This window comes from Mycobacterium shunyiense, assembly GCF_058270075.1.
Window position 1 is genome coordinate 279,795 of the sequence record NZ_JBZDPU010000015.1, and the last position, 56,792, is coordinate 336,586.

Sequence of the window (56,792 nt, forward strand, 5' to 3'; positions counted from 1 at the left end):
GTCTGCACCGGGATCGGGGTGACCGGAACCAGCTCGCCGCCGGCGCGGACCCGTTCGATCTCCTTGGCCAGATCCTGATGGGCCACCCGCAGGGCGCTGTCCCGAAGGGTCCGCAGCGGACGCACCAGCGAGCGGGCCACCAGCAAAACGATGACCATGGCGCTGACGATGGCGGTCGCAACCAGGATCGCGTCGCGGATCGCGTCGTTGCGGGCGTCGTTGGCCTGAGCCTCGACCGCGGCCGGAATCGCCGAGGTGGTGTTCTCGATGATCGCCCCGGCGATCTTGTCGGTGGCCTGCAGCGAGGCCAGCATGTCCGGGTTACCGACCAGCGGAATGCCTGGGTTGGACATCATCGCCATGCGCTTGACCATCTCGGCGCGAAGTGTGGCCGCCTCCTCGGAGCCACCTCCGAGGACCTTGGTCAGTGCCGCGACCGTGGACGGTTCGGTACCGGCCATCGTGATCATCGAGGTACGCAGCAAGGGTTCCGGCTCGGCACCGCCCGCAGTGACCAACATCTGCTGGATGGCCATCTGCCCGCGCGCGCCGACCGCCCGGGCCAGCGCCTCGACCTGAGCTTGAAGCGACTGCTGGTTGCTGTGCACCGAACCGGTGATGGCAGCTTCCCCAGTCAGCAGCAGCGGGCCGTAGTTGAGGATGCGCTGACGGAGGTCGATCGAATTCGACATCACGGCATCGACGAGTTCCGGCCCCTTGGTGAGCAGACTGCCCACCGCCTGGCCGACGTCTTCGGCCACCTCGGTTGCTTCCAGACGTTGCTGCAGGTCCAATTTCCGGTCATTGAAAGTGGACATCGCGGCCTGCCCATCGCCACCCTCGGTAGCTGCGATGAGCACACCCTCCATGGCGGCCATGTAGTCGTCGATACCGGGAATCAATTCGGCCCGGTCGGCGGCCAACCGGAGATCTCCGGCAGCGCTGGCACTGGCATAGATGCGCAAGCCACCGAACGTCGCGGCCAGGATCAGCGGCACGAGGACGATGGCAAGGACTTTCCGGCTGACCGGCCAGTTGGCCGGAGACCAGCGCGAAGGGCGCTTGGCCGGAGCCGATGGTGCTGGGGAGAATTCGACGAGGGTGCCGTCAGCCTGTTTCAGCTGCGTAAAGGCAGTCATCGGCGCCCAACCGCACTACCGGCTGCGTGGCCGCAATTTACTCGTGGGGCGTGATTCATAAGACTTCCTGCTGTTTCCGCCCACGCGGGGGCGGGCGTCAAACGCCTTGGCAATTGCACGAGTATGACAGCAGCTCGCGAGCGTTTCCACAATTCTTACTGAACAGACAGAGTTCGTGACCGAGCTGTAGCGGAGTTGTGTGGTAATCGAGCAAACAGCGATGTGCTTGCCCAAACACCTGCCGATTTCCCGCTCCGATTCGCAGGCTGATTCACGCCTGGAATTGCATCCCGATTCGTCACCGGGCGGTCCCCCATACGATCATCATCGGATGTTCCGGGTGATGTTCTTTTCTCCCCGTATCGCACCCAACACCGGCAATGCGATCCGGATGGTGGCGGGCACCGGATGCGAGCTGCATCTGGTCGAGCCGCTGGGTTTCGATCTGTCCGAACCCAAGCTGCGCCGGGCCGGCCTGGACTACCACGACCTGGCATCGGTGACGGTGCACGCTGACCTGGCGGCGGCGTGGCACGCACTGATGCCGGCCCGGGTCTACGCGTTCACCGCGCACGCGTCGACGTCGTTCACCGACGTCTCCTACCAACCCGGCGACGTACTGATGTTCGGCCCGGAACCCACCGGACTGGATGCACAAACTCTGGCCGATCCCAATATCACCGCGCAGGTGCGCATTCCGATGCTCTCCGGCAGGAGGTCGCTGAATTTGTCGAATGCGGCGGCCGTCGCCGCCTATGAGGCCTGGCGCCAACACGGGTTCGCCGGCGGCGTCTAGTTACGCCGCGGGCGTGGGCCGACACGCGACCCACGCCCGAATCCCACAGAGTGTTCATACTCCGGCTTCACAATTTCATCTCGGACATCAGGCGCCCCAGGGCGCCCGGACTCACCAACTGTCCCAGTGCGAGAACTGCTCGGCGGGAAGACGCTTGGCCTTCTTGAAATCGGTGCCCACGGTGTAGGCGACCGGGAACAGACCCGCCTGGGCGTACCGATCGAACGGGATGCCCAGCAGTTCGGCAGCCTGCTTCTCGCCGTCGCCGAGCAGGTGCAGCGTCGTCCAGGCCGATCCCAGCCCCCGCGACCGCAGCGCCAGCATGAAGCTCCACACCGCGGGGAGCAGGGAACCCCAGAACGATGCGCTCATGCCGGCGGGTGCACCGTCGGGACGGCCCTCGAGGCACGGGATCATGAGCACCGGCGCCTTCTCGAAGTTGTCGGTGAGGTACCTGGCGGAACTCGTCACCGCATCCATCTGCTGGTCGCGGATGTCGCCGCGCTGCGGCTTGGGTAGGTCGAGGTAGGGGTTCGCGTTGGCCCGGTAGATGTCAGCCAGAGCCTTTTTCTTTGCCGGGTCTTCGACGAAAACCCATTGCCAGCCTTGTGCATTCGACCCGGTCGGGGCCTGAAGCGCCAGGTCGAGACATTCCATGAGCACCTCGCGCGAGACCGGCTTCTCGAAGTCGAGACGTTTGCGCACCGAGCGCGTGGTGGTGAGGAGTTCGTCAACGGTCAAGTTCAGGTCTGGTTCGGCTGTCATGCCGCGAGACTACAACCGTTCGCCGAACCAGAGAAGCTCCCCAGCAGTTTGCTGGGGAGCTTCCAATCATCGTGCGCTGCACTACAACTCAGCTAACCGATGGAGGTTGCGCGCCGACGCCTGTTCGACGACGGCACACGGGCTTTTCAGCCGGCGTTCTCCGAGACCAGGACCGGCTCCCAGCCGTTGGCCTGCGGCTCGTCCGATGACGCATAGTCAACCGAGGACGGGACAGCGTGGATGCCGTGATCGTCGCCGGGCAACCCGCCGAGCGCGGCGATGGTGTCGCGGATCTTGGCGGCCTCGGCATCGGTCGGCGTTGCGCCGGCCTCGAGTTCGTCGAGCAGTCCGTCGCGCAGACCGGCGCCGTTGGCGACTTCCTGAGCCGACAGCTTGGCGTGGACGCGGGTGACGTAGATCTGCTGTCCCAGAGAGGAACCCGGAGCCGATGCGGCGTGGGCCATCAGCGAGTCATACCGCTGACGCACTCCGCTGAGCGCCACGATGACCGCAGGAGACGGCCGGTTGCTGCTGGCCGCCTCGGCCAGAGAGGCACGCAGCTTGCGCAGGCCGGACAGGACGACGTCGGCGCGCTTGTGGAACTTCTTGTCCTCGGGGAAGGGCAGTGCGTCGATAGCAGCGGAATACATGTGCATCGCCGCTTCCGACAGACTGACGATGACCGCCGAATCACCTTCCAGCGTCGCGTTTTGTCCCATGGGCCCTCAATTCTCAAGCGAACAGATCAACAGAAAGTGGGCGGCCGGTTGCCGGACCATCGGGTCCGATTCACCGCCGCTCACGGTGAGCACGCCGATGACACTAGCGGTTTCGGAGCGGCACGTCATCGCTAGGGGCACTTGAAGAATGACGAAAAACAGGGTATGCGGGTGCGGGTGCACCGGCCGGTAGCACACGGCGTCGAGGGTGGCCTTACTCTGAACGCCGGCACGGTGGCAGGCTTGGCCGACGGGAGGTCGACATGGCCGGACTAACTGAATCGACAAGGGCCGCTGAGTCTTCAGTGGGCGCCCCGCCGGACTACGACCAGGTGGGCGAGGTGACCGAGCCGATGCGGGTGGCTGTGGTGGGTCAAGCCGCCTCCCCCAACCCGCCGTCGGTCGACACCAAGGCGAACAAGGGATGGCTGGTGTGCGGCGGCCTGACGGGCCTGGCGATCGTCGGTTATCTGGTGTTCGGCCCGGGAGCATCCGGCAGTAAGGCCGAGTGGTTCTTCGGTGGCGTCGTCTTCGTCGTCGTGATGGTGACGATGTGGTTGACCCTCACCATCCAGCGTCAGGCCAAGAACGACATCGCCCAGGCCGACGAACGGCTGCGCCGTGAGCTGGCGGCCGCCGACGAGCGGTCGGCGCTGGAACTCGCCCTGACCCAGAAATGGCATCGGGCCCAGATGGAATCGCAGCAGAAACTGCACCACGCCGAACTGGTGGCCCAGCACGAACTCGCCCGCATCGAACGCAACAACCTGCTGGAACAACTGCAGAAGCAGGCGATGATCGAGGTGTCCCGCGCGGTGGGCGCACACACCCGGATGCTCGCGACGCTGTGGACCGAAGGCGCGACGCAGCTGCGCAACCCGGACCGCGCCGAACGGGAAGCCGCGATGAACGCGCTCTTCGGGCAGATCAGCCAGGTGGTGAGCGACGTTTCGGTCGAGCTCGACAACGCCCACCTGCTCAGCCAGGACGACCGCCTGCAGGATGCGCTCAACCGGGTCAACGATGCGGTGCTGATGGCGATCCAGGTCGCCGAGGATCTGCACGCCGATGTGGTCGAGGGCCGGACCCCGGAGACCAACCCCATCCCGGCCGTCCAGCATCTCCTGCACGAGCGGGCCACCGCCGCGCGGCGGCTGGCCTGGTCGCTGCTGCGGACCGGGCTGGAGGACAGCGCCGCTCCGACCGTCGACCCGGACAGCGACCCAGTCGATCTGAGCGCGGATACTCCGCGCTCAGCGGAAGTCTCGTGACCGGGAGCCGACCCTGAGCTCTACCGGCCCCATCCGGTCGGCGATCACGGTGACCGCACCACTGGCGTTCTGCACGATGCCGCGGACCACCAGCGCCGGTGCCGTCTGCGCCAGCTTGCGGTAGCGCGCCCACACCCCCGGCGCACACAGCACATTGACCATCCCGGTCTCGTCTTCCAGGTTCATGAACGTCACCCCCTGCGCGGTCGCCGGACGCTGGCGGTGAGTCACCGCCCCGGCAACCAGAATTCGGGTCCCGTCGACGACGTCCAGCAACTTGTCGGCGGGAATCACGCCCAGGGCGTCGAGGTCGGCGCGCAGGTATTGGGTGGGGTAACTGTCCGGTGAGACACCGGTAGCCCACACGTCAGCGGCCGACAGCTCCAGCGCACTCATCCCGGGTAGCGGCGGCACGTGCGAGGACGAGCCCACCCCCGGCAGCCGGTCGGGCCGCTGGGTGGCCGCCGCACCTGCCGCCCACAGCGCCTCGCGCCGGCTGATCCCGAAACAACCCAGCGCCCCGGCAGTGGCCAGCGCCTCGGTCTGCGGCACCGACAGCTGCACCCGGTTGGTCAGGTCGATCAGGGTGGTGAACGGCCCGTTGGCATCTCGCTCATCGACCAACCTCCCCGCCAACTCGTCACCGATGTGGCGGACACTGCCCAGCCCCAACCGCACGTCCATGCCGCGGTTCTCGCACGTCGCATAGGCCAGGGATGCGTTGACGTCAGGGCCGTGCACCACCACCCCGTGCCGACGGGCGTCGGCAACCAGGGACTGCGGCGAGTAGAACCCCATCGGCTGAGCCCGCAGCAGAGCCGCGCAGAACGCCGCCGGATGGTGCAGCTTGAACCACGACGAATAGAAGACGAGCGACGCGAAACTCAGCGAATGACTTTCCGGGAAGCCGAAATTGGCGAACGCTTCCAGCTTCTCATAGATCTGCTCGGCCACCTCGCCGGTGATCCCGTGAAGCTCGGCCATGCCGTCGTAGAACCGGCTGCGTAGCCGCCGCATCTTCTCGGTGGAGCGTTTGGAACCCATCGCCCGGCGCAGCTGGTCGGCCTCGGCCGCGGTGAAACCCGCACAGTCGACTGCCAATTGCATGAGCTGCTCCTGGAACAACGGGATGCCCAGCGTCTTGCGCAGTGCGGACTCCATCGACGGATGGTCGTAGGTGACGGGCTCAAGTCCGTTGCGGCGACGGATATACGGATGCACCGAGCCGCCCTGGATCGGGCCCGGCCGGATCAGCGCCACCTCGACCACCAGGTCGTAGAACTCCCGCGGCTTGAGCCGGGGCAGGGTGGCCATCTGCGCGCGGGACTCCACCTGGAACACCCCTACCGAGTCGGCCTTCTGCAACATCGCGTAGACCGCCGGTTCGGACAGATCCAGTTTGGCCAGGTCGACGACGATGCCCTTGTGCTCGGCCAACAGGTCGATGGCGTAGTGCAGCGCCGAGAGCATGCCGAGGCCGAGCAGATCGAACTTCACCAAACCGATTGCCGCGCAGTCATCCTTGTCCCACTGCAACACGCTGCGGTTGGCCATGCGGGCCCACTCCACCGGGCACACGTCGGCGATCGGGCGGTCACAGATCACCATGCCGCCCGAGTGGATGCCGAGGTGCCGGGGCAGATTGGCGATCTGGGTGGCCAATTCGATCACCGGCTGCGGGATGTCTTCCGCCTCCGGCGAGTTCGGACGTCCGTTCCACCGGCTGAGCTGCTTGCTCCAGGCGTCCTGCTGACCCTGGGAAAAGCCCAACGCCCTGGCCATGTCGCGGACCGCGCTGCGTCCGCGGTAGGTGATGACGTTGGCCACCTGGGCGGCGTAGTCACGGCCGTAGCGCTCGTAGACGTACTGGATAACGTTCTCGCGCAAGTCCGATTCGATGTCGATGTCGATATCGGGCGGCCCGTCGCGGGCCGGGGACAGAAACCGTTCGAACAGCAACTCGTTGGCGATCGGGTCGACGTTGGTGACCTTGAGCGCGTAGCAGACCGCCGAGTTGGCCGCCGATCCCCTGCCCTGACACAGGATGTCGTTGTCCCGGCAGAACCGGGTGATGTCGTGCACCACCAGGAAATAGCCGGGAAACTTCAGCTGCTCGATGATGCGCAGCTCGTGTTCTATCTGCGCATAGGCCTTTTTCGCATTGTCGACGGGCCCGTAGCGTTCGGCTGCTCCCGCCATGACCAGATGCCGCAGCCAACTGTCCTCGGTATGCCCGGCCGGGATGTCGAACGGCGGCAGCTGCGGAGCGATGAGCGCCAGGCCGAAGGCACACTGCTCACCGAGATCGGCTGCGGCCGTCACGATCTCAGGACCGAACCGCTGGGCCATCTCCTCCCCGGAACGCAGGTGGGACCCGCCGAGCGGGGCCAGCCAGCCCGCCGCGGTGTCCATCGAGTTGCGGGCCCGGATCGCCGCCATCGCCATGGCCAGCCGGCCTCGGTCGGGTGCCGCAAAGTGTGCACCGGTGGTCGCCACCACCGGTATCCCGAACCGCGACGCCAGCCCGGCCAGGACGGCATTGCGTTCGTCGTCACACGGATGGCCATGATGGGTGAGTTCGATGCTGACCCGGTCGACCCCGAACCGGTCCACCAGATCCGCCAGCGCGGCGGCGGCAGCTTCCGGACCGCCTTCCGAGAGTGCCTGGCGGACATGGCCTTTACGACAGCCCGTGAGGATGTGCCAGTGCCCACCGGCAGCCTCGGTGAGCCCGTCGAAGTCGTAGCGGGGCTTACCCTTCTCACCACCGGCCAGGTGTGCCTTGGCGATCTCGCGAGACAACCGCCGATACCCCTCCGGGCCGCGGGCCAGCACCAGCAGATGCGGGCCGGGTGGGTCCGGATCCTCGGTGCGGGGAACGTTCCCCAGCGACAGTTCGGCGCCGAACACCGTGGCCACGTCCAACTCCCGGGCCGCCTCGGCGAACCGGACCACGCCGTAGAGCCCGTCGTGATCGGTCAGCGCGATGGCCCGCAGGTTCAGCCGGGCCGCCTCCTCGACCAACTCCTCCGGCGTGCTCGCCCCGTCGAGGAAGCTGTAGGCGCTGTGCGTGTGCAGCTCGGCATACGGCACCGAGCCGGGTGTGCGGGAAACCTCGGGCGGCTGGTAGCTGCCGCGTTTGCGCGACCAGGCCGGGCTGTCCCCACCGTCGCCGGCGGGCTCCAATGGCAGGCCGGAACGGCGGGGCTTGCCGGTGAGTACCCGCTCCATCTCCGACCAGCTCGGCGGCCCGTTGTGCCATCCCACTTCACCAGTGTATCGAACGTCTGTTCGATACCTGGTCGGTATGCGGCACCAGGTGTAGCCCGATGCAACCCAAGAGATGCCGATCACGCCGTAGCCCCCTACGATGCCTCTGGGCTGGGGATCGGCTGTGAAAGGACGGCAATGGCGTCAACGAAATACATCGGCTATGTCGGTGGTGTCGCGGTGGCGGCAGGAGTCGGCGCGGCGATCGCCGTGGCCGGCCAGGGCACTGCTCACGCTGATTCGACGGACGGTGCGTCCAAGGAGTCGACCGGCAGCACATCCCAGCACGTCAACGCCGGACCCAAGCGCGGAGTTGCCAAGGCCGGCGAGGTCAAGCGCCCCAAGCCGTTGTCCAAGGTCCCGTTGGCCAAGGTCAAAGAAAACGTCAGGGACAACCTCGAGAAGCGCGCCGGCAAGATCGACAAAACCGCTGCCCAGGTCACCGACACCGTCAATTCCGCCAAGCCGGTGGCCGCCGCGCCCAAACCGAAGCCCACTGCCGAGGAGTTCGAGGCCGGCGAGGTCGCCAAGCTCAAGGACCTGTTCTCCCCCAAGCAGGCCGCAGCTCCCAAGCCGGCGCCCGTGGTGGCGGAAAAGCCGGATACCGAGACAGTCGCGCAGCCGACGAGCAAGACCTCGGTCACCCCGAAGGTCGCGGCGGTCCAGGACCAGTCAGCTACGCCGTGGGACCCCAACCCGCTGCGCGACAATGATCCCGAGCCGAAAGACATTCCCCCCGAGATCCTGAATCTGCGGGATGCGTTGATGGGCGCCGCGCCGAACGAGCTCAAACCGCTTGTGCGCGAGGCGACCGAGCAGATCTACCGGGGCACCCAGATCGTGCCGTGGGTGAACGCGGTGATCCCGATCAGCAAGATTCTGCCCAGCCTGGCACCCGCGCTGGGTGACGATCCCGCCGCGCGAGATGCCCGGCAGACCATCATCAACGAGCTGATCAAGACCACGCCGCCGGGGTCAGCGGTGTACTACGGCTACGACATCATCGCCGACTTGATCAACCTGGAGGAGCCCGGCGCCGAACTCAAGGTCCAGGCCGTGACCACCGTGTGGGACCTGCTGGATCCGTTCGAGCTGGCACACAACAAGGGCAACTCCGGCATCGGCGGCGCGGCCGGCTGAGCCGCACCTTCACCGCGAAATCAACGCTATGGTCGCAAAACCTTCTGGTGGCGGCCATTTCGTTGATCTCGCGGTCCCGGGGTGGGCTCTACTCCACGAGTGAAGGCGTGTCGTACCGCAGGGTTTCACCCCGGAAGAACGCGGGACTGCGAGACCGCCAGACCATCATCAGCACGGCACCGAGGATCAGCACGCCGAAGCCGATGAAGAACACCAGGCCGATGCCGCCGATCGCCGCGCCGCTGGCATTCTCCGGGTCCATGCTCTCCTTGATCGAGATCACGAAGACCGCAGCCAGCACGATTCCGCCGAGCAGTGGAAACAGGAACTTGAACACCATGTTGTGGGCGTTGTCGAACAGCTCACGGCGGAAGTACCAGACACAGGCAAACGCCGTGATGCCGTAGTACCAGCAGATCATGATGCCAAGAGCGGCAATGGTATCCAGCAGCGCACTCTCGGAGAGCAGGCTCACCACGGTGTAGAACACCCCGGTGACCACGCCGGCGGTGACGGTTGCGAACACCGGCACCAGATAGCGTGGGCTGACCTCGGCGAAACGCGGCGGGAACGCCTTGTAGGCGCCCATCGCCAACATCGCCCGTGCGGCAGGCAGGAACGTGGTCTGCAGGCTGGCCACCGACGAAGCCAGGATCGCCAAAAACAGCAGCGGCCCGGCATAGGTGCCGAGCACCGGATCCGCCAACGCGGCGAAAACGTTCTCGGCATTGTCCGGATTGCCCAGCCCCAGATCGGTTTCCCCGACACCGGCGTACATCATGACCGCGACAGCGATCAGCAGATACGTCGCCAAGATGGACAGAACGCACAGCAGCCCGGCCCGGCCCGGCACCTTCGTCGGATCTTTGGACTCCTCCCCCAGGGTCAGGCAGGTGTCCCAACCCCAGAAGGCGAAGATCGATCCGGTTACCCCAACCACGAAGGCGCTCAGCGCAAGTCCGTTGAACGGATTGAACCAGTCCAGGTCGAATGACAGTCCGGCCGGCGCATCGCCGCGCCCCACATGCACGAACGCCATCACCGCGAACGCCAACAGCACCACCATCTGGAATCCGACCAGTACGTACTGCACGCGTTCACTGGTGGTGATGCCGCGACTGGCGACCAGAGTCGCGATGACCAGGAACACCAGTGTGGTGATGATGTTGATGGCCTTGTTGTCGGCGAGCTCGGCGATCGACGGGTGGTTGGTGATCCGAGCGATGAACAGATAGAAGAACTCCACCGCGATGGCGGCGAGGTTGGACAGCACGATGATGGACGCGACCACCATGCCCCACCCACACATCCAGCCGACATACGGGCCGAATGCCTTGGTGGACCAGGTGAACGACGCCCCGCAGTCAGGTGCGCGCGAGTTCAGTTCGCGATAGGCGTAGGCAGTCAGGAACATCGGGATGAACCCGGCGATGAAGATCGCGGGCATCTTGAGTCCGACTGCGGCGACGATCAACCCGATGCTCGCGGTCAGCGTGTATCCGGGTGCCACACACGAGATGCCGAGGATCGCACCGGAGAAGGTGCCGACCTTGCCCGCGGCCAGGCCCTTGGAAACCAGCCCGGCAGAGTGCTCGGCGGCTTCGAGCTTCTGATGCGACGCGGATTCCGTCATGAGTGATCCTCGCCGTCTTTCAGTTCGTCCCGGGGCACAACCACCATGGGCACGTCCAACACCCGCAACATCTTGGCCGCCGTGGAACCGAGGAAGATCCGTCGCGGCGCGCTGAGCCGGCTGGATCCGACCATGATGATGTCACCGTCGTCCCAACCCAACTGTTCGACGGCGGCCTCGACGCTGGGACCGGTCACGATGGTCGAGGACACCGGAAAATCCGCCGGCAGTTCATTTCTGGCGGCCTCCAAGGTCCGTTCGGCGTGCGCGAGTGCGTGGGCTCGCACGGCTTCAGTGTCGCCGCGCAGCGAGCCGAAGGTCGGATCGAGCGCGACCAGCGAGACCAACCGCAGCGGGATCTCCGCGGCCCGGCTGGCCCGTACCGCGGTGGCGAGCAACAGATCCGAACCCTGACGTTGACCGATGGCACAGGTGATCTCATGCACCCGTTCGACCTTCGAATCGCGGGTTCCGCGTGGCGCCACCGCGACCGGCACCGGCGAGGCGTGCAACAGCTCGTTGACCACCGATCCCAGCGAATAGCTGCCGATCAACCCGCCACCGGCACCGCCGACCACGATTGCGACCGCCTGAAGCCGCAGCGCTTCGCGGATCAGACCGTCGGTGTACGACTCGTCGAAACTCAGATGCGTGTGCGCCACAACGTCGTCGGGCACCAGGCCCAGGGCATCGTCCAGCCAGCCCTGCGCCTGCTCGGCCAGTACTTCCTCGTAGCCACCCTTGGGGACGGTGCCCGGCGGGGCGTTGTCGGGTGGCAGCACGATGCAGACATGGACCTCGGCGGCCAGCGTTCGGGCGAACCTAACCGCCAACGCGAGTGCGTCGGCGCCACCGGGAGTGGCCAGATACCCAACGACCAGGTTCACCTGCGTCATCTGCCACCACCATTCCCGCACCGCCGTGCGACCTCAGTGGTTCGATCCTGTCAATCCACCACGCGGTATGCAGCCGCTTCTACGAAATTGCTGCGCCTGCCGGATCAGTCGGAATACTCGGCGACACCGTCCTCCAGTACGAGTCGAGCATCGGCACCGTCGGGCCCGGCCGCCTCGGTGCGGAACACGGCCCGCCCCGGTTCGGTGCGCCAGATCGACGTCGTCAGCGTCTCCCCCGGAAACACGGGAGAACTGAACCGCGCCGCGACGGCATGGACTTTCGTGGCGTCGCCGCCACCGAGTTCGGCGACCAGCGCCCGCCCGGCCACACCGTAGGTGCACAGACCGTGCAGGATCGGCTTCGGGAACCCGGCCAGATTCTTCGCGAACCACGGATCGCTGTGCAATGGGTTGCGGTCCCCCGAGAGTCGATAGATCAGCGCCTGATCCTCGCGGGTGGGCAACGCCACGCGGGCGTCCGCGTCGCGATCGGGAATCTGCGGCGCGACGGGGCGTTGCCCCTGCTGCCCGCCGAACCCGCCTTCGCCCCGAATCACCACGGTGGTAAGGGTTTCCGCGACGACCTCGCCGCTGGCCGGATCGGTGCCGATGCCCTTGAGCATGACCACCGCGTTCTTACCCTCGCCCTTGTCCTGGATGTCGACGACCTCGGAGATCACGCTGAGCTTCCCGGCCGGGGGCAGTGGCCGGTGCAACCGGATCTCCTGCGAGCCGTGCAGCAGCATGCCGAAGTTGAACGTGCCGATCTTGAGTGCCGCCGGAAAGGCCGAGCAGGCGATCACCGCATAGGTCGGCAACACCTGCTGTTCGATCTCGTGACTGTTCTCGGTGGTGAAGGCGAGGTTATCGGTGCCCGCGCCCACGCCGATGGCGTACAGCAGGGTGTCGCGGTCGGTCCAGTCGAACGGAATCGGATCGGTTGTCTCGCCAATGGCGTCCGGATTGAGGGGCATGCGTGCCGACGATAGTTGAGTCGACCGGCCTTGTTGACGTTTGCCCGATCTAAGGCCACGATGGCTCGCATGCGTTATGTCGTTACCGGCGGTACCGGGTTTATTGGCCGCCGAGTGATCAGCCGGATTCTGTCCCGTGAACCCGACGCCGAGGTGTGGGTGCTGGTGCGCCGCGAGTCGCTGACGCGGTTCGAGCGGCTGGCCGAACACTGGGACGAGCGGGTGAAACCGCTGGTCGGCGACCTGACAGTGGCCGATCTGGGGCTATCCGACGCCGATATCGCCGAACTCGGCGACGTCTCGCATGTGGTGCACTGCGCGGCGATCTACGACATGACGGTCGGCGAAGCCGAACAGCGGGCGGCCAACGTGGAGGGCACCCGCGCGGTGATCGGGCTGACCCGTCGCCTCGACGCCACGTTGCACCACGTGTCCTCGATCGCGGTGGCGGGAAACCACCGGGGCGTGTTCACCGAGGACGATTTCGACGTCGCCCAGGACCTGCCGACGCCATATCACCAGACCAAATTCGAGGCAGAACTGCTGGTGCGGTCGACGCCAGGCCTGCGCTACCGGGTGTACCGCCCGGCCGTTGTGGTCGGCGATTCCCAAACCGGCGAGATGGACAAGATCGACGGCCCGTATTACTTCTTCGGCGTGCTGGCCCGGCTGGCGGCGCTTCCGAAGTTCACGCCGATGATGCTGCCCGACTCGGGCCGGACCAATGTGGTGCCGGTGGACTTCGTCGTTGAAGCGATGGTCGCGCTGATGCATACCGACGGCAAGGACGGTGAGGCGTTCCACCTGACCGCACCCGAGACCATCGGGCTGCGCGACATCTACCGTGGCGTGGCCGCCGAGGCCGGGCTGCCGCCGCTGCGCGGCTCGCTGCCGCGGGCGACCGCGGCACCCGTGTTGCGGGCGCGGGGCCGGGTCAAGGCGGTGCGCAACATCGTCGCCACCCAGCTGGGCATTCCGGGTGACGTGCTCGACGTGGCGGAGTTACGGCCGACCTTCACCGCGGACAACGCCACCGCTGCGCTGCGCGGCACCGGGATCTCCGTGCCCGAATTCTCTTCGTACGCACCGAAACTATGGCGGTACTGGGCTGAACACCTCGATCCCGACCGGGCCCGTCGCGATGATCCGGCCGGCCCCCTGGTCGGCAAGCACGTCATCATCACCGGAGCCTCCAGCGGCATCGGCCGAGCCTCGGCGATCGCGGTGGCCGAACGCGGTGCCTGCGTCTTCGCCCTGGCCCGCAGCGGTGAGGCACTCGACGACCTGGTCGCCGAGATTCGCGCAGCGGGCGGGCAGGCTTACGCATTCACCTGTGACGTCACCGATTCCGCGTCGGTCGAGCACACCGTCAAGGACATCCTCGGCCGGTTCGGCCACGTCGACTATCTGGTGAACAACGCCGGCCGGTCGATCCGCCGCTCGGTGACCAACTCGACGGACCGGTTGCACGATTACGAGCGGGTGATGGCGGTCAACTACTTCGGTTCGGTGCGCATGGTGCTGGCGCTGCTGCCGCACTGGCGAGAACGCCGGTTCGGCCATGTGGTCAACGTGTCCAGCGCCGGCGTGCAGGCCAACACCCCGAAGTACAGCGCCTACCTGCCATCCAAGGCGGCGCTCGACGCCTTCTCCGAGGTGGTCGGCACCGAAACCCTCTCGGATCACATCACCTTCACCAATATCCATATGCCGCTGGTGAAGACGCCGATGATCGCGCCGTCGCGCAAGCTCAATCCGGTGCCGCCGATCTCGGCCGAGCATGCCGCTGCCATGGTGGTGCGCGGCCTGGTGGACAAGCCGGCCCGGATCGACACCCCGCTGGGTACCGTCGCCGATTTCGGTAACTACCTGACCCCGAAACTGTCTCGTCGCGTCCTGCACCAGCTGTATCTGGGCTACCCGGACTCGGCGGCCGCGCGCGGCGAGGCCGGTGAGAGCCCTCAGTCGCAGGCGGTCGAACTGACGCAGCGGCGGCCGAAGCGGCCGGTCCGCAGCGCCCGAAGCCTGCGGGTCCCGCGTACGGTGGCCCGCCCGGTGAAGCGGGCGGTCCGGCTGGTGCCGGGCGTGCACTGGTAAGTCACGGCGTACCAAACCTTTTCGCGCCGGCATTCCCGACCGCGCCGTCCCAGGCCAGCATTGCCAGGTCCACGGCCGCATCCATGCCGGCCCGGGATGTGCCGTCCCTCGCCTGGATGGACAGCCCGTGAAGCACGGTGATCAGGAACGACGCGAGCCGCTGCGGATCCACATCAGCGGGTAGCTCGCCGTCGGCCACGGCCGCCCGGATCCGGGCCTGCAACTGCGCGCGATCTTCGTCCCGGTAGCGCTTGAGCAGGTCGCGCAAGGTCTCGGTCTCGGTCGAATACGCGATCCCCGCGAGCACGATCAGGCAGCCGGGTGGACTGTCAGGGTCGGCGTACTGGCGCACACTGTCGCGCAACATGGCCTCGACCGCGTCCCGAATCGGAACCGGACGTCGCAGCGCCATCATGAGCGGCGAACGTTCCGGGGCACCGTAATACGCGACCACCTCGCGGAACAGGTCCTCCTTGGAGCCGAAGGTCGCATACAGGCTCGGCGCGTTGAGCCCCATCGCGCCGGTCAGGTCACTCACCCGGGTGCCTTCGTAGCCACGCTCCCAGAACACGTCCATTGCTGCCTGCAGCGCGGTGTCACGGTCGAACGCACGTGGCCGGCCGCGGCGGGCAGCGGGTTGACGGGGCATGCCAACAGTCTATATTTGTAGTATCCATTACAAAATTGATTGGAGCCAGGTATGGTGGCGTTGAAGGCGTTGACATCCAAGGCCGCACTCGTCACCGGCGGCAGCCGCGGAATCGGTGCGGCAATCGCGCGCCGCCTCGCAGCCGAAGGCGCCGACGTGGCCTTCACCTACCATTCATCGCCCGAGCGGGCGGCCGAAGTGGTCGACGCGATCACCGGCGTCGGCGCGAAAGCCCTTGCCCTGCAGATCGACAGCGCTGCACCCGACGCAGCACGGCGCGCGGTCGACGCCGTCGTCGAGACGTTCGGCCGGCTGGACATCCTGGTGAACAACGCCGGAGTTTTCCCCAACGGTCCGCTGGAGACAGTGACAGCCACCGACATCGACCAGGCGATCGATCTGCACATCCGCGCGCCCTTCCTGTTCAGTCAGGCCGCGGCGACAGCCATGAGCGAAGGCGGCCGGATCATCACGATCGGTAGCAATCTCGCCGACCGCACCCCCTTTCCCGGGGTGACGCTGTACTCGACGACCAAGGCCGCCGTCGGCGCGCTCGCCCGAGGACTGGCCCGCGATCTCGGGCCCCGTGGAATCACCGCCAACGTGGTGCAGCCAGGCAATACCGACACCGAGATGAATCCGGCCGACAGCACAGAAGCTCTCGCCGATCTACCGAACATTCCACTGGGACGCTTCGCTCAGGCCGGCGAAATCGCCGGCGCTGTCGCCTACCTCGCCGGTCCGGATGCGCAGTACGTGAACGGCGCAACCCTGACCGTCGACGGCGGCTACAACGCCTGACCCCGTGGAGACAAAGATGTCGTGGGCATTGCTGGTCTTCGCCGGCCTGCTGGAGATCGTGTGGGCACTGGCTATCAAGCAGTCGGATGGGTTCACCCGGTTGTGGTGGAGTGTGGTGTGCGTCGTGGCTGCGGTGGCCAGCTTCGTGATTCTCGCCATGGTGGTCAGACACCTGCCCGTCGGCACCGCGTACGCGGTCTGGGCAGGCATCGGCGCGGTCGGTGTCACCATCGCGGGAGTGGTGATGTTCAGCGATGCGTTGACGCCCTTGCGAATGACGTTCATCGCGATGATCGTGGTTGGCCTTGTCGGACTGCGGTTCGTCGAGTCGTGAGCCGATACGCCATGGCGTTGGCATATCGTTGACGCCGTGACGCCACCGCCGCCGAGCGGCGAATCAACCGAGCCGCCGAGCAGCGAATCGATGCTGCCCGTGTTCGCCGACGTCGACACCGGCGTCGACGACGCCATGGCGCTGGCGTATCTGCTGGCCAGCCCGGAAGCCGAGCTGGTCGGTATCGCCTCGACCGCGGGAAATGTTCCGGTACAACAGGTCTGCGCCAACAACCTCGGCCTGCTGGAGCTGTGCGGGGTGACCGGAGTACCGGTCTCCAAGGGAGCCGAACAGCCGTTGAGCGCTCCGCTGCGGACAGCCGAGGACACCCACGGGCCGCAGGGCCTGGGATATGCGGAGCTGCCGGCCGGCGACCGGCTGCTCACCGCCCACGACGCCGCCGAGGCCTGGGCGCGGGCCGCGCGCGCCTACCCCGGTGAGCTGATCGGGCTGGCCACCGGCCCATTGACCAACCTGGCGCTGGCCATGCGCGCCGAACCCACCCTGCCCAAGCTGCTGCGCCGGCTGGTGATCATGGGTGGGGCATTCGATTACCGGGGCAACACCACACCCGTGTCGGAATGGAACATCAGCGTAGACCCCGAATCCGCAGCCGAGGTGTTCAGCGGTTGGAACGCCGCCTGGGGTCTCGACGAAGCCACCCATGTTCCAATCGTGCTGGGCCTCAACCTCACCGAGAACATCGCGATGACACCCGCGCTGCTGAACCGGCTGGCTTCCGCAGCTGGGTCACCGTCGACGCCGATGAGCGTGCTCGACGAGCGGGGCACCCGATCGAGCGCCGACAACCCGTTGATCCGGGCCCTCGAGGACGCCATGCGGTTCTACTTCGAATTCCACTTCGACACCGGTGACGGGTACCTGGCGCACCTGCACGATCCGCTGGCCGCCGCGGTCGCCCTGGATCCAGAACTGGTGAGCTACCGGGAAACCACCGTCGACGTGGAGCTGAGCGGCACCCTGACCCGCGGCATGACTGTGGCCGACTGGCGGGGACACTGGGGCCGTCCACCGAATGCGCTGATCGGTACCGAGGTAGACCCCACAGCATTCTTCGACCGGTTCATCAGCCGGGTCGGGGCTTTCGCACAACGCCTGAGCTGATCAGCCCTCATTCATAGGCGCCCTCCAGATACCACCGACGCTGCCGATAACACAGCAGCAGTGCGAGATCGTCCCCTTCCCTGCCTCCAGAGCCCAGCAGCACCTGGACCCGCGCCGTCCGTCCGGCCCCTCGGTTCTCCGGATCCCACCACCGCTCGTCGACCGGCCATGGCCCGGCCCACCAGCGCAGCCTGCCGTCACGGCGGCCGGCACCGGCCAGCTGCGCAGGATCTGCCGAAAACAATCCGCGATTGGTGACTCGCACCAGATTTCCTTGTCCATCAAGCAATTCCACCGGATCATCCAGCAGCACGGTCGGTGAGGGCTCGGGCAACTGGCCAGGCCAGGGCTGGCGTGGATCGGCTCGCGGTACCGGTTCGTCCCCCAACGGCGTGAGGGTGATGCGCTCGGCAGGCCCGCGCCCGCCGCTGAGCACCGGAACCTGCACCGCTTCCGGACCGAGCAGCCCCTGAACCCGCAGCAGCGCCCGCCGGGCCCGCAGCCGATCCTCCTCCCCCAGCCCGCCCCACAGCGGCAATTGCAGCGCCGCCGCCGACACCACCTCCACCGGGCGCAGGCGCAGCACCGTGACCGGGCCGGTGGGCCGCTCGGAGGTGCGACGGTTCAGCCAGCCGTCCAGCTGCCAACGCACCCGGTCGGCGGTGGCATCCTCGGTCAAGGGTTCGGCACACCGCCAGACCCGTTCCAGCTCTTCACCGTTGGCGGTGATGGCGTGGATGGCCAAGCGGGTACAACCCACCCCGGCTGCCTCCAGATGCCGATGCAGATCACTGGCGAGGGACCGTCCCGCAAAAGCCGCGGCGTCCACTCTTTCGATCGGCGGGTCACAGTTCATCACCGCATCGAGTTCGGTGGCCGGATCCCGCCCGGAGGGGCCACGGTCGGGCTCTCCGCAGGCGAACCGGTGCGCCGTCACCGCGTCGGCCCCGAACCGGGAGGCGACGTCGGTGCGGGACAACTCGGCGAACTGCCCTAGGGTCCGGATACCCATCCGCCACAACAGATCTGCCAGCTCTTCGCGCCCTGGGGCAGCCAGGGCCGGTTCAGTGGACAGTTGCCGGATCGACAGGCCGGACAGAAACCGCGCGTCGTTCCCGGGTTCGACGATGCAACCAGCCCGGGCGGCGAAGACCGCGGTGGAAAGTTGGTCGGCGATACCGACCTGGCATTCGGCCCCCGCCGCGGCGACAGCATCGATCAACCGTTCGGCCGCAACCGGTTCGGACCCGAAGTACCGCGCCGCGCCACGCACCGAGAGCACCAGCAGTCCCGGACGCAGCACCTCGGCGCGCGGCACCAGATCATCGACGGCGAGCGTCACGTTCTCGAAATGGCGGGCGTCTCTGGCCGGGTCCGCAGTGACGACGTGCAGTTGTGGGCACCGGGCCTGCGCCTCACGCCGACGCAGCCTGCGCCGGACCCCGGCCGCACGTGCCGACGCCGAGCAGGCGATCACTCGGTTGGCCAGAGTGACCGCGACCGGCACCGTCGAAGCCAGACCCGCTGCCGTCGCCGCGGCCACCGCCGGCCAGTCCATACACCAGAGGGCAAGCACCCTGGAATCAGCTGGCACGAGCTATCCGCCTGCCGCACAAGCCGATCCGACGCCCCGCCCCCTGGCTCGCATGGCCAGCCGGACCCGGCTGATCCGGCCGCGCCCAGGTGTCGGAGCGTCCTGGCCCGCACCGGCCACCTCATAACCGCACACCCGGGCCTCCAGCCGTGCCGATGCGCCCTGCCAGTCACCGTCGGTGACCAGCAGCGTGCAGCCTTTCTGCCGGGCCCGCGCCACCATCACCCTGGCCCGACTCGGAGGCACCGAACGCCCACCCAACCCGAGCACCACCAGATCCATCCCGTCCATCAGCACCGAGGCCACCTCGACCGGGTCGGCACCCGGATCGGGGATCACCGCGAGCCGGCTCAGATCGGCGCCCATCTCCACCGCGGCCAACAGGCCGACATCGGGCTGGCCGATGATCACCGCATGCCCACCCCCGGATGTCACAGCCGCCACCATGCCCAGCGTCAGCGACCGGGCACCCGCAGCCACCGCGACAGACCCGCGAGGCAGCATCGTCGGTAAGCCCTCAGGCAACGCCTCAACCAGGGTTTCAGGCGGCTCCAGCAAAGATTCGGGAGCCGGTACCATCGCTTCGGACCGGGGCGCGCCGCGATGCACCGGACCGACCTTCCCCGATACCGAGGCAATCTTGCGACGGAGGTGTTCTACCTGCTCAGAGCGGGTAAGCAGGCGTAAATCAAGCCCAGCCGCAACAGTCACAACAACACCTCCCGCACCATCTGTATCCAATCATTTTCGAATGTATGTTCGATGGCTCGAGTAAACACCTACCCCCCGACAGCGTCAAGCCGCGCCCACCGGCGACCGCCCCGGGAAGGCGGGGCCGGCCGGGACCGTTCTGCGGCTGTGCCGACTCTGAGTTAGAGTTCGCCCCACCAGCACCCGCTTCGGGATGGGACTGGGCCGCCATTTGCGTTGCAGGTAGCGGGAATCCGCAGCGATTCGCCGAAGGCAAGTATCTGTAACAGCACGGGGGACAGTGAGGACAGCATCATGAAGTCTGGGCAGTTGACTCGTCGGCTCACCGTCATCGCAGGCGGTGCGGCAGTCATCGGGATGATCTCGTTCACCGCGGCATGCGGTACCGAAGAGCAGAAGGGCCCCGAGACCACCACGCCGACCACAACCACCACGACAACCACCACCACGACCACCACCCCGGCCACCCCGGCCACTCCTGCCCCGCCGCCAACGGTCGAGCCGACCGAGAAGTCGATCAACCCCACCGGCGGCAACCTCTTCACCCCCGGCGTGAAGGCACCGGCGGCACCGACCGCCATCCCCGGCAACAGGTCGAACTCCGGGTAGAACGCGGTTCCGGCGGCTTGCCGGGCCCTGGCGCCACATGCCCGGCAAGCAACGTCGTCCCGTCACACCCCGATCGGCAGTGCCTGCAGCAAATGGCTCTGCGACCACGCGGACCTTAAGTTAGAGTTCGGTTCACCAGCACCCGCTTCGGGATGGGACTGGCCACCACTTTGCGTTGCAGGTAGTGGGAATCCACCAGGATTGGCCGAAGGCAAGTATCTGTAACAGCACGGGGGACAGTGAGGACAGCATCATGAAGTCTGGGCAGTTGACTCGTCGGCTCACCGTCATCGCAGGCGGTGCGGCAGTCATCGGGATGATCTCGTTCACCGCGGCATGCGGTACCGAAGAGCAGAAGGGCCCCGAGACCACCACGCCGACCACAACCACCACCACAACCACCACCCCGGCCACTCCTGCCCCGCCGCCAACGGTCGAGCCGACCGAGAAGTCGATCAACCCCACCGGCGGCAACCTCTTCACCCCCGGCGTGAAGGCACCGCCGGCACCGACCGCCATCCCCGGCGACAACTAAACGCGGAGCGCAGAGAGTCGGTCGTTCGCCGATGGCCGGGATGAACATCACCCCCGGGCGGGTGGTGCTGGCGCTGATCGTGTTCAGCACCCTGCTGGTCTCCGACCTGCGGGCTACACCCCCACCGGACGGATCGGCGTACGGACCCACCCACATCACGGGTCCGTACGCCCAACTACTTTCCGCCTCAACCGATCTCGGCCCAGCCGGGAGTGGTTCGGCGCAGCTCACCATGACGCTGCACAGCGCCCACCGACCGGCTGCGCTGCTCGGGTGGGCCGAGGAGCATTCACTGTCGATCCGGTGGCGGCCCGGTGATTCCTGGGCCATTGCCGAAGGCCGATCCGCCGACCTGGCAACCGCTTTCGGCGTGGACATCCATGACTATCGGGGCCGGCGCGGGCAGGAGTTCTATGCCTCACCACAACAGCCGTCCGTACCCGAACGGCTGTCCGGAGAGGTCACCGAAGTCGGTCGCATCCTGGGCTACACGCCCTACCGGATGTCGCTGCCGGACCTGCGGAACCTGCCGACCGATGTTCCGGATCAGGGGTTGACGCCGCAGGGGGTGCTCAACACCTACAACCTGGGCAACCTGACGAAACAGGGATTCACCGGCAAGGGCACCACCATCGTGTTCTTCGCGTTCGACGGTTTCGATCAGGCTGACCTGGACACCTTCGCCACCACCTTCGACCTGCCCGAGTTCACGCCGATCGTGGTCGGCGGGCAACCGAGTGCCCCGCACGGCGAGACCACCATGGATCTGCAGCTCGCCCACGCCATCGCCCCGGATGCGCAGAAGGTCGTCGTCAACGCCCGGCCGACAGTCCAGGGCGACGGCGCCTACGAGAAGATCGGGAAGATGCTGGAATCCGCCGACCAGCAGTTTCCCGGTGCTATCTGGAGCTTCTCGATCGGCTGGGGCTGTGACAAGCTGATCACCGCCGCCGATCTCGCCCCGGTCCGCTCCGCCCTGGCCACCGCACACACCCACGGCACCACGGCATTCGATGCCAGCGGAGACCTGGCCGGCCTGGAATGCAAAGGCGGACAAGACTGGTCATCCGCACCCAGTGAGGACGACATCGGCCTGGACTCGGTGGCCTCCCTGCCGGAGATGACCGATGTCGGAGGCACGACACTGTCCACCGACGCCCACGGCGGCTGGCTGGCCGAGCAGGCCTGGTTCGACGTCCCGCTGTCGCAAGGCACCGGCGGTGGCGTCTCGGCCATCTTCGACCGCCCCGAGTGGCAACGCAACGTATCCGCTCCCGGCGACAACAGCGCCGGGCGGCGGCTCACCCCGGATGTGGCCGCAGTGGCCGATCCCTTCACCGGCGTGAAAATCGTTCTGAACAACCAGGTTCTGGTCGGGGGCGGCACATCGCAGTCCGCACCGCTGTGGGCCGGGATGGCCGCGGTGATGAACCAGTACCTGATCGCCAACGGCGGGCGGGCACTCGGCGACCTCAACCCGCTGTTGTACAAGATCGCCTCGGGCGCCCCGCTGCCGGCCTTCCGCGACGTCGATCTCGGCGGCAACGCGGTGGCCACCGCCTCACCCGGCTACGACCTGGTGACCGGACTGGGGTCACCCGATGTGGAGAACCTCGCCAAGAACATCCTTGTCCTGCAGAAGGCGCACCGATGACCGATACACCCGACGACACCGACGTGCCGACCACCGAGTGCCGGGTCTGCAAAGTCGATGTACCCGACGGCAAGTACTGCGGGCTGTGCGGGGTTCCGATCGACAAGGAACAAGGTGACGGCCCCGAATGGTTGCGCCTCAGCGCATCCTGCGTGGCTCCTGATGAACACCTGTTGCGGCCGTCGATCGCCAGCTCACTGTTCCCTCACCTGTCTCACCAGTCCCGCACCCCCTTCCGCATCGCGATGCTGGTCCTGCTGGCAGGTCTGGTGACCTGCGCCGCGCTGAGGTTGCCCGCGGCCCTGATCGCGGTGGCCGCACTCGGACTCCCGCTGCTGTTCCTGATCTATCTCTACGAGTCCGACGCCTTCCGCGACCTGCACCGTGTCAACCTGGTGGTGACCATCGTGCTGGGAATCGCGTTGGGAATCGGCTGGGTGCTTCTCACCGGCCACATGATGGCCAAGTCCTACGGCGTCCCGCTCGGAAGCGGTGTGACCGCATTCCGGATCATGCGCAACGGCTTGGGAATTCCGCTGGGCGGAGCATTCCTGATGCTGGTACCCGCTGTCGTGGTCCGCCTGACCAACCGGTCGAGCCGGGAATCGTTGGACGGCTTTATGATCGGCGCCCTCGGCGCCACTGCCTTCACTGCAGCCACCACGCTCACCCGCCTGGCACCACAACTCACCACCGGCATGGTGGCGCGAAACCGCCCGATCTCCGGTCTGATCATCGAGGCCGGAATCCGCGGGGTAGCCATGCCTTTGACCGCAGCAGCCATCGGTGGCCTGATCGGCGCGGCCCTGTGGTTCACCCGCCCCGCCACCAAGGTCGACAAACACGTCGGCTATGTGCGGCTGGTGATGTTCTCCTGCGCGTTCGCGGTGCTGATCGTCTACTGCGCACTGGGTCTGATCGATGTGGCGCGGGTTCCGCAATGGGTCCAGTTGGCGGTGCACCTCACGGTTTCGGTGCTGGCGTTGTTGGCGTTGCGGGTCGGTCTGCATCTGGCGCTGCTGCACGAAGCCCAAGACGAGATCGCCTCCGATCAGCCCATCTTCTGCGCCCGCTGCGGCCATATCGTGCCCGACATGTCGTTCTGCCCGCACTGCGGTGCGGCCACCCACGCATCGTCGCGCACGTCCAGAGAACAGCGTCGTGAGCACCGGCCGGTGCGTGACCCGGGATCCGATGCCGGGTGAGCACATTCTTTCCCGGATATGCGGTGCCCATTTCCACGGGCAGAACCCGGGCCATTCGCCGCACCTCCGCCCTGAAAGTTGTGGCGACCCTGACCGCCGGAATCGCCCTCGTTGCCGGGGTACTGGCCTGGGTGTCACATGCGACGAGTGAGCCACCGGCTCGCTATATGTGCCCACCCGACTGCGGGTCGCCCCCGACCGGGCAGGCGGTGGCGATCAATCCGGTGTTCACCGCGCCCGACGGCAGCTTCTCGGTTTCCTACCCCGTGGCCTCCTCGGCATACACGGTCACCACCAACACGACCGGTGTCACCGCGGAGTTCAAAGCCGGTGACGGCGGCATGCTGCAGTTGTTCAGCGAGCCGGCAACCGGACGTAGCGCCGAGGAAATCGCCAACTCTCTGGTGAAGAAGACATATCCGGATACCAAGACCGCCTACAGCATCCCCAACGCCATGGTGGGTTACCACCCCGGATTCGGCCTGGTCGCCGACTGCTGGCCGCAGGGCGCGACGAGTAACTACATGCGGATGCGGGTGCTGGTGTTGGTCGCGGTGAAGGACGACCTCGCGCTCGTCGCGTCGGCCGTCGGACCGTATCGAGAATTCGGCCCCGGCTCGGGGGCCAGTAAACCGTCGGGCGCCAACCTACAGTTGGCGCTGGACATGGGGAAATACGTCAACAGTTTCCGATGGCGCGGAGATCCCGACCGCTGATCGCCTGCCGTCCGGCCGGAAACACGGAATTGACGCCCACGCCGGAACGCACTGGGTTAGAGTTTGCTGGCAGGCCCGTTTCGCGGGCTGTATCTGTTTCGTCCGCGGGGGACAGTGAGGACTAATCATGAGGTCACGTCGATCAACTCGTCGCCTCGCAGCTGCCGCTGCCTCCGCCGCGATCATCGGAATGATCGGGCTCAGCGCTTGCGGTACCGGCGAGAAGGCACCAGAGACCACGACGCCGTCCACCACAACGACGACGACCACGACGCCGTCAGCGCCGCCGCCGACTGAGCCCACCGAGAAGAAGGTCACCCCCGGGGGCGCCAACAGCTTCACGCCCACCCACGTAGAACCCGTGGCGCCGCCCACCGGGCGTCACGGCATCGGCAGCCCTCATAGGCAATAGCGCCGGAACCGGCTCAGAGGAGCCGGAGCCCACCATCGAATGGCGGGTATGCCGGGTGTGCCGCACCGAAGTACCGGCCGGCACATTCTGCGGAGCGTGCGGCACCTACCTGAACCCGCGGCGCCAGGGAGCCGGGTGGTTACGGCCAGGGGCGTACTGCGCCGGCCGCGAGCACCTGCTGCGGCCGTCGGTGGTCAGCTCGCTGTTCCCGGCACTACCGCACCGTTCGCGGCTGCCCTACCGGCTTGGGATAGCAGCACTGGCGGTGGCGGTGCTCGCCTGCACACTGCTACGGATACCCGCCGCGATCACTGCCCTGGCCGCTTTCGGTTTGCCACTGCTGTTCGTCACACATCTTCGTGAATCCACTGTCTTCCAAAAACTTCCGTTACGGACTCTGCTGCAGACCGGCGTCCTGGGTGCCGGACTGGGCGCAGCCTGGACACTGCTGACCGGAACCGCGGTGGCGCGCGAGTATGACATGCCGATGGGCGTCGACGTGCCGGAGTTCCGGATCATGCGCGACGGCCTCGGTGTCCCACTCGGCGCGCTGGTGCTCATGCTCATCCCGGTGGTGGTCATCCGCCTGCTTGGACCGCGCACCCGAGAATCGTTGGCCGGCTTTGCGATCGGAGCCATCGGAGCGCTCAGTTTCACTGCGGCAGCCACATTGGGCCGATTGGCTCCACAATTCGATGACGGGCTGGTGGACCGCGACCGACCCTTGAGCGGACTACTGGTCCACGCCGGCATACAGGCAGTCGCGGTCCCGTTGACCGCCGCGGCCGCCGGGGCTCTCATCGGTGTGGCCCTGTGGTTCATTCCGGACAAGGCCAACGCCTGGCGCCCCAAACACTTGCGCGCAGCCTGGGCGGTAACGGTCGCCGCCGTCCCGGTCTTGTACGCGATCCTCGGCCTCGTCGACGTCGCGCCGGCACCCGAGATCGCGGTCCTGGTAGTGCATTTGGTCGTGATGGCCTTGGCCATGCTCGCGTTGCGGATCGGTCTGCAGATCGCCCTGCGGTACGAAGCGCACGGGACCGTCCACACCAACGAATCGCTGCAGTGCCCGCAATGCGAGCACACCGTTCCCGACATGGCGTTCTGTCTCAATTGTGGAGCGGCGATCCGCGCATTACAGCGGGCCGCACCCCGTGCCGGCCGCCCGCTGCTGGGAGCATGGGCTACCAGCGTCGTGCTGTTGACGGCCGCGCTGGTCGTGGTGTCGGCGGTGGTCAGCCCTGCTCCCGCACGCTACCGGTGTCCACCGGACTGCGGACGTCCCCCGACCAGCGATCCGGTGGCGACGAATCCCCGCTTCACCGCACCGGACGGCGCTTTCTCGGTGTCCTACCCCGCATCCGGAGCCGCCTACCGCACCACCACCGCCGACGACGGGGTGACGGCAGACTTTCTCGCCGGCGACGGCGGCACGATGCAACTGATCGGCAAGCCCGCACATGGACGGACACCCAAGGAGGTCGCCGAGGAATTGGTCGAGGGCACCTACCCCGACACCGAGATCGACTACGAGATTCCGAATGCCATGGTCGGGTATCAACCGGGATACGGCATGGTGGTCGACAGTTGGCCGCAGAATGCCACCGGCGACTACATGCGGATGCGGGTCGTCATTATGGCTGCGGTCAAGAACGACCTGGCACTGATCGCCATCGCGACGGGCCCGTACCACGCCTACAGCCCCGATTTCGGACCCGGGGTTCCGTCCGGCGCCAATTTGGATCTCGCTCAGGACATGGGCAAGTACGTCAACAGTTTTCGTTGGCGTGGTGACCCGGCGCGCTGATCACTCCCACTCGATGGTGCCCGGTGGCTTGCTGGTGACATCCAGCACCACCCGGTTGACCTCGGGCACCTCGTTGGTGATCCGGGTCGAGATCCGTTCCAGCACTTCGTAAGGAACGCGGGTCCAGTCCGCCGTCATGGCGTCCTCGCTGGAGACCGGGCGCAGCACGATCGGGTGACCGTAGGTACGTCCGTCGCCCTGCACGCCGACCGAACGCACGTCCGCCAACAGCACCACCGGGCACTGCCAGATCTGTTGATCCAGGCCGGCGGCGGTGAGCTCCTCACGGGCGATCGCGTCGGCACGACGCAGGGTGTCCAACCGGTCGGCGGTCACCTCGCCGACGATGCGGATGCCCAGTCCCGGACCCGGGAAGGGTTGGCGGGCAACGATTTCCTCGGGCAGGCCGAGTTCACGCCCCACCGCGCGCACCTCGTCCTTGAACAGCAACCGCAGCGGCTCGACGAGCTTGAACTTCAGGTCGTCGGGCAGGCCACCGACGTTGTGGTGGCTCTTGATGTTGGCGGTGCCGGTACCGCCACCGGATTCCACGACATCGGGGTACAACGTGCCCTGCACCAGGTATTCGATGTCCGCCTCGCTGAGGGTGTCGCGCACCGCGCCCTCGAACGCCCGGATGAACTCGCGGCCGATGATCTTGCGCTTGCCCTCGGGGTTCGTCACCCCGGTCAGCGCCTCAAGGAAGCGGTCGGCGACGTCGACGGTCACCAGCTTGGCACCGGTCGCGGCGACGAAATCGCGCTGCACCTGGGCCCGCTCCCCCGCGCGCAGCAGACCATGGTCGACGAACACGCACGTCAACCGGTCGCCGATGGCGCGCTGCACCAGCGCGGCGGCCACCGCGGAGTCGACACCCCCGGACAATCCGCAGATGGCCTGGCCGTCACCGATCTGAGCGCGCACCGCCTCGATCAGCTGCTCGGCGATGTTGGCGGCGGTCCACGTCGCACCGATGCCGGCGAACTCGTGCAGGAACCGGCTCAACACCTGTTGTCCGTGGGGGGAATGGAGCACCTCGGGGTGGTACTGCACACCGGCCAGGCGGCGGGCCCGGTTCTCGAAGCCCGCGACGGGGGCGCCGGCGCTGGAGGCGATCACCTCGAACCCATCCGGCGCGGCGGTCACCGCGTCGCCGTGGCTCATCCACACCGGCTGGGTACCCGGCAGGTCGGCATGCAGATCGCCACCGGCGACGTTCAGCTCGGTACGCCCATATTCGCTGGTCCCGGTGTGTTCCACGGTGCCACCGAGGGCCTGGGCCATGGCCTGGAAGCCATAGCAGATGCCGAACACAGGTACGTCGAGATCGAACAGAGCAGGGTCCAGACGTGGAGCGCCCTCGGCGTACACACTGGCCGGGCCGCCCGACAGCACGATGGCCTGTGGGTCCTTGGCCTTGATCTCCTCGACCGTGGCGGTGTGCGGGATGACCTCGGAAAACACCCGCGCCTCACGGACTCGGCGAGCGATCAGCTGTGCGTACTGAGCGCCGAAGTCGACGACGAGGACAGGACGGGGAGATGCAGATGTCACCGCAACAGTCTAGTGGGCAGGTCAGCGCGTGCTTGAGGTGCCGGAATTCTTGGTAGAACGGACCCAGCGAACAAAGGTCCGCAGCGGCGGCCAATGTGCACGAGGAGGCGCCGATGCAGCTGCAGTGGGTTCTTGAAGGTTTCCATCCCGAAACCGAAGAATTGGTGCAGGAGTACCCGCTTCCGCGCGTGGATGCGGATGCCATACGCCGAATCCTGAACGTGCCCAACGGCATTCCGATCGAGCCATTCGACTTCGACGTACCGGACATCGATGCCGCTCGCGCGCTGGCCGAATTCACCGACGAACCCGTCATGATCGAACCGGCGATCAATTACCAATTGGGTTGCTACCGCGCGGAGCCATGACCATGTGGCAGGTGGAAGGGTATGACCGAAATACCGAGGAACTGGTTTGTGCATATTCTCTTCCGCACCTCGCTACCTCGGATGTCCGCCGAATATTGCGCGTGTGGGACGAGGAACCGCTGGAACCGTTCTTGTTCGATGTGAATCAGGCCCATATTTTCGACGCGCTTGCTGAATTCAGCGATGTTGCGGTCGCAATGGATCCCGCGCGCAGCTACTACCTCGCCTTCTCTGAAGTTCAGAGCTAGCGGGTTCACACGGCAGGTGTCATAAGTCACCCCCAAGCCGTGTTTGAACCCACCGTCAGCGTGGTGATTACGCATGATGGAGAAGACGTCGGCGAAAGCGAGGACGCTGTGCTGGGCATGCCCGAGCAGATCACTGCCTGCCTGTTCGATCTCGATGGTGTGCTCACCGACACCGCGAGCGTGCACAAGAAGGCCTGGAAGGCCATGTTCGACGACTTTCTGCGCACGCGGGCCGCGCGTACCGGGGACGAGTTCGTCGCCTTCGACATCGACGCCGACTACCTGAACTACGTCGACGGCAAGCGCCGTGAGGACGGCGTCCGGTCGTTTCTCGCCAGCCGCGGAATCCAACTGCCCGAGGGCAACCCGGACGACCCGGCAGATGCCGACACGATCGAGGGCCTCGGCAATCGCAAGAACGCAATGTTCCACCAGACCCTGAAGAAGGACGGGGTCGAGGTATTCGACGGGTCACGCCGTTACCTGCAGGCGGTGGCGGATGCGGGCCTGCGCCGCGCGGTGGTGTCGTCGAGCGCCAACACCGAGGAGGTACTCAAGATCACCGGATTGGACACATTCATCGAGCAGCGGGTGGACGGGGTGACCATGCGCGACGAAAACCTGCCGGGCAAGCCGGCACCGGACAGCTTTCTGCGTGCCGCCGAGCTACTCGGTGTCTCCCCCGCGCAGGCCGCGGTATTCGAGGACGCGCTGGCCGGAGTGGCAGCGGGGCGGGCCGGAAAGTTCGGATTCGTCGTGGGCGTGGACCGGGTGGGTCAGGCCGCGCAGTTGCGTCGCGACGGCGCCGACACCGTCGTCACCGACCTGGCGGAGTTGATGTAGCCCGATGATGATCACCCATGACGCGTACCCGGTCGAACCGTGGCAGGTGCGCGAAACCCGTTTGGATCTCAATCTGTTGGCTCAATCCGAATCACTGTTCGCCCTGTCGAACGGTCATATCGGCCTGCGCGGCAATCTCGATGAAGGCGAGCCGTTCGGTTTGCCCGGCACCTACCTGGCCGGCTTCTTCGAGGTGCGTCCGCTGCCCTACGCCGAAGCCGGATTCGGCTACCCCGAGGCGGGGCAGACGGTCGTCGACGTCACCAACGGCAAGGTCATGCGGCTGCTGGTCGACGACGAACCCTTCGACGTGCGCTACGGCGATCTGCTGGACCACGAGCGCACGCTGGATCTGCGCGCAGGCACTCTGACCCGTCGCGCCCACTGGCGGTCACCGGCCGGAAAACAGGTCAAGGTGGTTTCCACCCGACTCGTGTCGTTCTCGCACCGCGGAGTTGCAGCCATCGAATACATCGTCGAGGCGGTCGACGAATTCGTCCGCGTGACACTCCAATCCGAACTCGTCACCAACGAAGACCAACCGGAGACATCCGACGATCCCCGGGTCTCGGCAGTACTCAAACATCCACTGCACGCCGTGCACCACGAGAACACCGACCACGGTGCGCTGCTGGTGCATCGTACGACCGGCAGCGGCTTGATGATGGCGGCCGCCATGGACCACGACGTCGATGTCCCCGGCCGCGTCGAGGTCAGCACCGAAACCTGGGACGATCTGGCTCGCACCACCGTCATCTGCGGGCTGCGGCCCGGCCAGAAGCTGCGCATCGTCAAATACCTCGCCTACGGATGGTCGAGCCTGCGGTCACGCCCCGCACTGCGCGATCAGGCCGCGGCCGCCATCACCGGTGCGCGCTACAGCGGCTGGCAGGGGCTGCTCGACTCGCAGCGCGCTTATCTCGACGAGTTCTGGGACTGCGCCGACGTCGAGGTCGAGGGAGATCCGGATTGCCAGCAGGCGGTGCGGTTCGGTTTGTTCCACGTGTTGCAGGCCAGTGCCCGCGCCGAGCGGCGCGCGATCGCGGGTAAGGGATTGACCGGCACGGGTTATGACGGCCATGCGTTCTGGGACACCGAAGGTTTCGTGCTGCCGGTGCTGACGTACACCAAACCTCAGGCCGCCGCCGACGCGCTGCGGTGGCGGGCCTCGACGCTGGATCTGGCCCGGGAACGCGCGGCGCTCCTCGATCTGGACGGCGCCAGTTTCCCGTGGCGAACGATCCGCGGCGAGGAATGCTCGGCCTATTGGCCGGCAGGCACTGCCGCATGGCACATCAACGCCGATATCGCCGCGGCGTTCGAACGCTATCGCGTTGTGACCGGCGATGATTCGCTGGAACAAGAGTGCGGTCTCGAGGTGCTGGTGGATACCGCCCGGCTGTGGATGTCGTTGGGACACCATGACCGGCACGGGGTCTGGCACCTGGACGGGGTGACCGGACCGGACGAATACACCGCGGTGGTGCGCGACAACGTGTTCACCAACCTGATGGCCGCACACAACTTGAGGGTGGCGGCCGCGGCGTGCATGCGTCATCCGGATCTGTCCAATTCGATGGGCGTGACCACCGAGGAGACCGCGGCCTGGCGGGACGCCGCCGACGCCGTCCACCTCCCCTACGACGAAGAGCTGGGTGTGCACCAGCAGTGCCAGGGCTTCACCACGCTGGCCGAATGGGATTTCACCGCCAACACCACCTACCCGCTGTTGATGAACGAGCCGTACGTCCGGCTATACCCCGCCCAGGTCCTCAAGCAGGCAGATCTGGTGCTGGCCATGCAATGGCAGAGCCACGCCTTCACCCCGGAACAGAAGGCCCGCAACGTCGACTACTACGAGCGGCGCACCACCAGGGACTCGTCACTGTCGGCATGCACCCAGGCAGTGATGTGCGCGGAGGTCGGCCACCTCGACCTGGCCCACGACTACACCTATGAGGCCGCCTTGATCGACCTGCGGGATCTACACCGGAACACCCGAGACGGCCTGCACATGGCGTCGCTCGCCGGTGCCTGGACGGCACTGGTGGCGGGATTCGGCGGACTGCGTGACGACGAGGGCGCCCTCTCGCTCGACCCACACCTGCCCGATGGCATCTCGTGCCTGCGGTTCCGATTGCGGTGGAAGGATTTTCGGGTAACGGTCGACGCGCATCACGACACCGTCACCTACACGTTGCGCGACGGTCCGGACGGGTCGCTGACCATCCGTCATGCCGGTGATGAGGTACACCTGAGCACCCGCGAGCCGACCACCGTCAAAGTCCGTCCCAGGCATCCGCTGCTGCCGCCCCCGCCGCAGCCGGCCGGGCGTGAACCGGTACGTCGCCGCACGGGTCAGTAGAAACCGACCCGACCGGTTTGAGATCTGTAGGTCGGGGTACTCGGCTGTCGTCAGTCTCGGCAGTCGTATCGCCGTGCGCGGCGGGCGGCGCCGAACAGCGAAAGGAGCGACGGGGTGACCGGTACCCAGCCCAAGCCGACAACCACCGACGCCGGAATCCCGGTGTACAGCGACGAACATTCGTTGACGATCGGCCCGGACGGGCCGATCCTGCTGCAGGATCACTACCTGATCGAGCAGATGGCGATGTTCAACCGGGAGCGCATCCCGGAGCGCCAGCCGCACGCGAAGGGCGGCGGCGCATTCGGTCACTTCGAGGTGACCAGCGACGTCAGCGCCTACACCAAGGCCGCGGTGTTCCAACCCGGCGTCAAAACCGAGACCCTGACCCGGTTTTCGACCGTGGCCGGTGAGCGTGGCAGCCCCGACACGTGGCGCGATCCTCGCGGCTTCGCCACCAAGTTCTACACGACCGACGGCAACTTCGACATGGTCGGCAACAACACCCCGGTGTTCTTCATGCGCGACCCGTTGAAGTTCCAGCACTTCATCCGATCCCAGAAGCGGCGCGCGGCCAACAACCTGCGCGACCACGACATGCAATGGGACTTCTGGACGTTGTCCCCGGAATCGGCGCATCAGGTGACGTGGTTGATGGGCGATCGCGGTATCCCCCGCGACTGGCGCCATATGAACGGATACTCCAGCCACACGTACAGCTGGGTCAATGCCGCCGGGGAGATCTTCTGGGTGAAGTACCACTTCAAGACCGACCAGGGCGTCGAGTTCCTCACCCAGGAAGAGGGTGACGAGATGGCCGGCATCGACGGGGATGCCCACCAGCGGGATCTCTACTCGGCGATCGAGCGCGGCGAGTTCCCGACGTGGTCGCTGAAGGTCCAGATCATGCCGTTCGAGGAGGCCAAGGACTATCGCTTCAACCCGTTCGACCTGACCAAGGTCTGGCCGCACGGCGACTATCCGCTCATCGACGTCGGCACCCTGCGACTGGACCGCAACGTCGAGGACTACCACACCGAGATCGAGCAGGCCGCCTTCGAACCCAACAACCGCGTGCCCGGTACCGGCCTGAGTCCGGACAAGATGCTGCTGGCCCGCGACTTCTCCTATGCCGATGCGCACCGTCACCGGCTCGGCAGCAATTACAAGCAGATCCCGGTCAATGCCCCGAAGGTCGAGGTGAACAGCTACTCGAAAGACGGGGCCATGCGGATGAAGAATGCAACCGACCCGGTCTACGCGCCGAACTCGTACGGCGGCCCGCAGGCCGACCCGGCCCGTACCGGTGAATCGCTGTGGCGTGCCGACGGCGAGATGATCCGCGCCGCCTACACGCTGCACGCCGAGGATGACGATTGGGGCCAGGCCGGGACGATGGTGCGCGACGTGCTCGACGACGCGGCGCGTGCCCGGCTGGTGTCCAATATCGCCGGGCACCTGTCGAAGGGGGTCTCCGAGCACGTGTTGGAGCGTGCCTTCGAGTACTGGAAGAACGTCGACAAGCAGCTCGGCGAGAAGGTCGAATCCTCGGTCCGCAACGGCGGCTGACTACTTCGCGGCGGCGCCGGGTTCGAGGATCCGTGCGACCTCGGCGCCGACCGCGTCGCGTACCTCGTCGTCGCCGATCGGATCCAGGCCGGCCGACGACCGCAGGAACGGTTCGAAGAACCGCCAACCCAGTTGCAGGGCAACGGCATTGGCGACCGCAAGCCGTCCACTGCGCTCGTCTTCGAACCGAGGCAGGACTTGCCCGAGCAGCCTCGTGACACCCGGAAACCGGGTCTGTAGCCGGCCGATCGGGTAACCGTCGAGCAGCGCCCGCGCCATCACGCGCATGTGCAGGTCCATGTTCTGCTCGATCTCGTCAGCCGGGCCGCCGTCGTCCAACAGAGTGGTGAGCCGCCCGCCGAGGTGATCGAGGACCGCGCCGACCAGCTGCTCCTTGGTGCCGAAATGCCGATAGATCAGCCCGTGATTGACCTTGGACCGCGACGCGACGTCCCGGATCGACGTGGCCGACACCCCGCGCTCGGCGAACAGTTCGGCCGCCGCCGACAGCGCGGCCGCCACCACCTCTTCCCGGCCCACCGGGTTCGCCGGATCTCTCGCCGGTGGCGTGGGTGTAGTCACGTGGCTACACTAGCCCACATGCAGGTGTAGTCACTTGACTACAGTTGTTCCACCAGCGAAAAGGACAAGCCGATGACCGCTTCCACCACCGCTCCCCTCACCATCAAGAAGCTCGGCAGCCGCATCGGTGCCCGTATCGACGGGGTGAAACTGGGCGGGAATCTCGATGCGAGCACGGTCGCCGAAATCCGGCGCGCCCTGCTGGAGCACAAGGTGATCTTCTTCGGCGGCCAGCACCACCTCACCGACGAGGAGCATCACGCCTTCGCGCGCTTGATGGGCACGCCCGTCGGCCACCACGCCCTCAAGCAGAACGATGCCCCGCTGATCACCCCGCTCGATTCCGAGTACGCCAAGGCCACCCGCTGGCACACCGACGTCACGTTCGTGCCGGACTACCCGGCCATCTCGATCCTGCGCGCAGTGACACTGCCCGAGTACGGCGGATCGACCCTGTGGGCCTCGACCGCGGCCGCCTACGATCGGCTGCCCGCACCGCTCAAGGCGCTCACCGAGAACCTGTGGGCCGTCCACAGCAACCGCTTCGACTACGCCGCGGCACAGGCCATCGCCCTCAGCGAGGAACAGCAGCAGATGCGGGCCGCGTTTGAGAAGCCCGACTTCCGCACCGAACACCCGGTGGTGCGGGTGCACCCCGAGACCGGCGAACGCACCCTGGTGGCCGGTGACTTCACCCGCGGCTTCCTCGGCCTGGACAGCCATGAATCCGCCACCCTGCTAGAGCTGCTGCAACGACGCATCACCATGCCGGAGAATACGATTCGCTGGAACTGGGCTCCCGGTGACGTCGCGATGTGGGACAACCGGGCCACGCAGCACCGTGCGGTCGACGACTACGACGATCAGCGCCGAGTGATGCACCGGGTGACGCTGTCCGGCGATGTCCCCGTCGACATCCACGGACAGCCCAGCCGTCCCCTCGCCGATGCCGCTCTGCTGCAGGCGGTCTGACTCACATCTTGATCGCGGGCATCAGCCTGGTCATGTTCCACAGGCGGTTGCGCCGGGCCGACAATGCCGAAATGGTCAGGGCACCCGCCCAGATCACCAGCAGTGTGATGATCGCCTGCCACAGCCGGTGATCGATACCGCCCAGGATGAGCTGGCGTAATCCGTTGACGCCGTATGTCATCGGATCGTAGGCATGGAATACCTGGAACGGCCGGGACGTCGTCTCCACCGGATACATCCCGCCGGCGCTGACCAACTGGAGCATCAGCAGCGCCATCAACAGCACGCGTCCGACCGCGGGGCCGACGAGGGCGTTGACCGCTTGCGTCGCGGCGACGAACGCGCATGACACGAGGATCATGAAGCCCAGCATCGCGACCGGATGCACCACCTGCATGCCGAGCGCGAACCGCACCACGCAGTACAGGATGATCGCCTGGAACACCCCGATGAACGCCGCGGGCAGGTAGCTGGCGAGCACCACCCGGATCGCCAGCACCTCCGCGGCTATCGGGCGGTTCTGCAACGGGCGCAACACCATCCACAGCACCAGCGCGCCGAAGAACAGGGCGAGTGTGATGAAGAACGGTGCCATCCCGGTGCCGAAGTTGGGCGCGGAGTTCTCCGCCGAGTTCTGCAGGTGAACCGGGCCACCGATGGTGTCGGCGATCGCGTCCTTCTGCGCAGGCGTCCAATCCGGTACCTGACCGGCACCGTCGGCGAGCTTGGTGGCCAACTCGGCCGATCCGCTTCGCAACTGGGTGGTACCGGCTTTTAGCTGCCCGGCACCGGTGTCGAGTTTCGCGATACCACTGGCCAATTCGGAATTGCCCGAGGCGAGCTGCTGGGCACCGCCGCGCAGCTGGTTCAGCTTGGCGTTGAGGTCGGAGTTCTTGCTGCCCACCTGATCGAGCGCGGAGTTCAACGGGCTGCCGGGGTTGCGCAGCGACGAGGTCATCGAGATCGCCGCGTTCTCGGCGTCGGTGAGCTGCTGGCGGATCTGCGGAGTGAACTGGTGGGCCCGAAGGTCGCCCTGGACGCCGCGCAGAGTTCCGGCGGCGTTGTTGGCGATCGGATCCGAGCTGGCCGACAGCTGGTCGATCACCGAGGTCAACGCCGTCGCGGCCGAGTCCTGTGCCCCGGTGATGGCACCGATCTGGTCATTGGCCTGCCGCAGGGCAATTGTGCCGTCTTCCAGTTTCTGCGTGTCACCACCGATCTTCGACAGCGCCGAGCTCACCGCCACCAGCGGATCGGTGGCCTTGTTGATCCCATCGGAGAGCTGCTTGGCGCCGGTGGCGAGCTGCGCCGAGCCGGACCGGGCGGTGTGCAGGCCGGTCGCCAACTGGCCGGCGCCGTCATCGACTTTCACTGCGCCGTCAGCGAGTTGGGCCGCACCGTCGGCAGCCTGCTTGATCCCGGCACCCGAGCTGACCACCACGGAGAGCACCTGGTTGACCGCCTGGCCGGAGATCCGCGTCGACACCGCATTGAGCACCTGGTCGATCGCGGTGCGGCCGATGTTCGATGAGATGTAGTTGTTGGCGTCGTTGTACACCGCGTTCAGGTTGGCCTGCTTGGGCCGTCCGGTCAGAGGCGAAGCGATCGCCTCGCTGAAATCCGATGGCAGCTCGAGCATGAAGTAGTACGTGCCGTGGTCGACACCCTTGCGTGCCTCTTCTTCGTCCACCACATGCCAATTCAGGCTGGCGTCGTCGGTCAGGCTCTTGGCGATCTCGGCGCCGACATTGATCTGCTGTCCTGACACCACCGCGCCCCGATCCGAATTGACCAGTGCCACCGGCATTTTGTCGACCTGACCGAAGGGGTCCCAGTACGCCCAGAGATACAGCGCACCGTAGACGAGGGGCAACAGCATCAGCACGACGATCGCAGCGCGGGTCATCCGGCTGCGGCCGAAGCGTTTGATTTCCGAGCCGAAGGCGAGACCGGCTATCGGGGATGAGCCGCTTGCGCGAAGATCCTTCAGCATCACGAGTTCTTTCCGTTAAGGATGCGGTGATCGTGCAGGTCGTGGTCAGGAGCTTCATGGCCGAGCGGATTGGTCACTCCGACAACGACACTGCGCTGGGTGGCGATGGCGCCGAGCCGCTCGACCGCGATTGCGCGCCGGCAGTTGTCCCGGACCTGCTCGAGGTCACCGACCACGAGGATGGGGTGATTCGAGAACAGCGCCAGGGTGACCTTCAGCAGGAACAGGTCGAGGTCGGACAGTTCGCTGATGTAGGTTTCCGGCGCGGGCGGCGTCAGGTCTCCGAACACCTCCCGTAGTGCGGACTCACCGGCTTGCGCCGGCACCCGCCGGTACCACGGGGCCAGCCAGCGGCGCTGCTCGGCGAGCACCGTCTGGACGGTGACCGAGTCCTCGAGTTCGTCGATGTCGGCGAACGCCGCGATCGCGCAATGTCGGCGGATGTCGCGGGGCCGGGACTCGCCGCAGACGGTGACGGTGCCGTGGGTGGGTGCAAGGCGGCCGGCCAGCGTCAGCAGCAGCGCAGTCTGGCCCCATCCCCCGGGCATCTGGATGGCGTGGAATCCCGGGGTGAGCTCCAGGTCGATGTCGGAGAACAGCGGGCCGTGCTCGCCATCGACCCCGAGTCCCACCGTGGTGATCTGAGGCGCGCCTTGCGTGTCCTCGGCGTCGTCCCTGTCTTCCATCTCCGACCTTTCGATACTCACTGGTATCCATTCGATACTAGCGAGTATTGTGTTGGTCATGACTGCTGTCAAACCGGCACGTACGCGCCCGACCCGCGACGAGGTGCGCGACCGGATTCTGGATGCCGCGCTGACGGTTTTCGCCGCAGAAGGCTTCGCCGGCGCCACCATCGACGCCATCGGTCAGGCCGCGGGCTTCACCAAGGGAGCGGTGTACTCCAACTTCGAATCCAAGGACGAGCTGTTCCTGGCGCTGTTGGACCGGCAGTTCGAGAGCCGCGGCGCACTCATCGCGACCGCCCTCGACAGCGGGCAGGGCGACACCGCCGCGATCGCCGCGGCGCTGAGTCGCGCAACGCTGGACTCGATCCACGACCAGACCGAATACCAGATCGTCCTGATCGAGTACTGGCTGCGCGCAGTGCGCGATCCCGAGCTGCGCGAACGCCTGGTGGCGCGCCGCCGGACAGCCGCCGATCAAGCCTTGCGCATCGTCGAACAGGCCGGAACGTCACTGCCCGGCAAGCAACTGTCGGCACTCGCGCAGCTGGTGGTCACCATCATCTCGGGGATCGCCACCGAGGAGGTGCTGCAGCCGGGAACGATCGACATCGACACCCTCACCCGCTTGTTCACCGCGCTGCTGGAATCCAGCCCGGACGGGCGGTAACCGGCTCAGGCCAATTTCTTGTGCACGGGCCGTCCACCCGTGGCCTCGAAGATCACCCGCTTGCCGATCTCGACGGCGTGGTCGGCATACCGCTCGTAGTAGCGGCCCAGCAGTGCGACGTCGACAGCCGAGCACACCCCGTCCTCCCACTGACGGTCCAGCAGCAGGGTGAACAGGTGGCGGTGCTCGGCGTCGACGCCGTCGTCCTCGTCGCGCAGTCGCGCGGCGGCGTCCGGATCCCGCGACACCAGCACCTCTTGCGCGGTCTGCGCCAACCGGACGGCTTGCGATCCCATGTCGGTGAAACTCGCGCGCACTTCGTCAGGCAGGGCGCAATCGGGGTGACGCAACCGGGAGATGTCGGCGACATGGACAGCGAGCGCGCCCATCCGGTCGATATCGGCGGCGATGTGCATCGACCCGACCACTGTGCGCAACTCGCCGGCGACAGGCTGCTGGAGGACCAGCAGCCGGAATGCGGACTCCTCGATGCGGCGGTTGTAGTCGGCGATGTGTTCGTGGTCGGCGATGACCTGCTCGGCCAAGGACAGATCGGAGTCGAGCAGGGCCTCGTTGGCCCGCTGCATCGCGCTGACCGCCAGTGCACACATCTCGGCCAGTTGGTCGGACAATGCCGCCAACTCGTCGTGAAATGCCTTTCGCATCGCCACACCCTTCCTCGCCGGACGGTGCCGCCCGGCGAGGGTTAGGTACCCGGAATGCGGCGGGGGCTAACCGCCCGTGTTGACGGGTTCGATCGGCAGCCGCCGCAACCCACCGGGAGCCTCGGCCGGCACCACGGGACGCTCGGGAGCGATCGGCGCCAGCTTCCGGTAGGACTCACCTTGAGCCGGACGCTCGTCGTTCTGTCCCTTGTTCGGCCAGAGCGACGCCGCGCGTTCGGCCTGCGCGGTGATCGAAAGCGACGGGTTCACGCCGAGGTTCGCCGATATCGCCGCGCCGTCCATGACGTAGAGCGTCGGATAGTTGTACACCCGCTGGTACGGGTCGATGACACCGTGCTCGGCGCTGTCGCCGATCGCCGCCCCACCGAGGAAGTGCGCCGTGAGCGGGATGTTGAACAGCTCGCCCCAGGTGCCACCCGCGACGCCGTCGACCTTCTCCGCCATCCGCCTGGTGAACTCGTTGCCCACCGGGATCCACGTCGGATTCGGTTCACCGTGGCCCTGTTTGGACGTCATCACCCGCTTGCCCCCGGGCCCACGCTTGGTGAAGGTGGTGATCGAGTTGTCCAGGTGCTGCATCACCAGCGCGATCACCGTGCGCTCGCTCCACCGCTGCGGGTTGAGGAGCCGGACCAGCTTGCCCGGATCCTCGCGGGCCTGATCGAGGAACTGCCGCCAACGAGGAACGTCGGTGCCCTTCGGCCCGGTGCCGTCGGTCATCAGCGTCTGCAGCAGGCCCATCGCGTTGGAACCCTTGCCGTAGCGCACCGGTTCCACATGGGTGTCGGAGGTGGGATGCACCGAGGAGGTGATCGCCACGCCATGGGTGAGATCCATGCCGGGTGTCACCGTGAGGGTCTGCGCCCCCACGATGGACTCGGAGTTGGTCCGGGTCAGCACGCCCAGCTTGTCGGAGAGCTTGGTCAGCTTGCCGGTGTCCCGCATCTTGAACAGCAGCTTCTGGGTGTTGTACGTCCCGGCCGCCAGGATCAGATGATTCGCGGTGAAAGTCTTGCGGTGACGACGCAGCTTGCTGCCGGTCCGCACGGTGGTGACCTCCCAGACACCGTCGGCACGCTGCTCGAAACTCGTCACGGTGGTCAACGGATGTACTTGCGCGCCGGCCGATTCCGCCAGGCCGAGGTAATTCTTGACGAGCGTGTTCTTGGCGCCGTGACGGCAACCGGTCATGCACTCGCCACACTCGATACACCCGGTGCGGGCCGGGCCGACTCCGCCGAAGAAGGGATCCGGCACGGTCTTGCCGGGGGTCATCTCACCGTCGGGACCGAAGAACACGCCAACCGGTGTGGCGACGAACGTATCCCCGCAACCCATGTCGTCGGCGACCTCTTTGACGATGCGGTCCGCGTCGGTGAAGGTCGGGTTCTTCACGACCCCGAGCATCCGCTGAGCCTGGTCGTAGTGCGGCATCAACTCGGCCCGCCAGTCGGTGATGTCCTTCCACTGCGGGTCGTTGAAGAACGGGTCCGGCGGCACGTACAGGGTGTTGGCGTAGTTGAGGGATCCACCGCCAACACCGGCGCCGGCCAGGATCATGACGTTGCGCAGCAGATGGATGCGCTGGATGCCATACATGCCCAGCTGCGGCGCCCAGAGGAACTTGCGCAGATCCCACGAGGTCTTGGCGAAGTCGGCGTCGGTGAACCGCCGGCCGGCTTCGAGTACTCCGACCCGATAGCCCTTCTCGGTGAGGCGCAGCGCGCTGACGCTGCCGCCGAATCCCGAACCGATCACCAAGACGTCATAGTCAGGCTGCATGTGACCAGTATGACGCTACCCGCAGGTAACTTCTAGACAGGAGGCCCTAACTTGTAAAGAAGAATTTCTCCATGCGGCGGCGACCTCTACCGATTTCTACCTCAGGGTCGCGATCAGCGCCCGAGCACAACCCTGGTGCAGAAAACGGCGCAGCGGGCCCGGTCTGGGGATCCCGCCGAGATCAGGAACCGACCGTCAGGCCGACCTTCTGGAATTCCTTGAGATCGCAGTACCCGGCCTTGGCCATCGATCGGCGCAGACCGCCGACCAGGTTCAACGAGCCGAACGGATCGTCGGACGGTCCGGTGAGCACCTGCTCCAGGCTGGGCCGCTCCCCGACCGCCACCTGCAGCAGCGCGCCCCGCGGCAACGACGGGTGAGCCGCCGCCGACGGCCAGAACCAACCGCTGCCCTGCGCCTCGTCGGCCACCGCCAGCGGGGTACCGAGCACGACGGCGTCGGCGCCGCAGGCGATCGCCTTGGCCAGGTCGCCAGAGGTGTGGATGTCGCCGTCGGCCAGCACGTGCACGTAGCGGCCGCCGGTCTCGTCGAGGTATTCACGACGGGCGGCCGCCGCGTCGGCGATCGCCGTGGCCATCGGCACGCTGATGCCGAGCACTTCGTCGCTCGTGGTGACACCGGCAGTGGAGCCGTAGCCGACGATCACGCCGGCCGCGCCGGTGCGCATCAGGTGCAGCGCGGTGCGATGGTCGAGCACGCCGCCGGCCACCACCGGCACGTCGAGCTCGGAGATGAAGGTCTTCAGGTTGAGCGGCTCGCCGTCGGACGCGACCCGCTCGGCGGAGATGATGGTGCCCTGGATGACCAGCAGGTCGATCCCGGCGGCCACCAGCGTCGGGGTCAGGGCCTGAGCGTTCTGCGGGCTGACGCGGACCGCCGTGGTCACGCCGGCTTCGCGGATGCGCGCGACCGCCGCGCCGAGCAGGTCGGGGTCCAGCGGGGCGGCGTGCAGCTGCTGCAGCATGCGGATCGCCGCCGAGTCGTCGTCGGTGTTCGCCGCGACATCGAGGACCTTCGCGATCTTCTCCTCGACATCGGCATGCCGGCCGATCAGCCCCTCGCCGTTGAGCACGCCGAGACCGCCGAGGCGCCCCATCTCGATCGCGAACTCCACCGACACCAGCGAGTCGGTCGGGTGTGCGATGACCGGAACCTCGAAGCGGTAGGCATCGAGCTGCCAGGCCGTCGAGACATCCTGGGACGAACGGGTGCGCCGCGAGGGCACGATCGTGACGTCGTCGAGCTCATAGGTACGGCGGGCGGTCCTGCCCATGCCGATTTCAACCATGTCGCGCATGACTGTTCTTAGTCTCCTGCCCCACCGATTCAGCGGGTGTAGTAGTTGGGGGCCTCGACAGTCATGGTGATGTCGTGCGGGTGGCTTTCCTTCAACCCGGCCGCCGTGATCTGGACGAACTGCGCCTGCTGCAACTGCTCGATGGTCGCCGAGCCGGTGTAGCCCATGGCTGCCCGCAGCCCGCCGGTGAGCTGGTGGATCACCGAGCCCAGCGGCCCCCGGAACGGCACCCGGCCCTCGATGCCCTCGGGCACCAGCTTGTCCTCGGAGAGCACGTCGTCCTGGAAGTAGCGGTCTTTGGAGTAGGACTTGCCACCGCCGCGTCCCTGCATGGCACCCAGCGAGCCCATGCCGCGGTAGCTCTTGAACTGCTTGCCGTTGACGAAGATCAGGTCGCCCGGCGACTCGGCGGTGCCGGCCAGCAGCGAGCCCAGCATGGCCGTCGATGCGCCGGCCGCCAGCGCCTTGGCGATGTCGCCCGAGTACTGCAGACCGCCATCGGCGATCACCGGCACGCCGTAGGGCTTGCAGGCGGCGACGGCTTCGAGGATCGCGGTGATCTGCGGGGCGCCGACACCGGCGACCACGCGGGTGGTGCAGATCGAGCCGGGGCCCACACCGACCTTGACCGCGTCGGCGCCGGCCTGCACCAGCGCAGCGGCCGCGGCGCGGGTCGCGACGTTGCCGCCGACGACCTCGACGCGGTCGCCCACGGTCTGCTTCACCCGCGCCACCATGTCGAGCACGCCGCGGTTGTGGGCGTGGGCGGTGTCGACGATCAGCACGTCGACTCCGGCGTCGACCAGTGTCATGGCCCTCGCCCAGGCGTCGTCGCCGACGCCCACCGCAGCGCCGACCAGGAGCCGGCCGTCGCTGTCCTTGGTGGCCAACGGGAACTGCTCGGTCTTGACGAAGTCCTTGACGGTGATCAGGCCGGTCAGCTTGCCGTGACCGTCGACGATCGGCAGCTTCTCGATCTTGTGGCGGCGCAGCAGGCCGAGGGCAGCCTCGGCGGACACGCCTTCCTGGGCGGTGATCAGCGGCGTCTTGGTCATCACCTCGGCGACGGGCTTGTTCTCGTCGACCTCGAAGCGCATGTCGCGGTTGGTGATGATCCCCACGAGTTGCCCGGCCTCGTCGACGACCGGGAGCCCCGAGATCCGGAACCGGGCGCACATCGCGTCGACCTCGGCCAGGGTGTTGGTGGGCGAGCAGGTGACCGGGTCGGTGACCATACCGGCCTCCGACCTCTTCACCGTCTCCACCTGGGCGGCCTGTTCGGCGGCCGGAAGGTTGCGGTGCAGCACGCCCATCCCACCGGCGCGGGCCATCGCGATGGCCATCCGCGATTCGGTGACGGTGTCCATCGCGGAGCTGACCATCGGCACCCGCAGACGGATGTTCCGGGTCAGCTGGCTCGAGGTGTCAGCGGTGGCCGGGACCACATCCGAGGCAGCAGGCAGCAGCAGGACGTCATCAAAGGTGAGACCGAGCATCGCGATCTTGGTGGGATCGTCGCCGCCGGTCGACACCGGTACGGCAATGGGAACGCTGCTTTCAGCGATCGACATGGGTGGGGCCTCCAGTGGCAGGCGTGGGGCTTATAACCCGATTCTATCGGCTCGGTTATTGACAGTGATGTTGCCGTTCCTTGCACCTCAGGGTGCACATCCCCCCGCGCATCAGGACGGCTGGCGCGATACCTGTGCGGCTGCGTAGTGTGGGACTCGTGCGTGACCACCTCCCCCCTGGTTTGCCGCCCGATCCGTTTGCCGATGATCCTTGCGATCCTTCTGCTGCGCTGGACGCGATCGAGCCGGGCCAGCCGCTGGACCCTCAGGAACGGACGGCTGTCGAGGCTGATCTAGCTGATCTCGCGGTATACGAGGCGCTGTTGGCGCACAAGGGAATTCGCGGTCTCGTCGTCTGCTGTGACGAATGCCAGCAGGACCACTACCACGACTGGGACATGCTGCGGGCCAACCTGCTGCAGCTGCTCGTCGACGGCACGGTGCGCCCGCACGAGCCGGCCTACGACCCCGAGCCCGATGCCTACGTGACGTGGGACTACTGCCGCGGCTATGCTGACGCGTCCCTCAACGAGGCGACCTCGGACACCGACGGCTACCGCTGACCGCCGCCTAGCCCCGGCAACAGGGGCACTTCGATCCCCGGCGATGCCGGGCCCTCTCCGTTATGTCCGCCCGACGGGCTTTCGTGACCTCCGCCACTGCTGGGCTCCACAGGTGCGGCCTGCGTGGTACGCACCGACGGCGCGGACGGCACGGATGTCGGCTCGACGGTCGGCGCGACAGTCGTAGTGGTCACCGCGGGCGCTTCGGCCGCCGGTGCGGCCGTGGTGGTCGGCGCCGAGGACGTGCGAGGCGCCGCCGGCGTTGAGGCGGGCGAGGACTCTGTCGCAGTGGCCGGCGCGCTCGTCGTCGGCTCGGCACTGCTCGACGGCGTCGGGGCCGTGGTCGACGACGGCGGCGTCGACGGCTGGCTGGTCGTCGGTTGCGACGTCGGGTTCTCCGATGGCGACGTGGGTGACGTGGACGTCTCCGAACCCGGGCTGGGCTCTGTCGTCGGTGTCGAAGGCCCGGTCGTCGGTGTCGAAGGCGACGTCGGCGTCGTCTCCCCCGGCGTGGACGGGGACTGCGGCGTCGTCGTCACCGTCACCTCGGGTAACACCACCGGCGGTGCATCGGGCGGCACGGTCGCGTTCGGGTCGCGGTTCTCCACCTTGACCGACAGTTGCTGCCACTGGTCGACGAGTTCCTGCTTGCGCTGCTCGTCGCCGACGGTGGCGACCGTGGTCGTGATGGTCTGCAGCTTCTGCTGGGCCTGCTCCCACTGCCCGTCGTCGATCATCTGCTGGACCTGCTTGAGCTCGCTCGACGCCAGTTCGACCCCCACGTCGCGGGTTACCGGCGCGGACCCGAAGACCAATCCGCGCACCCCGTAGAGGGCATCGCCCGGGCCGGAGCCGTACACGGCCGCACCGAACCCGCCGAGGCACAGCACCGCGGCCGCCATGGAGCCCACCAGCGCCATCGGGATGCGCACCCGACCCTGCCCGGTCGCCTTGTCGAGCGCCTTGACGGCCTCACGCGGTGTCGCGATGCCCGCCATCGGGGTTTGTCGTGCGTCGTCGCGCCAACCGGCCAGCAGGACGGCCAGTTCGGCCTCCTCCCGGTCGGTCGCATAGACCTGCCGCTCGAGGGACAGCGCCTCGATGAATTTCTCGGACCGGTTGATCTCGTTGAGGGACGGATCACCACCGTTTGAGGTCCAGCGGCCGAAGTCAGGCATGGTCGCGCCCCGTCGCCATGATCTCGTTCTTCAGCCGGGCGAGCGCACGGTGCTGCGCGACGCGCACGGCGCCGGCGGTGCTTCCGACGGCCTCCGCGGTCTCCTCGGCGCTCATGCCGACGACGATGCGCAGGATCAGGATCTCGCGCTGCTTCTCGGGCAGCACGGACAGCAGCCTGGCCATCCGTTCAGAAGACTCGGTGTCGAGAGCGGTCTGCTCGGGCCCCGCGTCAAGGGAGAACCGCTCGGGCACCACCTCGGTGGGCTCGGCACGGTTCCTGGCTGCCGCGCGATGCGCGTCAGCAACCTTGTGCGCAGCGATGCCGTAGACAAAGGCCAGGAACGGGCGTCCCTGATCCTTGTAGCGCGGCAGCGCCGTAATGGCGGCCAAGCAAACCTCCTGCGCAACGTCATCAGCTGATAGACCACTGCGCTCGGTCGCCCCCACCCTCGCCCGGACATACCGAACGACGATCGGCCGAATGATCTCCAGCACTTCCGAGAGCGCGTTCCGATCACCTGCCACTGCGTCAGCAACGACAATGTCGAGACGGTCTCCCGAACTTGTCATCGTGGGCGATCTCTCCAGCGTTACGTTGCACCGACACTCGGGGCGGATTGGCTCAGCTAAACAATAACGATCGATGAGGCAGGGCCCTGCCGGTGCCAGATCTAGGCGCCGGCCCACACCCCGCCTCTGCGACGCACTGTATCGGCGCCGAGGTCCCGGATCCGGTTGATTTGGGCAGCGTCGTGTGACTCGCTGCCGATGTCGGCCAGCACGCACGCCAACGCCCAGCGCAGCGGGATCAGTCCGAATTTCTCGGTGGCCGGCAGTGCCGCGTCGGCGACCTCCCGCGCGGCGTCGAGCTCGCCGGCACTGCACAGCGCCGCGGCCAGCACGACGTCGGATTTGACGGCGTGGCGCGTCGAGCGGTGACCGGCCGCGGCCGCGACTCCGCATCGGGCATGTTCGACGGCCTCGGCGCCGCGGCCCTGGACCATGGCCAGTTCGGCGCTCACCCACGACAGCCGGATCCGCTGCCGCGAGTCGCCGGGGGTGTCTATGGCGCGAGCCCGGTCGAGCAGTCGGGCCGACACCCCGAACCGGCCCATCCCCAAGGCGTCGGCGGCGAGCCCGACGAGCGCGTCGCCGGCGGCCTCGTCATCGTCGCCGCGGTGCGCCCACGCCTGGCCGTCGGCGCCGCGAGCGCGCGCGTGCCCACCCAGCTGGCGAAGAAACGAGGCGCGGGTGCTGTGGACCAGCGAGACCAACGGACCCGAGTCCTGGCACCGCAGGATCTCGGCAAGCTCGGTGAGCGCACAGGCGTAGCGCCCCTGCCCGCCGGCGGCGACCGCCCGCAGCCAGCGCTCGTGCGGCGTGGTCGCGCCGGGCAGCGGCCAGCGGCCGGGGTCGGCCCCGAAGGCAGCGTCAGCCAGGGCCGCGGCGGCCCCTGCGATTGCAGTCATCGGTCAGCGACGCTATCAATACCGTCGGTACCGCCGGGTTCGTGGGCAACCCGGCACGGACGGATACGCCGGAATTCACGTTGCCGGCGACAATTAGTTAACAATTGATGGCTCGAATGTTAATGGCAGGTCAACTAACTATCGCCCGGCCGGAATAGCGCATGACGACACCTCTGGTCCGAGCAGGGAAAATCCGATGACCTCTAGCAGATCCTTAACACCGATGTCTCGGTCACCGCGTCACAATGATGAACGTGATGTAAATTCTCGACCTGCGGTTATGTCCTTTAGCACATCGGCAAGGTATTGACTCGCTTTATCGGGCCCCCCTAGTTTGTGTGCACGAGCGGTCATCGGCGACATGTGCTCAGTTCGGTTCCACCGACTCAAACCCGCCCACTTTTGGCGAAATGGGCGAGCAGAGAGGGGTTTTCCAAATGCCGCAGCCGCAGCAACTTCCCGGACCCAATGCGGATATCTGGGATTGGCAAATGCAGGGACTTTGCCGTGGAGTCGATTCGTCAGTGTTCTTCCATCCCGATGGCGAGCGCGGGCGGGCCCGGGCGCAACGCGAGGTTCGCGCCAAGGAGATGTGCCGCAGCTGCCCGGTGATCACCCAGTGCCGCACCCACGCGCTCGCCGTCGGCGAGCCCTATGGCATCTGGGGCGGCTTGAGCGAGTCCGAGCGCGAGCTCTTGCTCAAGCGGGGGATCCGCCGCAGCGCCTGAATCCCGCAGCAAACTTCACACGCCGAACTGCAGAGGCTCCATTCCGCGAGGGATGGGGCCTTTGCAGTTCCTGGCATCCACAGCCAGGGTCAGCCCGCCAGGAAGGCCCCAAGCGCGAGGACCGCGAGCACGAGGAACGCGGCGGGAAAGGCGATGTTGTAGAACACGCCCGCACGGATGTGGGTGATGACGGCGCCGACGAAGAACCCGATCAGCCCGATCGCGGCGGCGATACCCAGCGGCGGGAAGGCCAACAGGCCCACGAGCAGTCCGACCGCGCCCGCGCCCTTGAGCAGTCCGAGGGTCGGTACCCAACTCCGCGGGACACCGACCTCGGCGGAGTTCGCGAGGACGAAGCGGACCGCGGCGAGGTCCGCGACGGCCATCGCCCCATTGGCCACGATGGCGATCGCGACGATCACGGCCGCGATCATGCCGAGTTGTAGGGTCATGATGGTCGTCTCCCATGTTCGGATGCTGCGGTGGTGGTTCACCTTGATGACGTTTCCGACGCCCGGAAGGTGACGCTGTGACCGATCTGGAGACCCTGGCCGCCCGGTTCGAGGAGGATCGGCACCACTTACGCGAGGTCGCCCACCGACTGCTCGGCTCGGTGCATGACGCCGACGACGCGGTCCAGGCCGCGTGGCTGAAAGTGAGCCGGCGCGGCATCGCCGAGGTGACCAATCCGACTGGCTGGTTCACCACGGTGACCGCCCACGAATGCCTCGACCGACTCCGGGAGCGGAAACGCCGCGCGGAAGTGCTCGGCGCCGACGAGCACGTTCCTGCTGCCGTGGCTCCGGCCGCCGAGGAACAGGTGGCCATGGCCGAGTCGGTGGGCCGCGCCCTGCTGGTGGTGCTCGACCGGCTCTCCCCCGCCCAGCGCGTGGCGTTCGTTCTGCACGACGCCTTCGCCGTGCCCTTCGACGACATCGCCGCGCTGCTCGACCGCACGCCGGCAGCCACCAAGAAACTGGCCAGCCGGGCCCGGGAGCGGGTGCGGGGTGCAACCAGCGCGGCTCGCCCCACCGCCGAACACCTGTCCGTCGCGCGAGCTTTCCTGGCAGCCTCGCAGGAGGGCGACCTCGACGCTCTGCTGGAGATCCTCGACCCCGACGTGGTGCGCCGCGTGGACCGAGTGCTCGTCGGCGGGCACATTCCCGTCGAGCTTCGGGGCGCCCGGGAGTTCGTCGAGGAGTCCAAGCTGTTCGCCGCGACAGCGCGCGGCGGCGAGGTCGCCGTTCTCGACGGCGCCGCGGGCATCGTCGTCGCGCCCGCCGGTCAGCTCAAGTCCCTACTGCGCCTTGATATTCGGGACGGCCGGATCCATGTCATCGACATCATCGGCGATCCGGACCGCCTGGCGTCGGTCGACGTGACGTTGGCGGACTAGGCACCCGGAGGTGCCTGGAAGCCACCGATCTGCTGTTCGAGCAGTTCGGCCAGCCGCAGCGGCGTGTGGTCCTCAAACATCGGACCGATGAGCTGCACTCCCACCGGCAGTCCCTCGGCGGACCGCCCCGCCGGTACGGCGGTAGCGGGCAGGCCGGGCATGGTGGCCAGTCCGGCCCAGACGAGCTGGTCGAAGTACGCGTACTCGACACCGTCGACATCGATCCGACGTTCCAACAGATCTGGGTTGTGGTCATGCGGGAACGCCGGAGTCGGCGTGATCGGACACACGACGACATCGAACTCACCGAACAACTGTCGCCAGCCCTGGCGGTGGAGTTCGCGACGGTTGTTCACCTCGATCCAATCGCGGTGGCTCGACACCATTCCGCGCAACCGAGCCGCATCGAGGCTCTGATCGTCTGGGCTCAGGCCGGCGGCGAGGGTTTGCAGCTGCTCGTACGCGTCGACCGGGAATCGCGCCGAGGTGCTGGAAAACAGCAACTGCGTGTACAGCAACGCGGCTTCGGCCAGATCTGGCAGCAGTGGACTGTGTCGTTCGACGCGGGCACCGCTGGAAGCAAGGGCATCCGCCACCCGGCTGATGCCGGCGCGCACCGCGGCTGAGGTTGCGAGGAACGGATGCTCATCGAGGACCAGGACCCGGAAGTCGCCGAGGCCCTCATGACGCGGGGGCGGCAGCGTCACCCGGTGTGCCACACCGAGAGTCAGCGGGTCCGGTCCTGCCATCACGTCGAGCAGGAGTGCGAGATCGCGGGCAGTGCGCGCCATCGGACCGACGACGGCGAGGTCGGACTCGGTCGGCAATGCCGGGGTCGACGGCGGGGTCATACCGCGGATCGCGGCCAGGCCGAGGGTCGGCTTGTGCGCGTAGACGCCGCAGAAATGCGCGGGGGTCCGCAACGATCCGGCGAGGTCGGAGCCGATGGACAGGGCGCCGAACCCGGAGGCCAGGGCCGCCGCCGAGCCGCCTGAGGATCCGCCCGAGGTACGACCGGGATCCCACGGATTGTTGGTGGTGCCGTAGATGTCGTTGAAGGTCTGGATGTCTTGCAGCCCCAACGGGACGTTGGTCTTACCCAGCACCACCGCACCGGCGGCCTTGAGCCGCGACACCTGTACCGCGTCCTCGGCCGGCCGGAAGTCCCGGAACTGCGGCATGCCCCAGGTCGTGGGCAGCCCGGCCATGTTGTAGGACTCCTTGACCGTCACCGGAATACCCAGCAGCGGCCGGTCTTCACCCCGGGCACGTGCCCGGTCGGCGTCCCGCGCCGTCTCTCGTGCCCGGTCGAAGTCGGGCACACAGATCGCGTTGATCACCGGATCATCCCGCTCGATCCCGGCGATCGCCGCCTCGGTCAGTTCCTCCGAGGACACTTCACCGGCGCGCAACGCGACCGCCAACTCACCGGCCGACTGAAAATTCCGCTCCATGAATCCGACGCTAAACGCGCGCTGCGGGAGCCATAAAATCCCACTTCCTGCAACAGCTGATTTCCTCGGCGAGCAGTTCCCCCGCAAGCCCGCGGTACCCAGGTTGCGGACGGACAACTCATGCGACGATCCGGTCTGGAAAGCCATCGATCGACTTGTTGAGGAGAGCGGGATGACATCTGAGGAACCCGGGCGCGACACCGCATCGCCGGTCGGTGTGGTGACCGTGGCCGAGACGGGCGCCGGTACCTACACCCAGCAGATCACCGCCGGACGCCACCAACTCATCGCCGACGAGCCCCTTCCGGTGGGCGACGATTCCGGCCCGAATCCCTATGACCTGGTACTGGCCGGCCTGGGTGCGTGTACGTCCATGACGGTGCGGATGTATGCCAACCGCAAAGGCTGGCCGCTTCAGCAGGTACGAGTAGCGTTGCGGCACTCCCGTATTCATGCCAAAGACTGTGCCGACTGTGAGACCACCAAGGGCATGATCGACCACATCGATCGCGAGATCGAATTGGTCGGCGACCTCGACGACACCCAACGGGAACGGTTGATGGGCATCGCCGAGCGCTGCCCGGTACACCAGACCCTCACCTCGTCGGTCCACATCACCACGACCGCGATTTCGTGATCCGCGGGCCTCATCGCGGTGTGCAGGCGTAGGAAGGAAGCCATGGCAGACAACTGGAATGACAACATCATCGCCGAGTTCCGGGCCAATGGAGGCAAGGTCGGCGGTCCGTTCGAGGGTGCGACCCTTCTCCTGCTGCACACCACCGGAGCCAAGTCCGGCAAGGAGCGCGTCAACCCGGTGATGGCGTTCGACCTCGACGGGAAACTCGCCATCGTCGGTTCCTATGCGGGCGCTGATGTCGACCCCGCGTGGTTGCACAATCTGCGCGCGCATCCCGATGCCCACATCGAGATCGGCACCGACGCCTACGACGTACATGCTCGGGAAATGCCGCGGGCCGAGCGCGATGCCGCCTATCCACGGATCGTCGAGAAGGCGCCGGGATTCGGCGAATACCAGACCAAGACCGACCGGGTCATCCCGGTCATCGAGTTGCAGCGGCGATAACCGAAATCAACGCCGGTGGCCTAGTCCGACGCTCGCACAGTAGGCCAGAAGAGCCGGAACAAGCGCTCATCCCAGCCCTCCTGGGCACCGCCGGTCCGGGCGCTTTCGGCGATGTAGGCACCGACCACCGCATCGATCAGCGTCACCGTGTCGACGTCCGCGCGCATCGAAGCATCGGCCTTTGCGGCATCGACCACGGCAGCCAGCGCCGCACGTTGGTCGACGAGGATCCGCCTGAAAACGGCGGTGAATTCGGGATCATCCTCCGTGAGCATCGCCGCCAGGCCACCGAGGCCGATGCCGTCCTCGACCATCCCGACCGCCTGCGCGATGAGCCACCGCAGCCGCTCGGGCGCTGTCGCATCTGGATCCACCGGACCCGGGGACGCGAGGCGCGACAGCGCGCTCGCGAGCATGTCCCGTCGATTTGGATGCCGCCGGTAGATCGTCGTTTTCGCGATTCCTGAGTGCGCGGCCACCGCCTCGACCGTCACGGCGCGAGGTCCGCCGCTCCGCAGCAGGTGCAGCGTCGATTCCGCGATGCCGTCCTCGACCCTTCCCTGCGCCACCGCCCGGCCTCCTTCGCTCGCCAATCGCCTGCCGGGAATATCGCATCCCGGTTATGCGCTACGCTATACGTATCGAACGATACGCTCCGCGTAGCGTTTCGTTCGTCCGCACATTCGATTCCTACGAGGTGATCCCATGCTGAAGGCTTTCCGTCGCATTCCGGTTTCCAACGTCGCGTACGTTCTCCTGCTTGTCGCATTCGTCGCACTCGGACTGTTCGTCACGGCCATGGCGCTTGGCAGCAACCTGGCGGTCGTCGCAGCGGTTGCAATGGTCGCCTGCCTCGGCAGCGCCGTGGCCGGCTTCCGGGCAAGTGCCCGGAGACTGAGTGCTGCCCGGTTACCGGGCGCCCCGACCAACAACGTGAGCATGTTCTCCACCCCGGTCGACCAGGGTCAGGTGGATCGTTATCGCGAGATGTACCGTGCCGAAGGCCAAGTCCGCACCGAAGACCGGACCATGGCTGTCCTTCCCGGTGGAGAATCGATGAACCTGATTGCCCCCTCGGCGGATACCCGGCACCGCCACGCCGCCTGACGTCGCGACCAGTCGGTGGCGCCGCCGGCTACGTCGACGCCACCGACCAAGTGGGAGAGCGTTTTTCGATGAAGGCCTGCACACCTTCGAGTGCGCTCGGATCCATCATGTTGCAGGCCATCGTCGTGCCCGCGTCGGCGTAGGCAGACTCGATGTCGGCCTCGATCTGCCGGTAGAACAACGCTTTCCCCATCGCGACGGCAACCCGGGGCTTCGCCACGATGCTCGCGACCAGCGCCTCTACCTCGTCGTCCAGGGCGTCCGCTGCCGCCACCCGGTTGACCAGCCCCAGCGACCGGGCCTGCTCGGCAGAGACGAACTCACCGGTGACCAGCATCTCGAAGGCGGCCTTGCGAGGCACGTTGCGCGACAATGCCACTCCCGGAGTCGCACAGAACAGCCCGACATTGACGCCGCTCACCGCCAGCCGTGCGTCATCGCTCGCCACCGCGAGGTCGCACATCGCGACAAGTTGGCAGCCCGCTGCGGTGGCAAGCCCCTGGACCCGCGCGATCACCGGCACGGGGAGGCGCTGAATCGACAGCATCACTTTGGTGCACTGTTCGAACAATCGCTCGTAGTACGCCAGCGACGGCTCGGCCCGCATTTCCTTGAGGTCGTGCCCAGCGCAGAAGGCCTTGCCGGACGCTGCCAGGATCACGGCCCGCACGGTCTGGTCTTCGGCCAGCCCGTCGAACGCGTCACCGAGGGCGGTCAGCATCGCCTCCGACAACGCGTTGAAGGCCTGCGGGCGGTTCAGGGTGAGCGTGACGACACCACGCTCATCACGGTCCTGAAGGAGCAGTGTCATGGCTCGATCAACACCTTGAGGGCCTCGCGGTCGGCCATCGCGCGGTAGCCGTCGGGGGTTTCGTCGAGACCGATGGTCCGGTCGAACACCCGACCGGGTTCGATGACGCCGTCGAGAACATCGGGCATGAGTTCCTCGATGTAGGCGCGAGCGGGCGCGACACCGCCGGTGAGGGTGACGTTGCGGAAGAACGTGCCGAAACCCATTGGCACTTCGGTGTATTGAGATACGCCCAGGCGGCTGACGCGACCACCGGCGCGGACCGCGTCGAGGGCGGTGGCCAGCGACGGCTCGGTCCCGACACATTCGATCACCGCGTGCGTACCGTCACCGCCGGTGAGTTCGCGGATCTTCTCGACGGCTTCGTCGCCGCGTTCGGCGACGACGTCGGTAGCGCCGAACTCGCGCCCGAGGTCGGTGCGGACCGTGTGCCGGCCGTTCAGGATGATCTGCTCGGCACCCAACCGCTTGGCGGCCAGCACTGCGCACAGCCCCACCGCACCGTCACCGATGACGGTCACCGAAGATCCCGGCCCCACCCCGGCCGTGACCACGCCGTGGTGACCGGTGCAGAAGACGTCGGACAACGTCAGCAGGGACGGCATGAGCGCCGAGTCCTCCGCCACCGGAAGCTTCACCAGCGTGCCCTGCGCCTGTGGGACGCGCACGGCCTCGCCCTGGCCTGCATCGACGCCGGGAGCGCCCCAACCACCACCGTGACGGCACGACGTCTGCAATCCCTCCTGGCAGAAGTCACACGTGTTGTCCGCCCACACAAAGGGGGCGACCACCAGATCGCCGCGCCCCAAACCGGACACGTCAGCGCCGACGTCTTCGACGATGCCGATGAATTCGTGGCCCATCCGCCTGCCACCGTCCTTGTGCGGCATCGACTGGTACGGCCACAGATCGCTACCGCAGATGCAGGCTCGGGTGACCCGCACGATCGCATCGGTGGGTTCCTTCACAACGGGGTCGGGTACGTCCTCGACACGCACGTCGCCGGCCCCATACATCACGGTTGCTCGCATGCTCGGTTCCTTCACTCGTCCGGGTGGCAGGTGAGTCCCAACGTTTCGAGGCTAAGCCCGCGGCAGCTGCTCTGTCCCGGGAGCACCTGATTGTCCGGTCCTGCCAGCTTCAGGCGTCCATCGGGTTGGCCCGGATGCGGTCGGCGCCATTGTTGGCCACCGATGCGGCAGCGGCGCCACCTGGTTTGCGGCCGGCCTGGTCCTCGAAGCACGCGATGAATTCGCGGCCGAACGAATGTCTGGGATATCGCGCGAGGATGTCGGTCCTCACGTCGGTGGGGAACTCCTCCGGCCTGCGTCCGACGACGTCCCAGCCGGTGGCCACCTGCAAGAGGTGCGACTCAGGGTCGGCCGCCGCCGAAATGTCGTCGCGCATGTGCAACACGATGATCTCCGTCGCCCTGCCGGCCCGGTCGGCAGACCACCCGGCCGCCACGCCGAACACCCAGGCCAGGTCCCCACCCGCCTCCTCGAACGACACCCGGTGACTGTCGAACGGGTCGGTGAGCCCGATGTCGTGCAGCAGTGCCGAGACGTAGTAGAGCTCGTCGTCGAAAGCTATGCCATGTGCCGCCGCATACGTCGCGCCCCACAGATATGAACGGATGCAGTGGTTGAGCAAGGCAGGTGAATAGAAGCGCGTTGCCACCGCGAGGGCCGCTGCGGCGGCCGGCGTCTGCGGAAACGTCTCGTCCATGAGTCTTCTCTCCCTCAGAAGTTCAAGCCCGAGAACATGATCCGTCCCGGGTCATACTTCTGTCGAGTAGCGGCCAACCGGGACAGATTGGCGCCGAAATACCGCGACGCCGGTTGGTTCGCCTCGAGATAGTTGACGTAGCCGCCGGCCGAATACGGCGCCACCGCCTGATGGGCGGTGGCCAGCCAGTTGGCTGCTGCCGCAGGCGAACCGGCGGTTTCCACATACCACTGCACCAGTGAGGACTGCCGCCGCCACGGAAAGGCGGTGTCACCCGGACCCACGGTGGCCAGCGCGCCGTCGAGCGCATGCATGATGACGATCGGGCGGCCGGCCCCCGCAGGGAAGGCGTTGAATGCCGCAGCGATTCCCTGAGCCGCGGCCGGGGTGATCGTCGGGAAGACGTCGGATCCGCCGACATAGCCGAGCGGTGACGGGTTGAGATTGTCGGCGGCCAGGAACTTCACCAGATCCAGGTAGTTGAACGTGCGGTTCTCGGTGTTGGCCGGCTGCAGCCCCACGGCCTTGATCACGGCGGCTCCCACGCTGCTGCCCGACCCGGCCGGACAGGTCGCCAGGATGCGACAGTGCGCGCCCTGCGGATCGGTGATGGTGTCGGCCAGTGCCCAGCTGCTGCGGTCGGCGGTACGCAGCCAGTTCTGCCAGCCCAGGAGGACCTGCGGGAAAGACTCCAGCGGGAAATGCAGCCCGACGACGTCCACGTCGCTGGTCGGGAACGTGGCGAAGGTCAGCGCCGTCGTCACCCCGAAATTGCCGCCACCACCGCCGCGCAATGCCCAGTACAGATCCGGGTTCTCGGTGGCCGAGGCCGTCACCCCGGCGCCGCCCGGCAGCACCACGGTCGCCGCCACCAATTGATCACTCAATAGGCCCGCGTGCCGCGATTGGGCACCCAGCCCACCACCCAGGGCGTGCCCCGCGACGCCGACCGACGGGCAGGTACCCGTCGGGATGCCCCGCCCGGCACCGGCCAGCGCCTGGTGAATCGCGTACAGCGAGGTCGCGGGCGTTACCGTCACACGCCCGGTCGCCGCGTCGTAGTTGATGTCACCGGGCAGTTGGCGCAGGTCCAGCACCATCGTTCCGTTGGCTGTCGACGCGCCCACATACGAGTGCCCGCCGCCGCGAGGAGCAACCTTGAGGTTGTGCGTCGCAGCGAAGGCCAGCGCCCCGTTGCACGTCCGCCGCCG

At 66.8% G+C, this 56,792-nt stretch carries 54 protein-coding genes and 1 pseudogene (2 of these 55 cut by a window edge); 27 read left to right on the forward strand and 28 right to left on the reverse strand.

Going from position 1 to position 56,792, the window contains the following annotated elements; genetic code table 11:
* A protein-coding gene (locus tag AC4ELH_RS15690) for a HAMP domain-containing sensor histidine kinase (RefSeq protein ID WP_448448562.1) crosses the window boundary here: on the reverse strand, positions 1-1,139 show its 5' end (the start). Its footprint begins 1,864 nt before the window's first position; only the first 1,139 of its 3,003 coding nucleotides appear in the window; its start codon is at positions 1,137-1,139; the stop codon falls past the left edge of the window.
* Between the two features lie 331 nt (positions 1,140-1,470).
* Here AC4ELH_RS15690 and AC4ELH_RS15695 point away from each other — a divergent pair, with 331 nt between their 5' ends.
* Positions 1,471-1,935: a tRNA (cytidine(34)-2'-O)-methyltransferase gene (locus AC4ELH_RS15695; RefSeq protein ID WP_448448561.1), complete on the forward strand. Its 465-nt coding sequence runs from the start codon at positions 1,471-1,473 to the stop codon at positions 1,933-1,935.
* Positions 1,936-2,046: 111 nt separating this feature from the next.
* On the opposite strand, the gene AC4ELH_RS15700 is transcribed toward AC4ELH_RS15695, so the two are convergent.
* Together AC4ELH_RS15700 and AC4ELH_RS15705 are read right to left on the reverse strand one after the other, a co-directional pair.
* Positions 2,047-2,700, reverse strand: coding sequence for a nitroreductase family protein (locus AC4ELH_RS15700; protein WP_064880188.1), 654 nt, complete (start codon positions 2,698-2,700; stop codon positions 2,047-2,049).
* Positions 2,701-2,846: 146 nt separating this feature from the next.
* Positions 2,847-3,419 (reverse strand): hypothetical protein, encoded by a 573-nt coding sequence (locus AC4ELH_RS15705; RefSeq protein ID WP_064880189.1) that lies wholly within the window; start codon positions 3,417-3,419, stop codon positions 2,847-2,849.
* 263 nt (positions 3,420-3,682) lie between these two features.
* Here AC4ELH_RS15705 and AC4ELH_RS15710 point away from each other — a divergent pair, with 263 nt between their 5' ends.
* On the forward strand, positions 3,683-4,690 hold the full coding sequence (locus tag AC4ELH_RS15710; RefSeq protein WP_254358844.1) for a hypothetical protein: 1,008 nt from the start codon (positions 3,683-3,685) through the stop codon (positions 4,688-4,690).
* Here AC4ELH_RS15710 and AC4ELH_RS15715 read toward each other — a convergent pair.
* A complete protein-coding gene (locus tag AC4ELH_RS15715; RefSeq protein WP_448448560.1) occupies positions 4,673-7,957 on the reverse strand; it encodes an error-prone DNA polymerase in 3,285 nt (1,094 codons plus the stop codon). The two genes, AC4ELH_RS15710 and AC4ELH_RS15715, sit on opposite strands and share 18 nt — an antisense overlap.
* A gap of 141 nt (positions 7,958-8,098) precedes the next feature.
* On the opposite strand from AC4ELH_RS15715, the gene AC4ELH_RS15720 reads away from it, so the two are divergent.
* Positions 8,099-9,100, forward strand: a complete 1,002-nt coding sequence (locus AC4ELH_RS15720; protein ID WP_498885298.1) for a hypothetical protein — start codon at positions 8,099-8,101, stop codon at positions 9,098-9,100.
* Between the two features lie 88 nt (positions 9,101-9,188).
* On the opposite strand, the gene AC4ELH_RS15725 is transcribed toward AC4ELH_RS15720, so the two are convergent.
* From AC4ELH_RS15725 to AC4ELH_RS15735, 3 genes are all read right to left on the reverse strand, one after another.
* The gene (locus AC4ELH_RS15725) at positions 9,189-10,733 is read right to left on the reverse strand and encodes an APC family permease (RefSeq protein WP_064878419.1); all 1,545 of its coding nucleotides are present in this window, start codon (positions 10,731-10,733) and stop codon (positions 9,189-9,191) included.
* Positions 10,730-11,620, reverse strand: coding sequence for a universal stress protein (locus tag AC4ELH_RS15730; RefSeq protein WP_448446039.1), 891 nt, complete (start codon positions 11,618-11,620; stop codon positions 10,730-10,732). The genes AC4ELH_RS15725 and AC4ELH_RS15730 overlap by 4 nt, the downstream gene beginning before the upstream one ends.
* 113 nt (positions 11,621-11,733) lie before the next feature.
* On the reverse strand, positions 11,734-12,603 hold the full coding sequence (locus tag AC4ELH_RS15735) for a MaoC family dehydratase (protein WP_498885300.1): 870 nt from the start codon (positions 12,601-12,603) through the stop codon (positions 11,734-11,736).
* Between the two features lie 69 nt (positions 12,604-12,672).
* Between AC4ELH_RS15735 and AC4ELH_RS15740 the strand changes: the two genes are divergently transcribed.
* Positions 12,673-14,700: an SDR family oxidoreductase gene (locus AC4ELH_RS15740; RefSeq protein ID WP_448445677.1), complete on the forward strand. Its 2,028-nt coding sequence runs from the start codon at positions 12,673-12,675 to the stop codon at positions 14,698-14,700.
* A 1-nt stretch (position 14,701) separates the two neighbouring features.
* On the opposite strand, the gene AC4ELH_RS15745 is transcribed toward AC4ELH_RS15740, so the two are convergent.
* Positions 14,702-15,349, reverse strand: a complete 648-nt coding sequence (locus AC4ELH_RS15745) for a TetR/AcrR family transcriptional regulator (RefSeq protein ID WP_448445678.1) — start codon at positions 15,347-15,349, stop codon at positions 14,702-14,704.
* 51 nt (positions 15,350-15,400) lie between these two features.
* Between AC4ELH_RS15745 and AC4ELH_RS15750 the strand changes: the two genes are divergently transcribed.
* The 3 genes from AC4ELH_RS15750 to AC4ELH_RS15760 all read left to right on the forward strand — a co-directional run bounded on the left by AC4ELH_RS15750 (position 15,401) and on the right by AC4ELH_RS15760 (position 17,609).
* Positions 15,401-16,150 (forward strand): SDR family NAD(P)-dependent oxidoreductase, encoded by a 750-nt coding sequence (locus AC4ELH_RS15750; RefSeq protein ID WP_498885303.1) that lies wholly within the window; start codon positions 15,401-15,403, stop codon positions 16,148-16,150.
* Positions 16,151-16,166: 16 nt separating this feature from the next.
* Entirely contained in the window at positions 16,167-16,484 is a 318-nt protein-coding gene (locus AC4ELH_RS15755) for an SMR family transporter (RefSeq protein WP_448445682.1), read from the forward strand.
* 90 nt (positions 16,485-16,574) lie between these two features.
* Positions 16,575-17,609: a nucleoside hydrolase gene (locus AC4ELH_RS15760; RefSeq protein ID WP_448446041.1), complete on the forward strand. Its 1,035-nt coding sequence runs from the start codon at positions 16,575-16,577 to the stop codon at positions 17,607-17,609.
* A 7-nt stretch (positions 17,610-17,616) separates the two neighbouring features.
* Here the strand turns inward: AC4ELH_RS15760 and AC4ELH_RS15765 are convergent, their stop codons facing one another.
* A complete protein-coding gene (locus AC4ELH_RS15765; protein ID WP_498885305.1) occupies positions 17,617-19,203 on the reverse strand; it encodes a DNA polymerase Y family protein in 1,587 nt (528 codons plus the stop codon).
* Between the two features lie 3 nt (positions 19,204-19,206).
* Positions 19,207-19,914: a DnaE2-dependent mutagenesis accessory factor ImuA' gene (gene imuA' / locus AC4ELH_RS15770; protein ID WP_498885307.1), complete on the reverse strand. Its 708-nt coding sequence runs from the start codon at positions 19,912-19,914 to the stop codon at positions 19,207-19,209.
* A gap of 294 nt (positions 19,915-20,208) precedes the next feature.
* Here imuA' and AC4ELH_RS15775 point away from each other — a divergent pair, with 294 nt between their 5' ends.
* From AC4ELH_RS15775 to AC4ELH_RS15805, 7 genes are all read left to right on the forward strand, one after another.
* Positions 20,209-20,523, forward strand: a complete 315-nt coding sequence (locus AC4ELH_RS15775; protein ID WP_448445686.1) for a hypothetical protein — start codon at positions 20,209-20,211, stop codon at positions 20,521-20,523.
* 253 nt (positions 20,524-20,776) lie between these two features.
* The gene (locus AC4ELH_RS15780; RefSeq protein ID WP_064960820.1) at positions 20,777-21,058 is read left to right on the forward strand and encodes a hypothetical protein; all 282 of its coding nucleotides are present in this window, start codon (positions 20,777-20,779) and stop codon (positions 21,056-21,058) included.
* Positions 21,059-21,098: 40 nt separating this feature from the next.
* Complete coding sequence (locus AC4ELH_RS15785) at positions 21,099-22,712, forward strand: S53 family peptidase (RefSeq protein WP_448445689.1); 1,614 nt, start codon at positions 21,099-21,101, stop codon at positions 22,710-22,712.
* The gene (locus AC4ELH_RS15790; protein WP_448445691.1) at positions 22,709-23,917 is read left to right on the forward strand and encodes a zinc ribbon domain-containing protein; all 1,209 of its coding nucleotides are present in this window, start codon (positions 22,709-22,711) and stop codon (positions 23,915-23,917) included. Before AC4ELH_RS15785 ends, AC4ELH_RS15790 begins: the two co-directional genes overlap by 4 nt.
* Positions 23,914-24,633: a hypothetical protein gene (locus AC4ELH_RS15795; protein WP_082941484.1), complete on the forward strand. Its 720-nt coding sequence runs from the start codon at positions 23,914-23,916 to the stop codon at positions 24,631-24,633. Before AC4ELH_RS15790 ends, AC4ELH_RS15795 begins: the two co-directional genes overlap by 4 nt.
* Before the next feature lie 127 nt (positions 24,634-24,760).
* Positions 24,761-25,045: a hypothetical protein gene (locus AC4ELH_RS15800; RefSeq protein WP_082941483.1), complete on the forward strand. Its 285-nt coding sequence runs from the start codon at positions 24,761-24,763 to the stop codon at positions 25,043-25,045.
* A gap of 55 nt (positions 25,046-25,100) precedes the next feature.
* On the forward strand, positions 25,101-26,852 hold the full coding sequence (locus AC4ELH_RS15805) for a zinc ribbon domain-containing protein (protein WP_498885311.1): 1,752 nt from the start codon (positions 25,101-25,103) through the stop codon (positions 26,850-26,852).
* On the opposite strand, the gene guaA is transcribed toward AC4ELH_RS15805, so the two are convergent.
* Positions 26,853-28,406, reverse strand: a complete 1,554-nt coding sequence (gene guaA, locus AC4ELH_RS15810; RefSeq protein ID WP_135359318.1) for a glutamine-hydrolyzing GMP synthase — start codon at positions 28,404-28,406, stop codon at positions 26,853-26,855.
* A gap of 113 nt (positions 28,407-28,519) precedes the next feature.
* Between guaA and AC4ELH_RS15815 the strand changes: the two genes are divergently transcribed.
* The 5 genes from AC4ELH_RS15815 to AC4ELH_RS15835 all read left to right on the forward strand — a co-directional run bounded on the left by AC4ELH_RS15815 (position 28,520) and on the right by AC4ELH_RS15835 (position 33,799).
* Positions 28,520-28,774, forward strand: coding sequence for a DUF7683 domain-containing protein (locus AC4ELH_RS15815; RefSeq protein ID WP_131812744.1), 255 nt, complete (start codon positions 28,520-28,522; stop codon positions 28,772-28,774).
* Positions 28,771-29,022: a DUF7683 domain-containing protein gene (locus AC4ELH_RS15820; RefSeq protein WP_498885312.1), complete on the forward strand. Its 252-nt coding sequence runs from the start codon at positions 28,771-28,773 to the stop codon at positions 29,020-29,022. Before AC4ELH_RS15815 ends, AC4ELH_RS15820 begins: the two co-directional genes overlap by 4 nt.
* A 108-nt stretch (positions 29,023-29,130) precedes the next feature.
* Complete coding sequence (locus AC4ELH_RS15825) at positions 29,131-29,865, forward strand: beta-phosphoglucomutase family hydrolase (RefSeq protein ID WP_498886179.1); 735 nt, start codon at positions 29,131-29,133, stop codon at positions 29,863-29,865.
* 7 nt (positions 29,866-29,872) lie between these two features.
* On the forward strand, positions 29,873-32,230 hold the full coding sequence (locus tag AC4ELH_RS15830) for a glycoside hydrolase family 65 protein (protein WP_463793358.1): 2,358 nt from the start codon (positions 29,873-29,875) through the stop codon (positions 32,228-32,230).
* A gap of 114 nt (positions 32,231-32,344) precedes the next feature.
* Positions 32,345-33,799 carry a catalase gene (locus AC4ELH_RS15835; protein WP_064878387.1) on the forward strand — a complete coding sequence of 485 codons (1,455 nt, stop codon included), beginning with the start codon at positions 32,345-32,347 and terminating at the stop codon, positions 33,797-33,799.
* Here AC4ELH_RS15835 and AC4ELH_RS15840 read toward each other — a convergent pair whose 3' ends face one another.
* Positions 33,800-34,381 (reverse strand): TetR/AcrR family transcriptional regulator, encoded by a 582-nt coding sequence (locus tag AC4ELH_RS15840; RefSeq protein ID WP_448445700.1) that lies wholly within the window; start codon positions 34,379-34,381, stop codon positions 33,800-33,802.
* Between the two features lie 72 nt (positions 34,382-34,453).
* Here AC4ELH_RS15840 and AC4ELH_RS15845 point away from each other — a divergent pair, with 72 nt between their 5' ends.
* Positions 34,454-35,353 (forward strand): TauD/TfdA dioxygenase family protein, encoded by a 900-nt coding sequence (locus AC4ELH_RS15845; RefSeq protein ID WP_448445702.1) that lies wholly within the window; start codon positions 34,454-34,456, stop codon positions 35,351-35,353.
* Between the two features lies 1 nt (position 35,354).
* Here the strand turns inward: AC4ELH_RS15845 and AC4ELH_RS15850 are convergent, their stop codons facing one another.
* Positions 35,355-37,346: a YhgE/Pip family protein gene (locus tag AC4ELH_RS15850; protein WP_498885315.1), complete on the reverse strand. Its 1,992-nt coding sequence runs from the start codon at positions 37,344-37,346 to the stop codon at positions 35,355-35,357.
* Positions 37,346-38,032, reverse strand: coding sequence for a P-loop NTPase family protein (locus AC4ELH_RS15855; RefSeq protein WP_498885316.1), 687 nt, complete (start codon positions 38,030-38,032; stop codon positions 37,346-37,348). The genes AC4ELH_RS15850 and AC4ELH_RS15855 overlap by 1 nt, the downstream gene beginning before the upstream one ends.
* 58 nt (positions 38,033-38,090) lie before the next feature.
* On the opposite strand from AC4ELH_RS15855, the gene AC4ELH_RS15860 reads away from it, so the two are divergent.
* On the forward strand, positions 38,091-38,702 hold the full coding sequence (locus AC4ELH_RS15860; RefSeq protein WP_413784885.1) for a TetR/AcrR family transcriptional regulator: 612 nt from the start codon (positions 38,091-38,093) through the stop codon (positions 38,700-38,702).
* 5 nt (positions 38,703-38,707) lie between these two features.
* Here AC4ELH_RS15860 and phoU read toward each other — a convergent pair whose 3' ends face one another.
* From phoU to guaB, 4 genes are all read right to left on the reverse strand, one after another.
* Positions 38,708-39,367, reverse strand: coding sequence for a phosphate signaling complex protein PhoU (gene phoU, locus AC4ELH_RS15865; RefSeq protein WP_064878378.1), 660 nt, complete (start codon positions 39,365-39,367; stop codon positions 38,708-38,710).
* A 66-nt stretch (positions 39,368-39,433) separates the two neighbouring features.
* The gene (locus AC4ELH_RS15870; RefSeq protein ID WP_448445705.1) at positions 39,434-41,170 is read right to left on the reverse strand and encodes a GMC oxidoreductase; all 1,737 of its coding nucleotides are present in this window, start codon (positions 41,168-41,170) and stop codon (positions 39,434-39,436) included.
* A 181-nt stretch (positions 41,171-41,351) separates the two neighbouring features.
* The gene (locus tag AC4ELH_RS15875; RefSeq protein ID WP_498886181.1) at positions 41,352-42,479 is read right to left on the reverse strand and encodes a GuaB3 family IMP dehydrogenase-related protein; all 1,128 of its coding nucleotides are present in this window, start codon (positions 42,477-42,479) and stop codon (positions 41,352-41,354) included.
* 38 nt (positions 42,480-42,517) lie between these two features.
* A complete protein-coding gene (gene guaB / locus AC4ELH_RS15880) occupies positions 42,518-44,059 on the reverse strand; it encodes an IMP dehydrogenase (RefSeq protein WP_055109737.1) in 1,542 nt (513 codons plus the stop codon).
* A 158-nt stretch (positions 44,060-44,217) separates the two neighbouring features.
* On the opposite strand from guaB, the gene AC4ELH_RS15885 reads away from it, so the two are divergent.
* Positions 44,218-44,622 carry a DUF5319 domain-containing protein gene (locus tag AC4ELH_RS15885; protein ID WP_003882245.1) on the forward strand — a complete coding sequence of 135 codons (405 nt, stop codon included), beginning with the start codon at positions 44,218-44,220 and terminating at the stop codon, positions 44,620-44,622.
* Here the strand turns inward: AC4ELH_RS15885 and AC4ELH_RS15890 are convergent.
* From AC4ELH_RS15890 to AC4ELH_RS15900, 3 genes are all read right to left on the reverse strand, one after another.
* Complete coding sequence (locus AC4ELH_RS15890; protein WP_498885321.1) at positions 44,613-45,800, reverse strand: anti-sigma-D factor RsdA; 1,188 nt, start codon at positions 45,798-45,800, stop codon at positions 44,613-44,615. The two genes, AC4ELH_RS15885 and AC4ELH_RS15890, sit on opposite strands and share 10 nt — an antisense overlap.
* Entirely contained in the window at positions 45,793-46,371 is a 579-nt protein-coding gene (locus AC4ELH_RS15895) for a sigma-70 family RNA polymerase sigma factor (protein WP_055109741.1), read from the reverse strand. The genes AC4ELH_RS15890 and AC4ELH_RS15895 overlap by 8 nt, the downstream gene beginning before the upstream one ends.
* A 101-nt stretch (positions 46,372-46,472) precedes the next feature.
* A complete protein-coding gene (locus AC4ELH_RS15900; RefSeq protein ID WP_448445710.1) occupies positions 46,473-47,270 on the reverse strand; it encodes a tetratricopeptide repeat protein in 798 nt (265 codons plus the stop codon).
* Between the two features lie 437 nt (positions 47,271-47,707).
* Here AC4ELH_RS15900 and AC4ELH_RS15905 point away from each other — a divergent pair, with 437 nt between their 5' ends.
* Positions 47,708-47,998: a WhiB family transcriptional regulator gene (locus AC4ELH_RS15905; RefSeq protein ID WP_055111427.1), complete on the forward strand. Its 291-nt coding sequence runs from the start codon at positions 47,708-47,710 to the stop codon at positions 47,996-47,998.
* A gap of 89 nt (positions 47,999-48,087) precedes the next feature.
* Here AC4ELH_RS15905 and AC4ELH_RS15910 read toward each other — a convergent pair whose 3' ends face one another.
* Complete coding sequence (locus AC4ELH_RS15910; RefSeq protein WP_064960857.1) at positions 48,088-48,432, reverse strand: DoxX family protein; 345 nt, start codon at positions 48,430-48,432, stop codon at positions 48,088-48,090.
* 95 nt (positions 48,433-48,527) lie between these two features.
* On the opposite strand from AC4ELH_RS15910, the gene AC4ELH_RS15915 reads away from it, so the two are divergent.
* Positions 48,528-49,394: a sigma-70 family RNA polymerase sigma factor gene (locus tag AC4ELH_RS15915; RefSeq protein ID WP_498885324.1), complete on the forward strand. Its 867-nt coding sequence runs from the start codon at positions 48,528-48,530 to the stop codon at positions 49,392-49,394.
* Here AC4ELH_RS15915 and AC4ELH_RS15920 read toward each other — a convergent pair.
* Positions 49,391-50,848 (reverse strand): amidase, encoded by a 1,458-nt coding sequence (locus AC4ELH_RS15920; protein WP_498885325.1) that lies wholly within the window; start codon positions 50,846-50,848, stop codon positions 49,391-49,393. The two genes, AC4ELH_RS15915 and AC4ELH_RS15920, sit on opposite strands and share 4 nt — an antisense overlap.
* 172 nt (positions 50,849-51,020) lie before the next feature.
* Here AC4ELH_RS15920 and AC4ELH_RS15925 point away from each other — a divergent pair, with 172 nt between their 5' ends.
* Complete coding sequence (locus AC4ELH_RS15925; RefSeq protein WP_498885327.1) at positions 51,021-51,485, forward strand: OsmC family protein; 465 nt, start codon at positions 51,021-51,023, stop codon at positions 51,483-51,485.
* Positions 51,486-51,527: 42 nt separating this feature from the next.
* On the forward strand, positions 51,528-51,935 hold the full coding sequence (locus tag AC4ELH_RS15930; protein WP_055109748.1) for a nitroreductase family deazaflavin-dependent oxidoreductase: 408 nt from the start codon (positions 51,528-51,530) through the stop codon (positions 51,933-51,935).
* A 20-nt stretch (positions 51,936-51,955) separates the two neighbouring features.
* On the opposite strand, the gene AC4ELH_RS15935 is transcribed toward AC4ELH_RS15930, so the two are convergent.
* Entirely contained in the window at positions 51,956-52,504 is a 549-nt protein-coding gene (locus tag AC4ELH_RS15935) for a TetR/AcrR family transcriptional regulator (protein WP_498885329.1), read from the reverse strand.
* 136 nt (positions 52,505-52,640) lie between these two features.
* Between AC4ELH_RS15935 and AC4ELH_RS15940 the strand changes: the two genes are divergently transcribed.
* Positions 52,641-53,042, forward strand: a complete 402-nt coding sequence (locus AC4ELH_RS15940; protein ID WP_448445722.1) for a hypothetical protein — start codon at positions 52,641-52,643, stop codon at positions 53,040-53,042.
* Between the two features lie 28 nt (positions 53,043-53,070).
* Here AC4ELH_RS15940 and AC4ELH_RS15945 read toward each other — a convergent pair whose 3' ends face one another.
* The 4 genes and pseudogenes from AC4ELH_RS15945 to AC4ELH_RS15960 all read right to left on the reverse strand — a co-directional run.
* Complete coding sequence (locus tag AC4ELH_RS15945) at positions 53,071-53,853, reverse strand: enoyl-CoA hydratase (protein ID WP_498885331.1); 783 nt, start codon at positions 53,851-53,853, stop codon at positions 53,071-53,073.
* The gene (locus AC4ELH_RS15950) at positions 53,850-54,884 is read right to left on the reverse strand and encodes a zinc-dependent alcohol dehydrogenase family protein (protein ID WP_064878423.1); all 1,035 of its coding nucleotides are present in this window, start codon (positions 54,882-54,884) and stop codon (positions 53,850-53,852) included. Before AC4ELH_RS15950 ends, AC4ELH_RS15945 begins: the two co-directional genes overlap by 4 nt.
* A 109-nt stretch (positions 54,885-54,993) precedes the next feature.
* Positions 54,994-55,581 (reverse strand): HD domain-containing protein, encoded by a 588-nt coding sequence (locus AC4ELH_RS15955; protein WP_064960840.1) that lies wholly within the window; start codon positions 55,579-55,581, stop codon positions 54,994-54,996.
* Positions 55,582-55,595: 14 nt separating this feature from the next.
* Positions 55,596-56,792: pseudogene (locus AC4ELH_RS15960) on the reverse strand (FAD-dependent oxidoreductase) (it continues 256 nt past the right edge of the window).

Bases quoted from the DNA above. Each gene is read 5' to 3' on its own strand.
- AC4ELH_RS15695 (WP_448448561.1), top strand. From the start codon at position 1,471: ATGTTCCGGGTGATGTTCTTTTCTCCCCGTATCGCACCCAACACCGGC.
- AC4ELH_RS15700 (WP_064880188.1), bottom strand. From the start codon at position 2,700: ATGACAGCCGAACCAGACCTGAACTTGACCGTTGACGAACTCCTCACC.
- AC4ELH_RS15705 (WP_064880189.1), bottom strand. From the start codon at position 3,419: ATGGGACAAAACGCGACGCTGGAAGGTGATTCGGCGGTCATCGTCAGT.
- AC4ELH_RS15710 (WP_254358844.1), top strand. From the start codon at position 3,683: ATGGCCGGACTAACTGAATCGACAAGGGCCGCTGAGTCTTCAGTGGGC.
- AC4ELH_RS15720 (WP_498885298.1), top strand. From the start codon at position 8,099: ATGGCGTCAACGAAATACATCGGCTATGTCGGTGGTGTCGCGGTGGCG.
- AC4ELH_RS15725 (WP_064878419.1), bottom strand. From the start codon at position 10,733: ATGACGGAATCCGCGTCGCATCAGAAGCTCGAAGCCGCCGAGCACTCT.
- AC4ELH_RS15735 (WP_498885300.1), bottom strand. From the start codon at position 12,603: ATGCCCCTCAATCCGGACGCCATTGGCGAGACAACCGATCCGATTCCG.
- AC4ELH_RS15740 (WP_448445677.1), top strand. From the start codon at position 12,673: ATGCGTTATGTCGTTACCGGCGGTACCGGGTTTATTGGCCGCCGAGTG.
- AC4ELH_RS15745 (WP_448445678.1), bottom strand. From the start codon at position 15,349: ATGCCCCGTCAACCCGCTGCCCGCCGCGGCCGGCCACGTGCGTTCGAC.
- AC4ELH_RS15750 (WP_498885303.1), top strand. From the start codon at position 15,401: ATGGTGGCGTTGAAGGCGTTGACATCCAAGGCCGCACTCGTCACCGGC.
- AC4ELH_RS15755 (WP_448445682.1), top strand. From the start codon at position 16,167: ATGTCGTGGGCATTGCTGGTCTTCGCCGGCCTGCTGGAGATCGTGTGG.
- AC4ELH_RS15760 (WP_448446041.1), top strand. From the start codon at position 16,575: ATGCTGCCCGTGTTCGCCGACGTCGACACCGGCGTCGACGACGCCATG.
- AC4ELH_RS15775 (WP_448445686.1), top strand. From the start codon at position 20,209: ATGAAGTCTGGGCAGTTGACTCGTCGGCTCACCGTCATCGCAGGCGGT.
- AC4ELH_RS15780 (WP_064960820.1), top strand. From the start codon at position 20,777: ATGAAGTCTGGGCAGTTGACTCGTCGGCTCACCGTCATCGCAGGCGGT.
- AC4ELH_RS15785 (WP_448445689.1), top strand. From the start codon at position 21,099: ATGAACATCACCCCCGGGCGGGTGGTGCTGGCGCTGATCGTGTTCAGC.
- AC4ELH_RS15790 (WP_448445691.1), top strand. From the start codon at position 22,709: ATGACCGATACACCCGACGACACCGACGTGCCGACCACCGAGTGCCGG.
- AC4ELH_RS15800 (WP_082941483.1), top strand. From the start codon at position 24,761: ATGAGGTCACGTCGATCAACTCGTCGCCTCGCAGCTGCCGCTGCCTCC.
- AC4ELH_RS15815 (WP_131812744.1), top strand. From the start codon at position 28,520: ATGCAGCTGCAGTGGGTTCTTGAAGGTTTCCATCCCGAAACCGAAGAA.
- AC4ELH_RS15820 (WP_498885312.1), top strand. From the start codon at position 28,771: ATGACCATGTGGCAGGTGGAAGGGTATGACCGAAATACCGAGGAACTG.
- AC4ELH_RS15830 (WP_463793358.1), top strand. From the start codon at position 29,873: ATGATCACCCATGACGCGTACCCGGTCGAACCGTGGCAGGTGCGCGAA.
- AC4ELH_RS15845 (WP_448445702.1), top strand. From the start codon at position 34,454: ATGACCGCTTCCACCACCGCTCCCCTCACCATCAAGAAGCTCGGCAGC.
- AC4ELH_RS15850 (WP_498885315.1), bottom strand. From the start codon at position 37,346: ATGCTGAAGGATCTTCGCGCAAGCGGCTCATCCCCGATAGCCGGTCTC.
- AC4ELH_RS15855 (WP_498885316.1), bottom strand. From the start codon at position 38,032: ATGGAAGACAGGGACGACGCCGAGGACACGCAAGGCGCGCCTCAGATC.
- AC4ELH_RS15860 (WP_413784885.1), top strand. From the start codon at position 38,091: ATGACTGCTGTCAAACCGGCACGTACGCGCCCGACCCGCGACGAGGTG.
- phoU (WP_064878378.1), bottom strand. From the start codon at position 39,367: ATGCGAAAGGCATTTCACGACGAGTTGGCGGCATTGTCCGACCAACTG.
- AC4ELH_RS15870 (WP_448445705.1), bottom strand. From the start codon at position 41,170: ATGCAGCCTGACTATGACGTCTTGGTGATCGGTTCGGGATTCGGCGGC.
- AC4ELH_RS15875 (WP_498886181.1), bottom strand. From the start codon at position 42,479: ATGGTTGAAATCGGCATGGGCAGGACCGCCCGCCGTACCTATGAGCTC.
- guaB (WP_055109737.1), bottom strand. From the start codon at position 44,059: ATGTCGATCGCTGAAAGCAGCGTTCCCATTGCCGTACCGGTGTCGACC.
- AC4ELH_RS15890 (WP_498885321.1), bottom strand. From the start codon at position 45,800: ATGCCTGACTTCGGCCGCTGGACCTCAAACGGTGGTGATCCGTCCCTC.
- AC4ELH_RS15895 (WP_055109741.1), bottom strand. From the start codon at position 46,371: ATGACAAGTTCGGGAGACCGTCTCGACATTGTCGTTGCTGACGCAGTG.
- AC4ELH_RS15900 (WP_448445710.1), bottom strand. From the start codon at position 47,270: ATGACTGCAATCGCAGGGGCCGCCGCGGCCCTGGCTGACGCTGCCTTC.
- AC4ELH_RS15905 (WP_055111427.1), top strand. From the start codon at position 47,708: ATGCCGCAGCCGCAGCAACTTCCCGGACCCAATGCGGATATCTGGGAT.
- AC4ELH_RS15910 (WP_064960857.1), bottom strand. From the start codon at position 48,432: ATGATCGCGGCCGTGATCGTCGCGATCGCCATCGTGGCCAATGGGGCG.
- AC4ELH_RS15920 (WP_498885325.1), bottom strand. From the start codon at position 50,848: ATGGAGCGGAATTTTCAGTCGGCCGGTGAGTTGGCGGTCGCGTTGCGC.
- AC4ELH_RS15925 (WP_498885327.1), top strand. From the start codon at position 51,021: ATGACATCTGAGGAACCCGGGCGCGACACCGCATCGCCGGTCGGTGTG.
- AC4ELH_RS15930 (WP_055109748.1), top strand. From the start codon at position 51,528: ATGGCAGACAACTGGAATGACAACATCATCGCCGAGTTCCGGGCCAAT.
- AC4ELH_RS15940 (WP_448445722.1), top strand. From the start codon at position 52,641: ATGCTGAAGGCTTTCCGTCGCATTCCGGTTTCCAACGTCGCGTACGTT.
- AC4ELH_RS15945 (WP_498885331.1), bottom strand. From the start codon at position 53,853: ATGACACTGCTCCTTCAGGACCGTGATGAGCGTGGTGTCGTCACGCTC.
- AC4ELH_RS15950 (WP_064878423.1), bottom strand. From the start codon at position 54,884: ATGCGAGCAACCGTGATGTATGGGGCCGGCGACGTGCGTGTCGAGGAC.
- AC4ELH_RS15955 (WP_064960840.1), bottom strand. From the start codon at position 55,581: ATGGACGAGACGTTTCCGCAGACGCCGGCCGCCGCAGCGGCCCTCGCG.